The sequence below is a fragment of the Pseudomonas gebzensis genome (genome assembly GCF_034427815.1).
Lineage (GTDB): Bacteria > Pseudomonadota > Gammaproteobacteria > Pseudomonadales > Pseudomonadaceae > Aquipseudomonas.
Genome location: NZ_JAXQNS010000003.1, coordinates 336,126 through 392,523, shown reverse-complemented (window position 1 = coordinate 392,523; position 56,398 = coordinate 336,126). Strand labels below are relative to the sequence as shown.

General features: G+C 65.6%; 49 protein-coding genes and 1 pseudogene (1 of these 50 running past the window's edge). 22 read left to right on the top strand and 28 right to left on the bottom strand.

The window, feature by feature from the left end; all coding sequences use genetic code 11:
* Positions 1–205: 205 nt before the first annotated feature.
* Positions 206–1,504: an NAD(P)/FAD-dependent oxidoreductase gene (locus SJI00_RS08760; RefSeq protein ID WP_322461335.1), complete on the top strand. Its 1,299-nt coding sequence runs from the start codon at positions 206–208 to the stop codon at positions 1,502–1,504.
* Between the two features lie 32 nt (positions 1,505–1,536).
* On the top strand, positions 1,537–1,902 hold the full coding sequence (locus SJI00_RS08755; RefSeq protein WP_322461334.1) for a cupin domain-containing protein: 366 nt from the start codon (positions 1,537–1,539) through the stop codon (positions 1,900–1,902).
* Between the two features lie 207 nt (positions 1,903–2,109).
* On the opposite strand, the gene SJI00_RS08750 is transcribed toward SJI00_RS08755, so the two are convergent.
* The 4 genes from SJI00_RS08750 to SJI00_RS08735 all read right to left on the bottom strand — a co-directional run bounded on the left by SJI00_RS08750 (position 2,110) and on the right by SJI00_RS08735 (position 6,914).
* Positions 2,110–3,627: an MFS transporter gene (locus SJI00_RS08750; protein ID WP_322461333.1), complete on the bottom strand. Its 1,518-nt coding sequence runs from the start codon at positions 3,625–3,627 to the stop codon at positions 2,110–2,112.
* Between the two features lie 144 nt (positions 3,628–3,771).
* A complete protein-coding gene (feaR, locus tag SJI00_RS08745) occupies positions 3,772–4,734 on the bottom strand; it encodes a transcriptional regulator FeaR (protein ID WP_322461332.1) in 963 nt (320 codons plus the stop codon).
* Between the two features lie 115 nt (positions 4,735–4,849).
* Positions 4,850–5,434 (bottom strand): DUF3156 family protein, encoded by a 585-nt coding sequence (locus SJI00_RS08740; protein WP_322461331.1) that lies wholly within the window; start codon positions 5,432–5,434, stop codon positions 4,850–4,852.
* Positions 5,415–6,914, bottom strand: coding sequence for an APC family permease (locus tag SJI00_RS08735; protein ID WP_322461330.1), 1,500 nt, complete (start codon positions 6,912–6,914; stop codon positions 5,415–5,417). The genes SJI00_RS08740 and SJI00_RS08735 overlap by 20 nt, the downstream gene beginning before the upstream one ends.
* 285 nt (positions 6,915–7,199) lie before the next feature.
* On the opposite strand from SJI00_RS08735, the gene SJI00_RS08730 reads away from it, so the two are divergent.
* From SJI00_RS08730 to SJI00_RS08710, 5 genes are all read left to right on the top strand, one after another.
* On the top strand, positions 7,200–8,687 hold the full coding sequence (locus SJI00_RS08730) for an aldehyde dehydrogenase family protein (RefSeq protein ID WP_322461329.1): 1,488 nt from the start codon (positions 7,200–7,202) through the stop codon (positions 8,685–8,687).
* Positions 8,688–8,697: 10 nt separating this feature from the next.
* Positions 8,698–9,141 (top strand): GlcG/HbpS family heme-binding protein, encoded by a 444-nt coding sequence (locus SJI00_RS08725; RefSeq protein ID WP_322461328.1) that lies wholly within the window; start codon positions 8,698–8,700, stop codon positions 9,139–9,141.
* Positions 9,142–9,337: 196 nt separating this feature from the next.
* Positions 9,338–10,648 (top strand): alginate export family protein, encoded by a 1,311-nt coding sequence (locus tag SJI00_RS08720; RefSeq protein WP_416221017.1) that lies wholly within the window; start codon positions 9,338–9,340, stop codon positions 10,646–10,648.
* A gap of 259 nt (positions 10,649–10,907) precedes the next feature.
* Complete coding sequence (locus tag SJI00_RS08715; RefSeq protein WP_322461327.1) at positions 10,908–12,125, top strand: multidrug effflux MFS transporter; 1,218 nt, start codon at positions 10,908–10,910, stop codon at positions 12,123–12,125.
* A gap of 270 nt (positions 12,126–12,395) precedes the next feature.
* Positions 12,396–13,685, top strand: coding sequence for a DUF2254 domain-containing protein (locus tag SJI00_RS08710; RefSeq protein WP_322461326.1), 1,290 nt, complete (start codon positions 12,396–12,398; stop codon positions 13,683–13,685).
* A 209-nt stretch (positions 13,686–13,894) separates the two neighbouring features.
* On the opposite strand, the gene SJI00_RS08705 is transcribed toward SJI00_RS08710, so the two are convergent.
* Positions 13,895–14,530, bottom strand: coding sequence for a dTMP kinase (locus SJI00_RS08705; protein ID WP_322461325.1), 636 nt, complete (start codon positions 14,528–14,530; stop codon positions 13,895–13,897).
* A gap of 235 nt (positions 14,531–14,765) precedes the next feature.
* On the opposite strand from SJI00_RS08705, the gene SJI00_RS08700 reads away from it, so the two are divergent.
* From SJI00_RS08700 to SJI00_RS08665, 8 genes are all read left to right on the top strand, one after another.
* Positions 14,766–15,677 (top strand): LysR family transcriptional regulator, encoded by a 912-nt coding sequence (locus SJI00_RS08700; protein WP_322461324.1) that lies wholly within the window; start codon positions 14,766–14,768, stop codon positions 15,675–15,677.
* A gap of 131 nt (positions 15,678–15,808) precedes the next feature.
* Complete coding sequence (locus SJI00_RS08695; RefSeq protein ID WP_322461323.1) at positions 15,809–17,266, top strand: gamma-aminobutyraldehyde dehydrogenase; 1,458 nt, start codon at positions 15,809–15,811, stop codon at positions 17,264–17,266.
* A 95-nt stretch (positions 17,267–17,361) separates the two neighbouring features.
* Positions 17,362–18,513, top strand: coding sequence for a putative ABC transporter substrate-binding protein YdcS (gene ydcS, locus SJI00_RS08690; RefSeq protein ID WP_322461322.1), 1,152 nt, complete (start codon positions 17,362–17,364; stop codon positions 18,511–18,513).
* A gap of 137 nt (positions 18,514–18,650) precedes the next feature.
* On the top strand, positions 18,651–19,685 hold the full coding sequence (locus SJI00_RS08685; RefSeq protein WP_322461321.1) for an ABC transporter ATP-binding protein: 1,035 nt from the start codon (positions 18,651–18,653) through the stop codon (positions 19,683–19,685).
* Between the two features lies 1 nt (position 19,686).
* Entirely contained in the window at positions 19,687–20,616 is a 930-nt protein-coding gene (locus tag SJI00_RS08680; protein WP_322461320.1) for an ABC transporter permease, read from the top strand.
* On the top strand, positions 20,606–21,430 hold the full coding sequence (locus tag SJI00_RS08675) for an ABC transporter permease (RefSeq protein WP_322461319.1): 825 nt from the start codon (positions 20,606–20,608) through the stop codon (positions 21,428–21,430). Before SJI00_RS08680 ends, SJI00_RS08675 begins: the two co-directional genes overlap by 11 nt.
* Before the next feature lie 21 nt (positions 21,431–21,451).
* Positions 21,452–22,876: a gamma-aminobutyraldehyde dehydrogenase gene (locus SJI00_RS08670; protein WP_322461318.1), complete on the top strand. Its 1,425-nt coding sequence runs from the start codon at positions 21,452–21,454 to the stop codon at positions 22,874–22,876.
* A 124-nt stretch (positions 22,877–23,000) separates the two neighbouring features.
* The gene (locus SJI00_RS08665) at positions 23,001–24,485 is read left to right on the top strand and encodes an APC family permease (protein ID WP_322461317.1); all 1,485 of its coding nucleotides are present in this window, start codon (positions 23,001–23,003) and stop codon (positions 24,483–24,485) included.
* 163 nt (positions 24,486–24,648) lie between these two features.
* Here SJI00_RS08665 and SJI00_RS08660 read toward each other — a convergent pair whose 3' ends face one another.
* The 5 genes from SJI00_RS08660 to SJI00_RS08640 form a co-directional block, all read right to left on the bottom strand.
* The gene (locus SJI00_RS08660; protein WP_322461316.1) at positions 24,649–25,320 is read right to left on the bottom strand and encodes a hypothetical protein; all 672 of its coding nucleotides are present in this window, start codon (positions 25,318–25,320) and stop codon (positions 24,649–24,651) included.
* 105 nt (positions 25,321–25,425) lie between these two features.
* Positions 25,426–27,057, bottom strand: coding sequence for a methyl-accepting chemotaxis protein (locus SJI00_RS08655; protein WP_322461315.1), 1,632 nt, complete (start codon positions 27,055–27,057; stop codon positions 25,426–25,428).
* A gap of 298 nt (positions 27,058–27,355) precedes the next feature.
* Entirely contained in the window at positions 27,356–27,769 is a 414-nt protein-coding gene (locus SJI00_RS08650) for a DUF3597 domain-containing protein (RefSeq protein ID WP_322461314.1), read from the bottom strand.
* A gap of 194 nt (positions 27,770–27,963) precedes the next feature.
* Positions 27,964–28,200, bottom strand: coding sequence for a hypothetical protein (locus tag SJI00_RS08645; RefSeq protein ID WP_322461313.1), 237 nt, complete (start codon positions 28,198–28,200; stop codon positions 27,964–27,966).
* A gap of 54 nt (positions 28,201–28,254) precedes the next feature.
* The gene (locus SJI00_RS08640) at positions 28,255–29,466 is read right to left on the bottom strand and encodes a multidrug effflux MFS transporter (RefSeq protein WP_322461312.1); all 1,212 of its coding nucleotides are present in this window, start codon (positions 29,464–29,466) and stop codon (positions 28,255–28,257) included.
* Between the two features lie 582 nt (positions 29,467–30,048).
* On the opposite strand from SJI00_RS08640, the pseudogene SJI00_RS22560 reads away from it, so the two are divergent.
* Positions 30,049–31,245, top strand: a pseudogene (locus SJI00_RS22560) (methyl-accepting chemotaxis protein); the annotation flags it as partial.
* 102 nt (positions 31,246–31,347) lie between these two features.
* On the top strand, positions 31,348–32,103 hold the full coding sequence (locus tag SJI00_RS22555) for a methyl-accepting chemotaxis protein (RefSeq protein WP_416221016.1): 756 nt from the start codon (positions 31,348–31,350) through the stop codon (positions 32,101–32,103).
* Between the two features lie 280 nt (positions 32,104–32,383).
* Here SJI00_RS22555 and SJI00_RS08630 read toward each other — a convergent pair whose 3' ends face one another.
* The 10 genes from SJI00_RS08630 to SJI00_RS08585 form a co-directional block, all read right to left on the bottom strand.
* Positions 32,384–33,322, bottom strand: coding sequence for a helix-turn-helix domain-containing protein (locus SJI00_RS08630; protein ID WP_322461310.1), 939 nt, complete (start codon positions 33,320–33,322; stop codon positions 32,384–32,386).
* Positions 33,323–33,527: 205 nt separating this feature from the next.
* Positions 33,528–34,295, bottom strand: coding sequence for a 2-keto-4-pentenoate hydratase (locus SJI00_RS08625; RefSeq protein WP_322461309.1), 768 nt, complete (start codon positions 34,293–34,295; stop codon positions 33,528–33,530).
* A complete protein-coding gene (locus tag SJI00_RS08620) occupies positions 34,292–35,899 on the bottom strand; it encodes a bifunctional 3-(3-hydroxy-phenyl)propionate/3-hydroxycinnamic acid hydroxylase (protein WP_322461308.1) in 1,608 nt (535 codons plus the stop codon). The genes SJI00_RS08625 and SJI00_RS08620 overlap by 4 nt, the downstream gene beginning before the upstream one ends.
* 15 nt (positions 35,900–35,914) lie before the next feature.
* Complete coding sequence (locus tag SJI00_RS08615; protein WP_322461307.1) at positions 35,915–36,766, bottom strand: alpha/beta fold hydrolase; 852 nt, start codon at positions 36,764–36,766, stop codon at positions 35,915–35,917.
* A gap of 25 nt (positions 36,767–36,791) precedes the next feature.
* Positions 36,792–37,394, bottom strand: coding sequence for an amino acid synthesis family protein (locus SJI00_RS08610; protein ID WP_322461306.1), 603 nt, complete (start codon positions 37,392–37,394; stop codon positions 36,792–36,794).
* 14 nt (positions 37,395–37,408) lie between these two features.
* Complete coding sequence (locus SJI00_RS08605; RefSeq protein ID WP_322461305.1) at positions 37,409–37,858, bottom strand: VOC family protein; 450 nt, start codon at positions 37,856–37,858, stop codon at positions 37,409–37,411.
* Positions 37,859–37,871: 13 nt separating this feature from the next.
* Positions 37,872–38,909: a WD40/YVTN/BNR-like repeat-containing protein gene (locus SJI00_RS08600; RefSeq protein WP_322461304.1), complete on the bottom strand. Its 1,038-nt coding sequence runs from the start codon at positions 38,907–38,909 to the stop codon at positions 37,872–37,874.
* A 31-nt stretch (positions 38,910–38,940) separates the two neighbouring features.
* Positions 38,941–39,735, bottom strand: coding sequence for an SDR family NAD(P)-dependent oxidoreductase (locus SJI00_RS08595; protein ID WP_322461303.1), 795 nt, complete (start codon positions 39,733–39,735; stop codon positions 38,941–38,943).
* Between the two features lie 27 nt (positions 39,736–39,762).
* The gene (locus SJI00_RS08590) at positions 39,763–41,253 is read right to left on the bottom strand and encodes an aldehyde dehydrogenase family protein (RefSeq protein WP_322461302.1); all 1,491 of its coding nucleotides are present in this window, start codon (positions 41,251–41,253) and stop codon (positions 39,763–39,765) included.
* A gap of 10 nt (positions 41,254–41,263) precedes the next feature.
* On the bottom strand, positions 41,264–42,805 hold the full coding sequence (locus SJI00_RS08585) for an acetolactate synthase large subunit (RefSeq protein WP_322461301.1): 1,542 nt from the start codon (positions 42,803–42,805) through the stop codon (positions 41,264–41,266).
* A 252-nt stretch (positions 42,806–43,057) separates the two neighbouring features.
* Between SJI00_RS08585 and SJI00_RS08580 the strand changes: the two genes are divergently transcribed.
* Entirely contained in the window at positions 43,058–43,792 is a 735-nt protein-coding gene (locus SJI00_RS08580) for an IclR family transcriptional regulator (RefSeq protein WP_322461300.1), read from the top strand.
* Between the two features lie 196 nt (positions 43,793–43,988).
* On the opposite strand, the gene SJI00_RS08575 is transcribed toward SJI00_RS08580, so the two are convergent.
* The 8 genes from SJI00_RS08575 to SJI00_RS08540 form a co-directional block, all read right to left on the bottom strand.
* Entirely contained in the window at positions 43,989–45,317 is a 1,329-nt protein-coding gene (locus tag SJI00_RS08575) for an alginate export family protein (RefSeq protein ID WP_322461299.1), read from the bottom strand.
* 165 nt (positions 45,318–45,482) lie between these two features.
* Positions 45,483–46,904 carry an aldehyde dehydrogenase family protein gene (locus SJI00_RS08570; RefSeq protein ID WP_322461298.1) on the bottom strand — a complete coding sequence of 474 codons (1,422 nt, stop codon included), beginning with the start codon at positions 46,902–46,904 and terminating at the stop codon, positions 45,483–45,485.
* A gap of 57 nt (positions 46,905–46,961) precedes the next feature.
* Positions 46,962–48,410, bottom strand: coding sequence for an APC family permease (locus tag SJI00_RS08565; RefSeq protein ID WP_322461297.1), 1,449 nt, complete (start codon positions 48,408–48,410; stop codon positions 46,962–46,964).
* 343 nt (positions 48,411–48,753) lie between these two features.
* On the bottom strand, positions 48,754–49,080 hold the full coding sequence (locus SJI00_RS08560; protein WP_322461296.1) for a hypothetical protein: 327 nt from the start codon (positions 49,078–49,080) through the stop codon (positions 48,754–48,756).
* 81 nt (positions 49,081–49,161) lie between these two features.
* Positions 49,162–49,488 (bottom strand): hypothetical protein, encoded by a 327-nt coding sequence (locus SJI00_RS08555; protein WP_322461295.1) that lies wholly within the window; start codon positions 49,486–49,488, stop codon positions 49,162–49,164.
* A gap of 151 nt (positions 49,489–49,639) precedes the next feature.
* Positions 49,640–51,721 (bottom strand): hybrid sensor histidine kinase/response regulator, encoded by a 2,082-nt coding sequence (locus tag SJI00_RS08550; protein WP_322461294.1) that lies wholly within the window; start codon positions 51,719–51,721, stop codon positions 49,640–49,642.
* A gap of 131 nt (positions 51,722–51,852) precedes the next feature.
* Positions 51,853–51,993 carry a hypothetical protein gene (locus SJI00_RS08545; protein WP_322461293.1) on the bottom strand — a complete coding sequence of 47 codons (141 nt, stop codon included), beginning with the start codon at positions 51,991–51,993 and terminating at the stop codon, positions 51,853–51,855.
* A 219-nt stretch (positions 51,994–52,212) separates the two neighbouring features.
* Positions 52,213–52,611: an NUDIX hydrolase gene (locus tag SJI00_RS08540; protein WP_322461292.1), complete on the bottom strand. Its 399-nt coding sequence runs from the start codon at positions 52,609–52,611 to the stop codon at positions 52,213–52,215.
* Between the two features lie 251 nt (positions 52,612–52,862).
* Between SJI00_RS08540 and SJI00_RS08535 the strand changes: the two genes are divergently transcribed.
* From SJI00_RS08535 to SJI00_RS08520, 4 genes are all read left to right on the top strand, one after another.
* Complete coding sequence (locus SJI00_RS08535; RefSeq protein ID WP_322461291.1) at positions 52,863–53,330, top strand: hypothetical protein; 468 nt, start codon at positions 52,863–52,865, stop codon at positions 53,328–53,330.
* Between the two features lie 258 nt (positions 53,331–53,588).
* Positions 53,589–54,605 (top strand): ABC transporter substrate-binding protein, encoded by a 1,017-nt coding sequence (locus SJI00_RS08530; RefSeq protein ID WP_322461290.1) that lies wholly within the window; start codon positions 53,589–53,591, stop codon positions 54,603–54,605.
* The gene (locus SJI00_RS08525) at positions 54,602–55,474 is read left to right on the top strand and encodes an ABC transporter permease (protein ID WP_322461289.1); all 873 of its coding nucleotides are present in this window, start codon (positions 54,602–54,604) and stop codon (positions 55,472–55,474) included. The genes SJI00_RS08530 and SJI00_RS08525 overlap by 4 nt, the downstream gene beginning before the upstream one ends.
* A gap of 229 nt (positions 55,475–55,703) precedes the next feature.
* A protein-coding gene (locus tag SJI00_RS08520; RefSeq protein ID WP_322461288.1) for a CAP domain-containing protein crosses the window boundary here: on the top strand, positions 55,704–56,398 show its 5' portion. It continues 166 nt past the right edge of the window; 695 of the gene's 861 nt are visible here — the first part of the coding sequence; its start codon is at positions 55,704–55,706; the stop codon falls past the right edge of the window.

Here is a 56,398-nt window from a genome sequence, read left to right as displayed (position 1 = left end):
ACGCCGCGCTGCACCGCGTAAAGGCTGAACGCGAGCCTGCACCCGCACTTCAGCCAAAATGCCCACGTCCAGGTCGATGGCAGCCTCAGCCAAGTGCCTGGCAGGCTCGGGCAAGACACCTACCGAGCGTTAGGGGCTAAATCACTCCACGACCCACGCTTCCAGGCATCGGCCTTTTCACAACTCCAATTCAACAGGCTGCGTCATGATCAACATCGAGACCCCGACCTACTACACCGCCACGCGCAAATACAACCTCAGCTTCCCCACGCTGGAAAGCGACGTCGACGCCGATGTCGTGGTGATCGGAGGCGGCTTCTCGGGCATCAACACCGCACTGGAGCTGGCCGAAAACGGCATCACCAATGTCGTTGTCCTCGAAGCGCGCCACCTGGGGTTCGGTGGCACCGGCCGCAACGGCGGGCAGATCATGGCGGGCATTGGGCATGACCTGGAAAAAATCAGAAGCAGCGTCGGCGAACAAGGCGTCAGGGACGTCTTCGCCATCAGCGAGCTGGGTGCCGGCATCATCAAGGAGCGCATCGCCCGCTATGACATCGACGCCGACTTCTGTCACGGCTACGGCTACATGGGCTTCAACGCCCGTCAGGAAAAGACTCTGCGAGCCTGGGAAAAGGACTTCCAGGCCGTCAACAACCGTGACGAAATCCGTTTCCTGGGCGGCTCGGAGGTCAAGCAGATCATCGGCAGCGACGCCTACGGCAGCGCGCTGCTGCACATGGGCGGCGGGCATGTGCATTCGCTCAACCTGCTGCTCGGCGAGGCTCAGGCCCTGGTCGGCCACGGCGCCCGAATCTTCGAGAACAGCCCGGCCTTGGAGGTGACCTACGGCGAGCGCATCACGGTGCGCACCGGGCGCGGTTCGGTGCGCGCCAGCAAGCTGCTGTGGGCCTGCGACAGTTTCCTCAACAAACTGGAGCCAGAGCTGCACGCGCGCACCCTCAACACTTACGCCTTCCAGCTGGTAACCGAGCCGCTGTCCGATGAGCTGATCCAGCGCATCAGCCCGATCCGCGGGGCCTACAGTGACATCCGACCGGTGATCGACTACTACCGCGTGACCCGCGAGAACCGCCTGCTGTTCGGCGCCGCCACGTCGGTGGTCGAGCGCATTCCGCTGGACCTCAAGGCCTGGAACCGCGCACTGATGCTGAAGATATTCCCCTACCTCAAGGACGTACGGATCGATCTGGCATGGGGCGGTCCGATGGCCACCAGCGCCAATCTGTTCCCGCAGATCGGCACCTTGAGCAACCGGCCAAACGCGTTCTATGTGCAGGGCTATTCAGGCTTTGGCGTCACGCCCAGCCACATCATTTGCAAGATCCTCGCCGAAGGTATGCGCGAAGGGTCCGCGCGCTATGACCTGCTGAGCTCGGTCAAGCACTCGCGCATTCTCGGCAAAGACCGTTTGCGCCCGCTACTCCTGACCGCCGGCAAAGCCGTGCATCAGCTGTCGGGCTACTTCAACGGGCGTCGTTGAAGCCCATCATCCACTACCCAAGGAGCACCAAAATGACCCTCACTGCCGCCAGACAAGGCATTCAACTGTCCGAACTCGACCCATGGGGCTCGGTTGCCGACATGGGCTCGGAGATCCTCGAAGGCGAGGTCAAAGCCTTCGGCAAGATGACCCATGGCGCCCCGACCGATGCCGTCAGCAGCGCCTATTTCGGCACCACCAAGGGCAAGTTCCGCATGGTCTACCCATTCGATGAACAGGCCGTGATCGTCACCGGTGAAATCCAGCTGACCGACGAATCCACCGGGCAGGTGAGCCGTTTCAAGGCCGGCGATGCCTGGTTCGTGACCAAGGGCACGCCCGTGCTGTGGGAAGTGCTCAGCGAATCGTTCGTCAAGCATTACCTGGCAGTGGTCTGAGACCTGCTGCAAGATGGCGCCTGAGCCTGCGCCGCCTTGCGGTCCTCGGGCGCCTTACGGCGATCGCACCGGCCACGGCGGGCCGGCGCCGCGATGAAACGGCCTTGAGCCACTGCTGCCCCCCACCCGATAGAGCCGGCGCCACACCTTCGGGCAGCGCTTGCAGGCCAGCGTCGTCGCCAGAGGTCAATGAGCCTGGGCAGCGATCTAGTCGGGCCTCGTGCTACCGACAGGCACCGCACGGCCCATCAACAGAAAAATCACTACCGCGAGCACGCCGATCATCACCGCACAGGTGCTGAGCAGGACCGAATGGGTGGTGGAAAACGCTGCCTTGCCGGCTTCGATCAGCGCCCTGCCCTGGCCTTGCGCCAACTCCCCCGCCACCACATAACTGTCGCCAATCGACTGCGCAGCGCGTTGCGCCAGTGCCGTTGGCAGGTCTGCCGGTGGCCTCAGCAGGTGCCCGTACACCCGCGACATGAACACACCGAAGAAGGTGATGCCAAGGCCTGTGCCCAGCTCGTAGGCTGTCGCCTCCAACGACCCGGCCGCACCGCCTTTGCTGGCGTGCACCGCGCTCATGATGGCGATCGACGAGGCCGTCAGGCCGATGCTCAGCGCCAGCCCCAGCACCGCCAGCACGGCGGGTACCGCAAGGCCTGGCGCAGCGAAATCGGCAAAGGCCAGGTGGCCCAGCGCCGCAGCAGAAATGGCCAGCGACACGCTCGACACGGTGCGCAGGCCGAAGCGGTTCGACAGATACCCCGCCACCGGGCCGCCCACGGCTGCGGCGGCCATGATCGGAATCATGAACACGCCGGCCTGCAGGGGTGTTTTGTCGAGCACGTATTGCAGCTCCATCGCCAAGGTCAACTCGACCCCTGCCAGCGCTCCGATCGTCATCAACGCCATGACCAGCCCCGCCACCAGCACCGGGTGGCTGAACAGCGACAAGTCCAGCATGGGCGTGGCCGTGCGCAACTGCTGGCGCGCGAACCAGGCGAGCAACACCAGCCCAGCGCCGAGCCCCCCCAGCGCCAGGGGCAACGGCTGGGTGCCGGCCATGCCGGCCTTGAGGCCGTAGACCACGGCGATGATGCCCGCGATCAGGATCAGCGCCTGGCCGATGGCCCAGTGCCCAGGCGTGGTGGTTTCCGTGCGTGACAGCAACAGCCACGCCACCGGGATCACCAGCACCATGAGCGGCACGTTGATCAAGAACACCGAGCCCCACCAGAAGTGCTCGAGCAGCGCGCCGCCGATCAGCGGACCCACGGCAGCGCCCGCCGCGCCGACCGTGCCCCACATACCCAAGGCCAAGGCGCGTTCGCGCTCGTCTTCGAAGGTCCGGCGGATGATGCCCAGCACGCACGGCATGATCATGGCCCCGCCCAGCGCCAGGACCAGACGCGCGGCGATCAGCCAGGCGGCGGAGGTGGCGAAGGCCGCCAGCATCGAAGCCACGCCAAACACCGCGAGGCCACAGAGCAGGATGCGCCGGTTGCCGACGCGGTCGGCCAAGGTGCCCATCGGTACCAGCAGCCCGGCCATCAGCAAGGGGTAGATGTCGATGATCCACAGCACCTCGGTGCTCGAAGCGCCCAGCGCGAGGGTGAGAGAGGGTACGGCGATGTGCAGGATGGTCATGTCGATGACAATGGGCAGGAACGCCAGCATCACGGCGATCAGGATCAACCAGCGTCTGGGGTCGGGGTGCGGCATGGTGGGGGCTCTTGAGGGTCGGTTGACGCGACAGTATGCCGTGGGTAAACGACAAATGATCGCGCCTGCGCCAATGCGCCCTGGGCCACCGCCCAGCAGCCCGGGCGCAGCGCCACTGAGCCTTGCCCCAGCACCCTCGATACTTCAGCCCAGCACCTGGGCGCGGTAGTGCTTGGGCGAGCACTCGAACTGCTTCTTGAACGAGCGGCTGAAATGCGCCGAATCGGTGAAGCCCCACTTGTAGGCGATCGAGGTGATCGACTCGCTGCGGTGGAACGGGTTGGCCAGGTCTTGGGCACTGCGCGTGAGCCGTGCGCGCTGGATATACCGGCAAACACTGTCGCCCTCCTCCTCGAACAGACGGTACAGGTGGCGCACCGAGATGTTCAGCCGGCCTGCCAGGTTGGCCGGGGTCAGCCCAGGCTGGGGCAGCGACTCGTCGATGACCTGCTGCACATACCCGCGCAGGTTGGCGCTGCTCAGCACACTGGCGTTGCACGTGCCCGCACCGCTGCGCTCAAGCCCCGGGTCGAGCAAGGCAATGAAGGCACTGCGCAATGCCTCGCCCTGGGCGTCCTCTTGCCGATCCTTGCCTTCCTTGCACAGCTGATCCATCAGCACATGCAGCATGCGCCCGCAGGTGTTGGTCGCAGAAATCTTGCCGAACGGCGGGCCGTCGCCGCGGATGTGCCGGCGCACCTGCTCGCGCGGCAGCGCCAGGGACACATGTTCGATCAGGCCTCTGGGCGTGATTTCACACGGGCCTATGGAGTCCATCAGCAGCAGGTCGCCCGGAGCCAGGGTCACATGCTCACCGCCTTGCATCACGGTCGAATGCCCGGCGCGCTGGCTGACCAGAAAGCAGTGCTGGTCGTCATCCAGCGCCGGGTTCTCGCCCATGCGGCAGATCCGCCCGGCATTGGTGCGCAGGCAGGCCAGCGGCAGACCCGCGCGGGAACCGGCAGACACTTCCCCAATGAACAGCGATGGGCTGGCGGCGAGCGCTGTCTCGAAGCGGCCACACAGCTGCTGCATGGCCGAGGTCCAGCGTTGCAGCGCCTGATGATTGGAGAGAGGGTCCTGAGGATTGGAGAGATGGGTATGCATGGCGGCCCTCGACACAGGAATTGTTGTTATGTCGGCATTGATAACATGTTAACAATGTCGGTACAACAGTCATATCGTGTCGAAGAAGCAGGCAAAGGATGTGCCAGCGCGCACGTCAAAGTGCGCGCAGTGCCTCGTTGAAGCACCCCAGGCACGCGAGCAGATGCGCACGTTGCGGCGGGCTGACCTGAATGTAGCGCCGGAACGCGGGCATGCGGTTGACCACCTCGCTACCGCCCATGTGCTCAAGCACCAGTTGCCACTGCCCGTCTCGGCAGGCCAGGGTCAGCCGCTTGAAGTCCAGCGGCATCAACGCGGCCAGCAGAGCGGCGTGGCCCATCAGTCGATCACGCACCTGGGCGAAGCGCGCCTTGTCGCCACCTCGGTACACAGCGGTGACACCGGTGCGGCGCAGCGCACCGGTATGGCGCAAGTCGAGGCGCATGTCGCACGCCTGGAGGGCCGGTACGGTCATCTTGAGTTCACAGCTCACCAGGTGCATCAGCAGGTGCGCTTGCACGCATTCGCGCAGCTCGCAGTGCCAACCGCGTACCGGGTCGTGAACGACCGCGGCAGACGCCTCCAGCCCGTGGACCTGCAGGGGCCCGAGGTTGCGCAGCAGATGCCCGAGGGTGACTCCAGGCCGGTAGCCAGTCGGCGTACGAGGCGCCAGCCAGCGTTCACGCAAAGCGTTGATCATGCTGCGCGTGCTCCATGCTGCTGTGGCCCGGTTCGTTGGCGAACTCCTGCTCGAGTACATCCTCGACCCGCGCCGGCGTGAACGGGTTGACCTTCTGCACGCACAGGGTCCAGAACAGCGCGTAGCTTGCCGTACCCGCCAGCATGATGGCGAACGGCACGTAGATGTCGGCCGGGTTCATGCCAGGCGGGGTAATGAACGCCATACCGATGATGATGCCGACACTGGAGACGATCTGCGGCAGCGGGAACAACGGCGAGCGGTAGGCACGCGGCAGATCTGGGCGGCGGATCCGCAGAATGACCACCGACAGGGTCACCAGCAGGTAGGCCGTGCTCCAGGCGCACACCGCGGCCAGCACCAGGTGCAGGATGTTGTCTGGGTTGCCGCCCAGGTACCAGGCGTGCAGGCACGGAATCAGCGCCACCACCACGATGCACACCAGCGGTGTTTTGAAACGCGGGTGCAGGTAGGCGAAGACCTTGGGCAGCGCGCCGTCCACGGCCATGCCATAGAGGATGCGCGGCACCCCGGCCATCAGCGTATTGATGGTCGCCGCACCGGCAAACAGAAAGCCGATGCCCAGCCAGACCGGGCCAATATCGCCCATCACCTGTTCGGCGAAGCGCGGGATGGCCATGGGCGTGTCGAGCAGGTGCACACCGCTGGCCGCATCGATCACCACGTTCTCGACCTGGCGCTTCATCGCCGCGCCATAGATGAACATGCAACTGGCCACGCCAAACAGGCCTAGCGCCATGGCCCGTGGCAGCACCCAGTGGGAACGGCGCAGTTCGGGCGCCAGCGGCGTGACGAACTCACAGCCGACGAACATGAACATGGCCATGCCGATCAGCGAGAGGATGGTCATCAGGTCGGTGCCCACCAGCGATACCCCAAACGGCCCTTCCAGCTCCACCGCCGGCGCGGCGATCAGCCCCAGCACGCCGAAGATCATCAGCGTGGTCCACATACCGAAGGTCAGTATCACCTCGGCGCGGCTGAAGGCGCTGACGCCAAAGGCGTTGAGCACGGCAAAGCCGAGCACGAAGCACACCCCCAGCAACCACGAGCCGCCGGCAGATTCAGCCAGGGTGTTGAGGTGCTCGAAGTTGACCAGCGCCATGACCCCGGACAGGATCGTTTCGGCGGTGCCGGCGAACACGTGCACGATCAGGTACGCCGACAGCGTGCCGGTAATGGCGAAGAAGCGGCCCATGCCGCAGTTGATGTAGTCGTAGACCGAGCCTGTGGTCGGCAGGATCGACGCGGCTTCGGCGAAGGTGGTCGACTGCGCCAGCATCATCAGCGCGGCGATGACCATGGCGATGGCGAACGCACCGCCGCCGATGCCAAAGCCCATGGTCGCCGTGAGGATCACCGGGCTGGCCATGATCAGGCCGACGGTACTGGCCAGCGCGGTGGGAAAGCCGACGCGGCCTTGGTTAAGGTGCTGAGTGAGTTTCAGGTTGAGTGACATCGTTATGCCCTGGCTTGTTGTTATGGCATTGAACGCGGCAAGTGTTCCTTCACGCACGGCGGCTCGCTTGCCTGCACGGTGACTGTGCGCCGACGCCACCTGGGCGTCTTGCCCGTGGCTGCCGCAGGCCTTGTTGCTGCCTGCCATCGGCGCGTTCGCGAGCGTCGCGCGATGGCAGGGAGAATCATGCGCCTGTCACGCGCGCACAAGATCGGCAACGCCTTGCGTTTTATGCTCCAGCGCTTTATCGGCCAGTGGCCGGTGCTTACCAGCCTTGGAGTTCCCATGAGCGAGATTGCCCTTCTTCCGTCCGTCAGCGCCTTCCTGAACCGCGAGCATGGCCTGTTCATTCATGGCCAGGCCGTGGCCAGTCAGAGCAGCGCCAAGATCGCCGTGGCCAACCCGGCCAATGGCCAGACCATTGCCCACATCGCCGATGCCAATCAGGCCGATGTCGACCAGGCCGTCGCCTCGGCTCGCCAGGGCTTCGTGGCATGGTCGCGCAGCAGCCCGGCTGGCCGCGCCGCCGTGCTGTTCAAGCTGGCCGACCTGATCGAGGCCCATGGCGAGGAGCTGGCCCAGCTGGAAACCCTGCAGTCGGGCAAGTTGATCGGTATATCGCGCGCCTTCGAGGTGGGTCAGGCAGCGCATTTCCTGCGTTACTACGCCGGTTGGGCCACCAAGATCACCGGGCAGACCATCACCCCCTCGCTGCCCTCGTTCGCCGGCGAACGCTACACCGCCTACACCCTGCGCGAGCCGATCGGCGTGGTGGTGGGCATCGTGCCGTGGAACTTCGCCACCATGATCGCCATCTGGAAGCTGGCCTCGGCGCTGACCACCGGCTGCAGCATCATCATCAAACCGAGCGAGTTCACCCCGCTGACCCTGCTGCGCATCGCCGAACTGGCCGCTGAGGCGGGCTTGCCGCCCGGCGCCCTGAACGTGCTGACCGGTGCCGGCGCAGTCGGCAAGGCGCTGATCGAGCACCCCGGCACCGACAAGGTGTCGTTCACAGGCTCAGTGCCGACCGGCATTGCCGTTGGCCAAGCGGCCATGGGCGCCAAGCTGACCCGCGCCACGCTGGAACTGGGCGGCAAGAATGCCGTGGCGTTCCTGCCCGATGTGGCGATCGACAAGGCCGTTGACGGCATCATCGAGGCGGGGTTCCTGCACTCCGGCCAGATCTGCGCGGCCGGCGAGCGCTTCTATGTACACCGTTCACGCATGGAGCCCCTGCTCGAGGCCCTGTCGCAGCGCCTGGGGCAACTGAAATTCGGCTCGCCTCTGGACGAGACCACCCAGTTCGGCCCGGTCGCCAACAAACTGCACCAGCAGAAACTCGGCGAACTGTTCGCCACCGCGCGTGCCGAAGGCAGCCAGATCATTCATGGCGGGGGCTTGGGCGACGGCCCGGGCTGCTTCGTCGAGCCTACCGTGATCCTGGCCAACTCGGTCAACGACACCCTGCTCAATCAGGAAACCTTCGGCCCGGTCGCTACCTTCCTGCCCTATGACAGCGAAGAGGAGCTGCTGCACCTGATGAACGCCTCGCCCTACGGCCTGAGCGCCAGCCTGTGGACCAACGACCTGGGCAAGGCCATGCGCATGATTCCCGAGATCCAGGCCGGCACGCTGTGGGTCAACATGCACACCTTGCTGGACCCAGCCGTGCCCTTCGGTGGCATCAAGGCCTCGGGTATCGGCCGCGAGTTCGGCTCGGCGTTCATCGATGACTTCACCGAGCTCAAATCCGTGATGATCCGTTATTGAGGCGCGCCCCATGAGCCATTGGCTGCGCGAACAGCTCACGCTCAGCCTGCCCCTGGCCATGCGCGCCCTGCAGGCGGCCCTGGACGCGGCCGCGCAGCAGCAGGTCAAGGTCAGCCTGGTGATCGTCGATGCCAGCGGCCTACCCGTGCACAGCGCGCACATGGACGGCGCGCCGCGGCCTGCACAGGCCATCGCACTGCGCAAAGCCCTGACCGCGGCAGGCTTCGGCATGCCCACTGGCGACTGGGGCCAGCGCCTGGCGCAGTGCTCTGAAGCGGTGCGCACCGGCTTGCCGCTGCAACCGGACATGGCCCTGTTTGGCGGCGGTGAGCCGCTGCGCCATGCCGGCCAGGTGATTGGCGCCATGGGCGTGTCGGGGGCCAGCGAGGCCATCGACACGCTGTGTGCCAAAGCTGCCGCCGCCCAGGTTGCAGCGCTGCTGCACGAGGGCTGAGCCACCACCGTCACACCTTTCTCCATGACCACCCTGGCCAAGGCGTACAAGCGCCTTGGCAGCCAGCAACAAGACCTCGCCCTCTTCCTGACGCACTAATAGACCGTCGCAGCCAACCGCGACGGTCTCCGCCTGAGCGGGTGCCTACCGACAAGAAAACGCCTCACCGAAGGCGAACAACATGAAGGAACGTGCAATGGTCAAATCGCAAACGCTGTCGACCCTGGCCATGGCGGCCCTGCTCGCCAGCCAGACCGCGCCAGCCTATGAGCTGTATGCCGATGACGACAGCCACCTGAATGCCGACATGCTGGCCGTGTGGGGCCTGTTCAACAGCCGCAAGAACTACGACGGTACGCCAGGCGGCTCGACCTGGCGCGAGGGCTTCATCAAGTACGGCCTGAGCGGGGATCAAGGCCTGGCCGGCAACGGCAGCGCGTACGGTGCCTTGAACTGGGTCAGCTCTGGCACCTGGGGCGACGGTGACGCAGCCGGCAACACCAACGGCAGCGAACGCACCACCAAGATCGAAGACGCCTACCTGGGCTGGCGTTCGGGCGACCTGCTGCCGCTGTTTGGCAAAGATGGCGTGGACCTGTCAGCCGGCCGCCAAGTGGTGCGCCTGGGCAGCGGCTTTCTGATCAACGATGACGGGCCAAACCTGGGCAGCGGTGTGGCCGACGGCGCGCTGGACCGCGGCGGCGCCTATTACCTGGCCGCCCGCCACGCGTTCGACCGCACTGCCGTGTTGCGTCTGGGTGGCCAGGAGGGCCTGCACGGCAGCGTGCTGTGGTTGAAATCCGACAACCGCGCCCAAGCTGAAACCGAACTGGCCGCCGGCACCCTGGACTACACCCACCCCCTGGGCACTGTGGGCCTGACCTGGATTCATGGCATCGGCGTCAATGACCGCTGGGCCAGTGAAGCGCAGCAGGCGCGTGACGGGATGAACGTCTACAGCGTACGCGGCGACGGCAGCGCCGGGATCGACAACGCTCACTTCGCCTTCGAATACGCCTGGCAAGACAAACGCGGCGGGCCGGAACACGCCTGGTACCTGCAAGCGGGCTACACCTTTGCCGACCTCCCCTGGGCACCGCAATTGACCTACCGCTACACCCGCTACTCGGCCGAGTGGGACGCGCTGTTCAGTGGACTGTCCAGCGGCTACGGCACCTGGTTCCAGGGTGAGGTCGCCGCCAACTACGCAGGCCCCTTCAACAGCAATACCGGGATTCATCATGTTGGCCTGAAGGCCACGCCGCTGGACAACCTGACGGTCGGCGCCCTGTACTTCGACTTCAACACCGTGCGCACCCGCAACAGCCTCAACCTCAATGCCCGCGAACTCGACGTCTACGTCGAGTGGGCGGCCAACGAGCACCTGATCATCAGCCCGCTGGTCGGCCTGTATCAGCCGCGCAAGGACCAGAGCAACGGTGGCAATCAGGTCGGTGGCAACGGCACCAATGTCTACAGCCAAGTGACCGTGGCAGTGCCCTTCTAACAAGTGCCGTTCTGACAAAAAAAGACCGCCGGTTTCAAGCCGGCGGTCAACGACAGCACCTATGAAGTGTGCAAGCAGCCCTGGTAAGCCAACGCCACTATCGGGCTTCAGGCGCCGTTGCGCTTGCCTGAGCCTGCCACCCGATTGGCTACGCGTGCCATGAGGCATTGGCGCGAAACAGCGTTTGACCCTACCGGGAAAGACACCTACGATTGCTCAGCCTACCGTCCGGTAGGTAACACATTCTGATGAGACGATTATGCACGCCAACACCTCCTCCGCCGTGCCACGCAAGCTGGCACTTGGCCTGGGCCTGATCGGCGCCTTGGGGCCGTCGGCCGTCGACATGTACCTGTCGAGCCTGCCGGAGATCGCCAACCACTACCAAGCCAGCTTCACCCGCGTGCAACTGACCCTGACCTTCTTCCTGCTGGCCATGGGCGCCGGGCAATTGATCTTCGGCCCGGTTGTCGACGCCTACGGTCGGCGCAGACCGCTGATGGCCGGCCTGCTGTTGTTCATCCTGTGCTCGGTCGGCGCGGCCATGGCGCCGAACCTCGACGCGCTGATCGCGCTGCGTTTCTTCCAGGGCCTGGGCAGCGCGCTGACCCTGGTGGTGATCATGAGCATGGTGCGTGACGTCAGCCAGGGCGTGGCGGCGACCAAGCTGTTTGCCCTGTTGATGACCATCGAAGGGGTTGCACCCATCCTGGCACCGGCGCTGGGCGGGGTGATCGACGCGCACTTCGGCTGGCGCGCGGTCATGCTGGCGCTGGGCGGCATGGGCCTGCTGGTGCTGCTCAACAGCCTGATCAACCTGCCGGAAACCTTGCCTGCCAAACAGCGTGAACCGCTGCGCCTGGGGCGCGCGTTGTGCACTTACCGGACGATTCTCGCCGACCCGCGCTTCCTGCGCCCGACGCTGGCCGTGGCGGCAGTGTTCTTCTTCCTGTTCGCCTATATCGGCGGTGCGACCCTGGTGTACCAGCAGCACTACGGCCTGAGCGCACAGTCGTTTGGCCTGTTGTTCGGCGCCACTGGTGTGTCGGTGATGCTCGGCGCCATGCTGGCCAGCCGCCTGATCAGCCGCCTGGGGCTGAGCACGCTGAGTTGGCTTGGCGTGCTGTGCATGGCCGTCGGTGGCTTGATCACCTTCATCAGTGCGTTGGCAGGCGTGGGTTTGCCGGGTGTGGCCGGGGGCATGGCGTTTGCCCTGTTCGGGCTGGGCATTGCCGAGTCGACGCTGATGTCGCTGGTGATGTCGTCGCAGGCAAAATCCCTGGGCTCGACCGCCGCGCTGCTCGGCGCTATCCAGCTGTCGGTGTCTTCCAGTGCCTCGCCGTTGGCAGCGCTGCTGTTGCAGTACGGCCCGGTGGCATGGACCGCGCTGCTGGCCCTGAGCGCGCTGGTGGTCTGCCTGCTGACGGCGCTGAGCCTGCGGGAGGTGTCGGAGCAGTTCTCCCTGGGCGCGCATTGAAGCTCGGCCAGGGATGCCCGCCTCACGGGCTACTTGCGCGGGGATCGTGCTGTTCGCCGTGCTCTGGTGCGGTGCCGCCTGGCGTACGGTGATGGCGTCTGCAGCCCTCAGGCGCAGGCGACAACGCTGTACCTGACGGCGCAGCTGTACCGCCCCCAAAGGTGCGCAATGCCCCTGACCGATTAAACTTTCTCGCCGCAGCGCCACTCAATCGGGCACTGCCACGGCGAATCTGCCGGGCGCCTCCTCCCCTCACTGCAGGTACCTCCAATGATCGCACGCTGGCGCTGGGCCCTCGGTCAAATCACCAAGCGGCTGTGGTTTCGCGCCACGCTGTTTTCATTGATTGGCGTCATTACCGCCCTGCTCGCCATCGTGTTCCGCGATGTCGTGCCGCCGTCGCTGCCGGCGAAGATCGGTGCCGATTCGGTCGACAAGATCCTCGGCATCATTGCCTCCAGCATGCTGGCGGTGACCACCTTCTCGCTGAGCACCATGGTCTCGGCCTACAGCGCCGCCAGCAGTGGCGTGACGCCGCGCGCCACCAGCCTGGTGATGGAAGACTCGACCACGCAGAACGCGCTGGCCACCTTCATTGGCTCGTTCCTCTTCAGCCTGGTCGGCATCATTGCCCTGAGTACCGGGGCCTATGGCGCGCAGGGCCGGGTGGTGCTGTTTGCGGTCACGCTGTTGATGATCCTGCTGATCGTCTACACCCTGCTGCGCTGGATCGATCACCTGTCCAAGCTGGGCCGGGTCGGCGAGACCATCGACCGCGTCGAGGGCGCCACCCTCACAGCCCTCGAGCGTCGCGCCCGCTGGCCGTTCCTCGGCGGGGCGCCCTACCCGGCGGGCTTCACCCCGCCACTTCAAGCCACCACGATCGTCAGCAGCGACACCGGCTACGTCCAGCACATCGACGTTGGCGCGTTGGCCGTGGTGGCCAAGCACCATCAGCTGGAGATTTACCTGGAGGTGCTGCCCGGCAGCTTCGTGCACCTCGGCGCGCCACTGGCGCGGCTGCTGCGCGCTGACGGCAGCCAGGTCGTGGACGACGACCTGGAAACGCGCCTGGAAGCCCAGGTGCTCGATGCGCTCACCCTCGGCTCGCGCCGCACCTTCGACCAGGACCCGCGCTTTGGCCTGTCGGTGCTGGCCGAGATCGCCTCGCGCGCGCTGTCCCCGGCGACCAATGATTCGGGCACGGTGATCGATGTGATTGGCCGGGGCGTGCGTTGCTTTTCCAAATGGTCGACCGAGCTTCCGCAGACCGAAGACATCGATGACGACTGCCTGCGCGTGCACGTGCGCTGCATCGAGGTTCACGACCTGTTCGACGACTTCTTCACCCTGATCGCCCGCGACGGCGCAGGGTTGCTGGAGATCGACATCCGTATGGTCAAGGCGTTGGTCAGCCTGGCCGAGATCGATCCCGGGCTGTTTGCTGAGCAGTGCCGATTGCATGCGGCCCTGTTGCTCAAGCGGGCAGACAAGGCGTTGATGCTGGAGGAAGAAAAAGCGCGCCTGCACGCGGTGGCACGTCCTCTGCTGACACCCTAGGCGCGCGCGGGCCTACCCCGAGGTTTCGGTGTTCAAGCGGGCTGGTACGCAGTGAGCTTGCGAAAACCCCAGGCGCGACTCAGGACGTTGTCGCCTCGTCCAGCCACTCGCCAGGCTCGACTGGGCGGGCAGCTCCGCTTGCTCGCCCAACTGGCTGACACGGGTTGGCGATGGCCGAACAGGTGCGTGTCGGTCAGGCTGCCCGCGCGCTAGGCACCGGACAGGCACCGGCGCGCGTGCAACACCTCCCCGATCGCTGCGACCACCTGGGCCGTCGCGTCGGCCAGCGTGCCGTCGTTGCGGCAGACGGCCCACCCCTGGTGCGCCATGGCACGCTCGAACGCCTCGGTGCACGCCACATGGTCATCGAACGTCTGCAGCACGGTGCTGCGCAGGCCGCTACGCCGGGCCATCGCCCGCGCCCAGGACACCTCCGGCGCTGTCACTACGCCCATCTGTAGATCCGGCACGCGCACGCCGCGCTCACGGTTCAGGCGCAGCACCTCTTCGAACGGCACGCCACGGCGAAACGCGGCGTCCGAGGCGTACCAGCGGTCCATCAGGACCACGCTGCCGGCAGGCTGCCTGGGCAGCACGTGAGCCGAAATCCATGCCCGACTGTCGGCCAGCCGCGCGCAGATGCGCCGTTCCAGCTCCACCTGGGGATGCCGGGCGTACTCATTGACCAACGCCATGGTCTGCGCCCGGCCGGGATCATTGTTGCGTTCGCACAAGCGCACCACGGTGTGGCCGTCGCGCCGCAGCGCTTGGGTCGCGGCTTCGAGCAAGGTGGTTTTGCCGACACCCTTGGGGCCGTCGAGGGCAATGAACAGGCTTTGGGTCATAGGTCTCACAAGGCGGTGGATGCGGCCATACGCAGCAGCGTAACGTGGCAGCAGCGTAACGTGTTCGAACGACGGCCCGGTTGCCCCAGGCTGATCAGAGGCCGTCGCGCCAGTGCAGCTTCTCGCGCCTGGCCAGTGTGCCATGCACACGATCGGGGCAAATTCTACCGCCACTTACAAAAACGTGTGGATTGCGGCATATGCTTGAGCGCTGCGCAGACTGAGAATTCCCACCATGATGACCTTGCGTCAAATCCGCCACTTCATCGCCGTGGCCGAAACCGGTTCGATCTCCGCAGCCGCCCAGACCGCCTTCATTTCCCAGTCCACCCTGACCTTGGCGATCCAGCAACTGGAGCAGGAAATCGGCGTGAACCTGTTCAACCGGCACGCCAAGGGCATGACCCTGACCCATCAGGGGCATCAGTTCCTGCGCCAGGCGCATCTGATTCTTGCCACGGTCGACAACGCCAAACGCAGCCTGCAGCAGAGTACCGACACCGTTGCAGGCCAGCTGATCGTCGGTGTGACCAGCCTGGTGGCAGGCTATTACCTGGCCGATTTGCTCACCCGCTTCCAACGCGCCTATCCCAATGTGGAGATCCGCGTGATGGAGGACGAGCGCCCCTACATCGAACACTTGCTGGTCAGCGGTGAGATCGACGTCGGTGTGTTGATCCTCTCCAACCTGGAGGACCGCCACGCCCTGCAGACCGAAGTGCTCACCCATTCACCCCATCGTTTGTGGCTGCCGGCGCAGCACCCCCTGCTCGAACACGACAGCATCAGCCTGGCGGACGTCGCCCGTGAGCCGCTGATCCAACTGAACGTGGATGAAATGGGCGACAACGCGCAGCGCCTGTGGACCAGCGTCAGCCTGCAACCGCGGATCACTTTGCGCACCGCGTCCACAGAAGCGGTGCGCAGCCTGGTGGCAGCCGGCCTTGGGGTGTCGATCCAGCCCGACATGACCTACCGCCCCTGGTCCCTGGAAGGCGACATCATCGAAGCGCGGCCGCTGGCCGACCTCACCCAGACCCTGGATGTCGGCCTGGCGTGGCGCCGGGGCACCGCACGGCCTGCGTTGGTCGATCCTTTTCTGACGGTGGCGCGCGAACAGCCGCACTCGCGCAAGCCATCGATTTAATCGAATGCTGCTTTCAGTATTTAGTATTTGTTGCCCACACGCCTGCGCTCTAGTCTCTGTCTATCCATCAGAGACGGTCAGGCCTGCTCCCAGAGAACGCCATGACCACACAAGAAAAGAGATCGCGAAGAATGTCCGGTGCGCCCATCCCGCTGCTCTCTGCGTTGCTGATCGACGGTGAACGGGTCCAAGGCCTAGGGTTTGCCGAGCCGATCATCAACCCCGCCACCGGCGACGTCCTCACCCAGATTGCCGAGGCCAGCCCCGAGCAGGTCGAGGCGGCCCTTCTCGCGGCTCATCGCGCGTTTGCCGGCTGGTCGCGCACGACCCCGCAGCAACGCTCGCGCGTGCTGCTGGAGATCGCCAATGCCCTCGAGAAACAGGCCGAGCCCCTGGCCCGCCTGGAATCCTTGAACTGCGGGAAACCCTTTCATCTGGCGCTGCAGGATGACCTCAGCGCCAGCGTCGACGTGTTCCGTTTCTTTGCCGGGGCCGTGCGCTGTCAGATCGGGCAACTGAGCGGTGAATACCTGCCCGGCTACACCAGCATGGTGCGGCGCGACCCTCTCGGTGTGGTGGCCTCCATCGCCCCCTGGAACTACCCGTTGATGATGGCAGCGTGGAAGATCGCACCCGCGCTGGCGGCCGGCAATACCCTGGTGTTCAAGCCCTCGGAACATACCCCGCTGTCGATCCTGGCCCTGGCACCTGTGCTCGGAGAGATCGTGCCTCGGGGGGTGATCAACATTGTCTGTGGCGGCGGCGAGGGTGTCGGCAGCCACTTGGTCAGCCACCCGACAGTGCGGATGGTCTCGCTGACCGGGGATATCGTCACCGGGCAGAAAATTCTTCAGGCAGCGGCAAAAACCCTGAAGCGCACGCACCTGGAGCTGGGCGGCAAAGCGCCGGTCATCGTCTGCAATGACGCGGACCTGCAGGCCGTGGTCGAGGGGGTGCGCGCCTACGGTTACTACAATGCCGGCCAGGACTGTACCGCCGCCTGCCGCATCTACGCCCAAGCGGGCATCCACGACAAACTGGTCGCCGAGCTCGGCGCGGCGGTCAGCAGCTTGCGGTTTGCCCGCAAACGCGACGCCGACAACGAACTCGGCCCATTGATCAGCACACGCCAGCGCGACCGCGTGGCCAGCTTCGTCGAACGCGCCCTGGGCCAGCCCCACATCGAGCGGGTCACCGGCGCCGCCGTGCACTCAGGGGCAGGCTTCTATTACCAGCCGACCGTGCTGGCGGGCTGTCGGCAGAGCGATGAAATCGTTCAGCGCGAGGTGTTCGGCCCGGTGGTCACCGTGACCCGCTTCAATGAGCTGGAGCAGGCAGTGGACTGGGCCAATGACACCGAGTACGGCCTGGCCTCGTCGGTCTGGACCCAGAACCTGGACAAAGCCATGCAAGTCGCCGCGCGGCTGCAATATGGCTGTACGTGGATCAATAGCCATTTCGTGCTGGTCAGTGAAATGCCCCACGGCGGCTTGAAACGCTCGGGGTACGGCAAGGACCTGTCCAGCGACTCGCTGCAGGATTACAGCGTGGTGCGGCACATCATGGCCCGCCACGGTCAGCACCTTTGAAGCAACCCCATAACAACCAGAAAAACAGCACCCAGATGCACGCTTCACCGACTGCACACACTGCCCCGACCATAATTAAAGAAGAGGGAACCGCCATGTCCGCCCACAAGATCGCTCTGCTCAGTGCCCTGGCCACGGCGCTGCTGGCCAGCGCCAGCCTGCAGGCCGCCGAACCGCTCCAGGCCCTAGGCGCCGGTGAAGGCCAGCTGGATATTGTCGCCTGGCCCGGCTATATCGAGCGCGGTGAAAGTGACAAGGCCTATGACTGGGTCAGCGGCTTCGAGAAGGAAACCGGCTGCAAGGTCAATGTGAAAACCGCCGGCACCTCTGATGAAATGGTCAGCCTGATGGCCAAGGGCGGCTATGACCTGGTGACCGCCTCTGGCGACGCCTCGCTGCGCTTGATCGTCGGTAAACGCGTGCAACCGATCAATACCGCGCTGATTCCCAACTGGAAAAACATCGACCCGCGCCTCAAGGACGCGCCGTGGTACGTGGTGGGTGAGCACACCTATGGCACCCCTTACCAATGGGGCCCGAACGTGTTGATGTACAACACCCTCGTGTTCAAGACCGCCCCCACCAGCTGGGCGGTGCTGTTCAAGCCGCAGACCCTGCCCGACGGCAAAGCGAACAAAGGCCGCGTGCAGGCCTATGACGGCCCGATCTACATCGCCGACGCCGCGTTGTACCTCAAGCACGCGCAGCCGGAACTGGGCATCCAGAACCCGTACGAGCTGACGGAAACCCAGTACAAGGCGGTACTCGATCTGTTGCGTGCCCAGCAACCATTGATCCACCGCTACTGGCATGACACCACCGTGCAAATGAGCGACTTCAAGAATGAAGGCGTGGTGGCCTCAAGTGCCTGGCCGTACCAGGTCAATGGGCTGATCAACGAAAAACAGCCGATCGCCTCGACCATCCCTGAAGAAGGCGCCACCGGCTGGGCCGACACCACGATGCTGCAAAGCGACGCCAAGCACCCCAACTGTGCTTACAAATGGATGGACTGGTCGTTGCAGCCAAAAGTCCAGGGTGACGTCGCCGCCTGGTTCGGCTCGTTGCCGGCAGTGCCTGCGGCGTGCAACGCAAGCGAGCTGCTCGGCGCCGAGGGGTGCAAGGCCAACGGCTTCGATCTGTTCGAGAAGATCTCGTTCTGGAAAACCCCGCAGGCCGAGGGCGGCAAGTTCGTGCCCTACAGCCGCTGGACCCAGGATTACATCGCGATCATGGGCGGCAGGTAACGCCCTGCCCGGCCGCTAGCACACGGTGGGCGGGGCCTGCTCGCCGCCCACCGCACCCCCTTGGCAATTGATTTGAGGGTTCGGCAGCCCGCCTCGGGCCGCTGCGACGCCCTGCGCCTTGTTCGGAGCTACGCACCATGACGCTTGCAGTTCAATTCACCCACGTTTCCCGCCAGTTCGGCGAGGTGAAAGCGGTGGACCGGGTTTCCATCGATATTCAGGACGGCGAGTTCTTTTCCATGCTCGGCCCTTCCGGCTCGGGCAAGACCACCTGCCTGCGCCTGATCGCCGGCTTCGAGCAGCCAAGCGCCGGCTCGATCCGCATCCATGGCGAGGAAGCTGCGGGTTTGCCGCCCTACCAGCGCGACGTCAATACCGTGTTCCAGGATTACGCGCTGTTTCCTCACATGAACGTACGCGACAACGTGGCCTACGGGCTCAAGGTCAAGGGCGTGGGCAAGGCCGAGCGCCTGAACCGCGCCGAAGAAGCCCTGGCCATGGTGGCCCTGGGCGGCTTTGGCGAGCGCAAGCCGGTGCAGCTGTCCGGTGGTCAGCGCCAACGCGTTGCCCTGGCCCGCGCGTTGGTCAATCGGCCTCGCGTGCTACTGCTCGATGAGCCCTTGGGCGCCCTGGACCTGAAGCTGCGCGAACAGATGCAGAGCGAGTTGAAAAAGCTGCAACATCAGTTGGGCATCACCTTCATCTTCGTCACTCACGACCAGACCGAGGCACTGTCGATGTCCGACCGTGTGGCCGTGTTCAACAAGGGCCGTATCGAACAAGTCGACACCCCGCGCAACCTGTACATGAAGCCGGCCACCGAGTTCGTGGCCGAGTTCGTCGGTACCTCCAACGTGATTCGCGGCGAGCTGGCGCAGCGTCTCAGCGGCCTTGCACAGTCGTTCTCCATTCGCCCGGAACATGTGCGCTTTGCCGAAGGCCCACTGGGCAGTAGTGAGGTGCAAGTGAGCGGCCTGCTGCACGACATCCAGTACCAGGGCAGCGCCACCCGTTTCGAGGTGAAGCTGGACAACGGCCAGACCCTGAACCTCAGCCAGGCCAACACGCAGTGGCTGGATGTCAGCAGCGGCCATCAGCTCGGGCAGCACGTGACCGTGCGCTGGGCCAGAGAGGCCATGACCCCGCTGGCCGCCCCTGCGGGCGAGGTGTGACATGGCACGCCCCCTTGATCGACCCGCGCTGCGCAGGTTGTCCAACCTGCTCTACCGCAGGCCCAACCTGTACCTGGCGATGATGCTGATCCCGCCCCTGATGTGGTTCGGCGCGGTGTACCTCGGCTCGCTCCTGACGTTGCTCTGGCAAGGCTTCTACACCTTCGATGACTTCACCATGGCGGTCACGCCAGACCTCACACTGGCCAACCTGGCCGCGCTGATGCAACCGTCGAACCTCGACGTCATCGTGCGCACGGTGAGCATGGCCGTTGCGGTATCGATCGCCAGCGCCCTCGTGGCCTTCCCGATCGCCTACTACATGGCGCGCTACACCACGGGCAAGACCAAGGCCTTTTTCTACATTGCCGTGATGACGCCGATGTGGGCGAGCTACATCGTCAAGGCCTATGCCTGGACCTTGCTGCTGGCCAAGGGCGGCGTGGCGCAGTGGTTCATCCAGCACCTGGGCCTGGAGCCGGCACTGCAGTGGGCACTGGGCATTCCCGGCGTGGGCGGCAGCACCTTGAGCACCTCGCACCTGGGCCGGTTCCTGGTGTTCGTCTACATCTGGCTGCCGTTCATGATCCTGCCCATCCAGGCGTCGCTGGAGCGCTTGCCGCCGTCGTTGCTGCACGCCTCGGCCGACCTGGGCGCCACGCCGCGCCAGACCTTCCTGCAGGTGGTGCTGCCCTTGTCGGTGCCGGGGATTGCCGCCGGCTCGATTTTCACCTTCTCGCTGACCCTGGGCGATTTCATCGTGCCGCAGCTGGTCGGCCCGCCGGGGTACTTCATTGGCAGCATGGTGTACGCCCAGCAAGGAGCCATCGGCAATATGCCCATGGCCGCCGCGTTCACCTTGGTGCCGATCGTGCTGATCGCGACGTACCTGTCCATCGTCAAACGCCTGGGGGCCTTCGATGCGCTCTGACCGTTCATCTCACGCTCAGGCGCCACGGGCGCTGAAGCTCGCAGCCTGGGGCGGGTTGGTGTTTCTGCACTTCCCGATCCTGATCATCTTCCTGTACGCCTTCAACACCGAAACCGCCGCGTTCAGCTTTCCGCCCCAGGGCTTTACCCTGAAGTGGTTCAGCGTGGCCTTCGCCCGGCCGGATGTGCTGGAAGCCATCACCCTGTCGCTGCAGATTGCCGCCATCGCCACGCTGATCGCCATGGTGCTCGGCACCCTCGCTTCGGCAGCGTTGTATCGCCGGGCGTTTTTCGGCAAGCAAGGCGTGTCGCTGATCCTCATCCTGCCCATTGCGTTACCTGGGATCATCACCGGTATCGCCCTGCTGGCGACGTTCAAGTCGCTGGGCATCGAGCCTGGGCTGCTGACCATCGTGGTCGGGCATGCCACCTTCTGCGTGGTGATCGTCTACAACAACGTCATTGCCCGTTTGCGCCGCACCTCCCACACGCTGATCGAAGCATCGATGGACCTGGGCGCCGACGGCTGGCAAACCTTTCGCTACATCGTCCTGCCCAACCTGGGCTCTGCGTTACTGGCAGGCGGCATGCTCGCCTTTGCGCTGTCGTTCGACGAAATCATCGTCACCACGTTCACCGCCGGCCACGAGCGCACCTTGCCGCTGTGGCTGCTCAATCAGCTCAGCCGGCCACGCGATGTGCCGGTGACCAACGTGGTCGCCATGCTGGTGATGCTGGTCACGATGTTGCCGATTCTTGGTGCCTACTACCTGACACGCGGTGGTGAAAGCGTGGCCGGTAGTGGCGGTAAATAACTGCGCGATAAGGACACGGACATGCAAACCAAACTGCTGATCAACGGCCAACTGGTCGACGGCCAAGGCCAGGCCCTGGACGTTTTCAATCCCGCGTCAGGCCGGGTACTGGTCACCCTCAACGAAGCCAGCCACGCCCAGGTCGACGACGCCGTGCGTGCCGCCGAGGCCGCGTTCACCCGCTGGTCGCAAACCGCGCCCAAGGAGCGCTCGCTGCTGCTGCTGAAACTGGCCGATACGATCGAAGCCCACGGCCAAGAGCTGGCCCGACTGGAATCGGACAACTGCGGCAAGCCCTACAGCGCCGCACTGAACGACGAAATTCCGGCCATCGCCGATGTGTTCCGCTTCTTTGCCGGTGCCAACCGCTGCATGAGCGGCTCGGCAGCGGGTGAGTACCTGCCGGGCCACACCTCGATGATCCGCCGCGATCCGGTGGGCGTGGTGGCGTCTATCGCACCGTGGAACTACCCGCTGATGATGGTCGCCTGGAAAATCGCCCCGGCCCTGGCGGCCGGCAACACGGTGGTGCTCAAACCCTCGGAACAGACGCCGCTGACCGCGCTACGCCTGGCTGAATTGGCGGCGGCGATTTTCCCGGCCGGCGTGCTCAACCTGGTGTTCGGCCGCGGGGAAACCGTGGGCAGCCCACTGGTCAGCCACCCGAAAGTGCGCATGGTCTCGCTCACCGGCTCGATTGCCACCGGCGCGAACATCATCGCCAGCACGGCCGACAGCGTGAAGCGCATGCACATGGAGTTGGGCGGCAAGGCGCCGGTGATCGTCTTCAATGACGCGGACATCGACGCCGCCGTCGAGGGCATCCGCACCTTCGGCTTCTACAACGCCGGTCAGGACTGCACCGCCGCCTGCCGCATCTATGCCCAGGCCGAGATCTACGAGGCGTTCGTGGAAAAGCTTGGCGCTGCCGTGGCCAGCATCAAGCACGGCGTGCAGGATGACCCGTCCACCGAACTGGGGCCGCTGATCACGGCCCAGCACCGCGACGCCGTGGCCGGGTTCGTCGAGCGCGCCGTGGCGCAGCCGCACATCCGTCTGGTCACCGGTGGCAAGGCCGTGCCAGGTGATGGCTTCTTCTTTGAACCGACCGTGCTGGCCGATGCGCAACAGGATGACGAAATCGTGCGGCGCGAGGTCTTCGGGCCGGTGGTCTCGGTCACCCGCTTCAGCGACGAAGCGCAGGTCCTGGCCTGGGCCAATGATTCGGACTATGGCCTGGCGTCGTCCGTGTGGACGGCCGATGTGGGACGCGCCAGCCGCCTGGCCGCGCGCTTGCAGTATGGCTGCACCTGGGTGAACACACACTTCATGCTGGTCAGCGAAATGCCCCATGGCGGTCAGAGGCTGTCGGGCTATGGCAAGGACATGTCCATGTACGGGCTGGAGGACTACACCACGGTGCGCCACGTGATGTTCAAGCACTAACCGCTTCGCGGGCCCGGTGTCGTAGCCACCCACCCCCAACACCACCGATACCCGCCGGGCCGTGATGGCCCGGCGTGGAGGTCGGGTACCCGAAATCTGCCGATTCTGCGGAGTTGACACCCTCATGAGCACATCCCCCGATGGCCGTTCAGCCCCTGCCGACAGCGATGCCGAGCAGTTGCGCCAACTTGGCTATACCTCCAGTTTCAATCGCAGCATGAGCCTCTGGGAAAACTTTGCCCTGGGCTTCACTTACCTGTCACCAGTGGTGGGCGTCTATACCCTGTTCGGGCTGTGCCTGGCCGCAGGTGGCCCGCCGATGTTCTGGGCCTACTTGCTGGTCGGCTGCGGCCAACTGCTGGTGTGCCTGATTTTCGGTGAAGTGGTGTCGCAGTTCCCGATATCCGGGGGGGTCTACCCGTGGGCCCGCCGCCTGGTGGGCAAGCGCTGGGCCTGGATGGTCGGCTGGATCTACTCGATCGCGCTGTGCGTGACCATCGCCGCCGTTGCCGTGGGCGCAGGGCCCTACCTGGCGGCAATGATGGGGTTCGAACCGAGTAACGACACCAACATCCTCATCGCTCTGGTGCTGACCCTGCTGGCAACCCTGGTCAACCTCAGCGGCACCAAGACGCTCGCGCGCATCGCCATGTTCGGCTTTCTCTGCGAATGGGTCGGTGCGGTGATTGTCGGGGTGTACTTGCTGGTGTTCGAGCGTCATCAGCCGCTCAGCGTGTTGTTCAACACGTTCGATATCCGCGTCGATGGCGCCTATCTGCCGGCCTTTCTCACCGCCTCGCTGGCCGGCATGTTCCTGTACTACGGTTTTGAGGCCTGCGGCGACGTTGCCGAAGAAACGCCGAATCCGAGCAAGCGGATCCCGGTGGCCATGCGCATGACCATCTACATCGGTGGCATCGCAGCGATGTTTGCCTGCCTGGCGCTGATTCTTGCCGTGCCAGACATGCAGGCGGTGATCGACGGCACCGACAAAGACCCCGTCACGACCATCCTCAACAACACGTTCGGGCCGGTGGGCTCGAAGATGGTGATGGCTGTGGTGATGATTTCCTTCATCTCGTGCGTGATCAGTCTGCAAGCGGCGGCCAGCCGTCTGCTGTACGCCTATGCGCGCGACGACATGGTCATTGGCAGCCGCCTGCTCAAGCAGATTTCACCGAGGACACAGGTGCCTGTCGCGGCGCTGCTCGTTGCCGGCGTACTGCCAGCGCTGATCATTGCGTTGGGGTTTTTCTTGCAGGACGCCGTGGCGACCATCGTCAGCTTTGCGGCCATCGGCATTTACCTGGCCTTCCAGATGATCGTGCTGGCCGCATTGTATGCACGCGCACGCGGCTGGAAACCCAGCGGTCACTTTACCCTCGGCGCCTGGGGCCTGCCGGTGAACGTGGGGGCCTTGCTCTATGGGGTAGGTGCCATCGTCAACATGGCGTGGCCGCGCACGCCGCAGGCGCCGTGGTACAGCAACTACGCCATGGTCCTGAGTACCGCGGTGGTCATCGGCTCGGGCCTGCTTTACATGTGGATCGCCAAACCCTACGACCGCGGCACTGCCGCTGCGGGTGATGCCTGGACCCTGCGTCGCTAGCGGTTGCGGCCTGCACCGGCCAGCCCGGCCGTGCAGGTCGCGACGGCCAACCCGGCCGGTGGCTCAGCGACGCCATGCCCAGACCCATGGCCTGGATCGAGTGCAAGCGCGCGGGCTCTGGCAGATCCCGTGTGGCTGGGCCAGGGCCTGCCCGCGGCAGGTTTCAGGCCTGCCACAGCGCCAACCCGCCCTCCTCGCGCTGGCCCGTCACCACCCGCTGCTGACACCAATCCACCAGCACCAGCCCATAGCGGGCATTGAGCGTGTAGAACGCCTGCACCAGGCGCTGATGCTCGGCCTGCTCGCCGAGCGAGACGCCCAGCACGCAGATGCCGTGGGCATCGGTGTAGCCGTACAGCGTCACGTGCTCGCCCAGGGCCAGGCCGAAGCCAGCAGTGACGCAGCCCAGCACGGTCTGGCTGGTACAGATCAGCGGCGCGGGCTGCAGGGTGGCGCCCAAGGCCTCGGCCAACTCAGCCTCGGCGCTGGGCCCGGCGATCACGGTACTGGGTGCCAGCACCCGCAAATAGGTCTGCTGCCAGCCGTAGGCCTCGCGCTGGGCGGCCTCGAACGGTTTGAACTCGCTCAGCAGGCGCTGGATGTCGGCCAATTGGCCATGGGGGAGGAATTCGAGCTGGCGCCAGTCGTCCTCGTGCAGCACCAGCCCGTGGCACGGCGGAGCGTCGGTCAAGGGCTCGACAGGCGCTGCGTCGTCGGCCAGGGTCGGTAGGGAAAACAGCACCGCATTGGGGTCGGCGATGACCGGGTCTGGCTCGGCCGTAGCCTCCGGCTGTTGACCGAGCAGCCCGCGCAGGGCGTCGTAAAGCTTGTTCATGCGTGCACTCTCCGTTTGCCGTCATCGTTTGCAATCACCCCGGCCCTGCCGGGTGCGGGTGCTGCCTGCAGGCTGCGCCGCCACAGACGGCGCAGCCCGGGCCCGTCACACCACGAACACGTTCACCTGGCGCTCCAGGCCCTGCGCCAGCTGCTGCAGCTCGCTGGCGGTGTGGCTGGTCTGCGCCACCGCCTGGCTGTTCTGTTGCGACATCTGTGCGATGCGTTCCACAGTGCGCGCCACGTCCTGGCTGGCGGCGGTCTGCTCGCGCAAGGCCAGGGATATCTGGTCGACCACCCGCACCACATCGCCGGACGACTGGCGGATGTGCACGATGGCATCTCCGGCCTGTTGCGCCAGCTCGACCCCGCCCTTGACCTGCTCCACGCCCACGTCCATCTGCGTGACGGCATCGCGGGTGCCGAGCTGGATCTTCTTGACCATGTCGGTGATTTCCTGGGTCGAGTTGGCGGTGCGCTGGGCCAACAGGCGCACCTCATCGGCGACCACGGCAAAGCCGCGGCCCTGCTCGCCAGCGCGCGCCGCTTCGATGGCGGCGTTGAGCGCCAGCAAGTTGGTCTGCTCGGCAATGCCCTTGATCACCCCGACGATGCTGGAGATCTGTTCGGCATGCTGGTCCAGCTCGCTGATCTGCCCTGCCGAGGCCTGCACCGTGTCGGCGATCAGGCGCATGCGTTCGAGGGTTTCCTGAATCACGCTGCCGCCTTCGGTGGACTGGCGGCCAGACTCGCTGGACAACGCGTGGGCATCACCGGCGTTGTCGGCCACATGGTTGATGCTCACGGTCAGTTCTTCGACAGTAGCCGCCATGGAAGACGCCGAATGCGACTGTTCCTGGGCCGAGGCCGACAGCTGCAGCGAGGCGCTGGAGATGCTTTCCGAGGCGCTGACCAGTTGCTCGGCGCCCTGCTTGATTTCCCCGATCATGCTGCGCAGGCGCGCCTGCATGGCGGCGAAGGCCTGCAGCAAGATGCCCACCTCATCACGGCCTTGGGTGTCGATACGGCTGTCCAGCCGCCCCTCGGCAATGCGCTGGGCCACCTCAAGGGCCTGCTGCAAGCGCCCGACCAGGTTTTTCGACAACGACCAGGCGATCAACATCGCCAATACGGCAGCGACCAGGCCACCGCCCAGCAGAATCATGACGGCGTTGCTCTTGGCCTCGTTCATCAGGGTGCTGCGCTCATCGAGCAGCGCGGTTTCGCTGTCACGCACCTGGCCGATGAGTCCGCGCATGGCATCCATCTTGACCTTGTCGCGCCCCGCACTGATCTGCTCGCTGAGCGCGGAGAACGGTTGCGCGCCGCCGTTGACCTGCTCGCGCAGGGCCACATTGGCCGCAATGTCGTCACGCAGCCACTGCTGGTAGAGGTCTTGCAGCTGGGCCAGACGCGCCTGCTGTTGAGGGTTGTCGCCGGTGGCGGTCTTGATCCGCTGCAGGTAATCGCCGAAGGCTTTTTCGCCCGCCTGCATCGGCGCGAGGAACCCCTCACGCCCGGTCAGTGCATAGCCGCGCATGCCGGTTTCGATGTCGATCAGACTGCGCAGCACCCCGCCCGACTGGTTGAGCACTTCATAACTGTGAAGGTTGCGCTTGACCGACGAGCTGACCTGCTCGAAGCCACGCAAGGCGCCCAGTACCAGAAGCAAGATGATCAGCAGGATAAGGCCGAAACTGGCATAAAGCTTCTTCGCAAGGCTGAAATTGGAAAACATGAGGTACGGCTCCCGGAACACAGGCTGATCGCGCTTCGCCGGCAATGCGCACGGCGAGGGGTAATGGCGGTTCGATGTTTAATTGACATCAGTGCTCGGACGCGGCTTGTACAAGAAAAGTTCTCTGTACAAGGGACTTTCATGATTTCCGGTGGCAGGGGTAGCGCCAGTGGCAGTGCGCAAACAGCACAAAGCGGAGGAATGGAATCGGCAGCATGGGAGGTAGGCGCGAACAGTGCGCTGATCGCGCCCGGCGAGTGCGACTACTCACGCGCTCGCCGTGCATACGACCGTTGAATCAGTGCAACAGATCAGCCGGCACCTTGCCGCCATTTTCCGAGACTTTTTTCATCACCTGCTGATGCAGCCAGGTGTTCATCGCGGCCGAGTCATCGGGGGAACCGGTGTAGCCCAGTTCCTGGGCCAGCTCTTTGCGCGACGCGAGGCTGCTGTCCAGACCGAGCAGTTTGAGCAGGTCGACGATCGAGCTGCGCCAGTTCAATGGCTCGGAATGCTGCTTGGCCAGCGTTTCGAGGTGCTGAGCGACATCGACCTGGTTCATCGACGTGGGCGCGGTGCCCTGTGGTGAGTTCGGCGCGGCATCGGCGCTGGTGGGTGGGGACGAAGGGGTGGGTGCTGGGGCAGCATCTGCGGACGGTGCAGCGTGCGAACCCATGCCGAGTTTTTCCAGAATGGAACGGAACAAGCTCATGTCATTCTCCCTGTGTCAAGCTGCCAGCCCATGATGAGCGATGGCTACTTAAGGCTGACCTGCGGCCGGTGCGCAAAGTTTGATCGGTTTCGCTTCAGGGCGACCTGAGGCGCAAGGCCAGTGCCTGATGGCTGTGGGCGGCCTGCGCCGCGCGGGCAGCGTCGGGGTCTGACAGCCGGCAGGCATGCAGCGGCTCAGTCAGGCGCCGAATCGACCTTGATATGGCTCACGCCCAGCAGCTCGGCCTGTTGCACGATGACTTCAGGCGTGGCTTGGGCATCGGGCAGCAGCAGGCTGTTTTCGCTATCGCCAAAGTGCAGCAAGATCAGGTGCATGGCTGCGTCATGCTCGGTGAGCTCGGGTTGCTGCAGTTGCAGCTGATGGCTTTGGGGATGGCCGTTGAGGTGATAGCTGAGGGTGTAGACAGGCATCGGGGTCGCTCCAGAGTGCGTGGGCAGTGAATAACCTGACCCATCAGTCAGCCATTAGTTCGTCAGCATCGACCCGGCGCCTCGGCCCTGTTCAAGCCGGGCAATCAGCCGGTAGCACAGCCATCCGCCAATACCGCAGGCGCCCATCAACCAGCACATCATGCGTGGCGAGCCGTCGAGCAACTGGCTGACCAGCGCGCTGAGCAAAGCGCCGCAGGCAAACTGCAACGACACCGCCAAGCCCACCGCCGCGCCGGCATTACGCTCGAACAGCGCCATCAGCCGGGCGATGCAGTTGGCCCCGACCATGCCACTGCACCCCATGAACACGGCCACCGTGGCGACCAACAGCAGGGGCGCCGGCCAGTTGCCCCAGCCCAGGACCAGCAACACCACACCCGCCCCTGCACCCACCGCGCTGCCCCACCCCAGCAGCACCTGCGGCCCGCGCGTGGGCAGCCAGTGGGCGTTGAGCAGTGTGGCGCCGACGATGGCCAGCAGGTTGACGGCGAAGATCAGGCTGTAGCCCCGCGGCGTGAAACCGAAATGCTCGATGAAGACAAACGCCGATGCGGTGATGAAGCAGAACATCCCACCCACCGAGAGCCCCATGGCCAGGATGTAGCACAACCCCAACGGGTGCCGGAACACGCTCAGGTAATGACCGAACGCTTCGCCCAATGAAGCGATGCGCGCCGCGCGCGGCAGGCTCTCGGGCAGCCTCAGCACGGTCAGCAGCAGACACACCGCGCCGATTCCGGCCAGGGCCACGAAGATTGCCCGCCAGCCCCCAAGCAGCACCAGCCAGGTGCCCATGAACGGCGCGACCAGGGTGGCAAGCATGGCGATCAGGTGCATCAATGACAACACCCGCGCCGCCTCGCTAAGCGGGAACAGGTCCCGCGCGATGGTGCGCGCCAGCACCATGGCGCCGGCGCCGCCCAGCGCCTGGACGAAACGCAGTGCCTGCAACTGCTGCACGTCGCCGACCCAGGCGCAACCCAGGCTCGCGGCGATGTACAGGAACAGACTCGACAACAGCAGCCCGCGCCGACCGTAGCGGTCGGACAACGGCCCGTAGATCAGCATGCCGCTGCACAGCCCGAGCAGAAACAAGCCGACGGTGCGCTGCACGCTGGCAGGATCGGCGTGCAGGTCAGCGGCGATCTGCGGCAAGCTCGGCAGGTAGGTGTCGACGGCCAGGGGCACGCTGGCGGCCAGCATTGCCAGGAGCCAGATCGTGCGGGAGGTGGGCGGTGTGGTCATCGGGATGTCCTGAGGCGCTTGAAGGGCGGCAGCCAGATCGGTGTTCGCGGCTGAACGGAGCACCGGACACGGCCATTTGCAGGCGCAAGAAGGCGCCTTGTTCTTGCGCGCGTGAGGCGGCATTGCCGCCCTGATCCAGGCATTTCGGCACGGCGGCGCAACGACCGCCTGCGCAGGCCTCTACTCGATCCCCAGCCCGGAGGTGGCGTTGCACGATCGCTCAAGAAAACCCGGCCGCACCCACGGGTGCGGCCGGCCGACCAAAACAGGCGTCGTGAGGCAGGTGAGTGTGAAGCGACCAGGCAAGACCGATGACCCCGTACCTGTCTGCCCAGCCACGAGGCGCAGCATAGGCCCAGGTCGAGGCGTGCGGTTATCCCGATTCGGCAACCGCTAACGCACCGTCACGGCTCACGGATTTTTTCAGGTGCTGCCGATTCGGGATATCGACTGCGGTGCGAGGCCGTCCATGATCAGGTGCCGGGCCCTCGGCCAACGCGTGCTGGCCCGTTCACACAACAATAATGCGCAGCCCGGCGCACCCACGCCGAGGCCTGCCCCCGTGTCGACCCAGGAGCTCCTATGTCCCTACCCGCCCTGAGCCTGAAATGGCGCATCACTTTGCTCAGTGGGCTGTGCCTGCTAGCGGTGGTCGTGTCCATCCTGTGCGCGACGCTGTGGCAGAGCCAACGCATTTCCCAAGCACTGAAACAGCAGAGCACAGAGCAGTTCAACCAGCTCGCCACCGCCCGCCTGGACGACAGCGCACGCGCCCAGGCCGGGCGCATGCAGCGGCTGTTCGATGACAGCCGCCTGTATGTGGAGGGCGTTGCCGAACAGCTGCTGCAACTGCAGGCCCAACACGACAGCGGCCTGCTCGGTGCCGAGCCGCTGCGCCGGCAACTGGTCGCCACGACGGCTGCCGCCCTCGCCCGCCGGCCGCAAGTGCTGGGGCTGTATGTGGTGTTCGAGCGCAACGCGCTGGATGGCCAGGACAACGCTTTCATTGAGCAAACGCCCCTGGCCAGCAACAGCACGGGGCGTTTTGCCCTGTACTGGTCCCAGGCCCAGGCCGGCCAGCCACAACAGACGGCGCTCACCGAAGACAACATCCTGCTCAATAACGCCCCGCCCGGCAGCGAGCCGGAAAACAACTGGTACCTGTGCCCGGCCAGCAGTGGCAAGGCTTGCGTCATCGAGCCCTATGCCGTCGAGGTCGAAGGCCAGAACACCCTGATGAGCAGCGTTGCCGTGCCGATGATGAAAAACGGCAAGGTGATCGGCGTGATTGGCGTCGACATCCGCATGAGCACCCTGCAGACCCTCACCGGTGAGCTGCAGCGCCAACTCTACGACGCTCAGGCGACGGTCAGCCTGACCTCGGCCACGGGTCTGCCGGTGGCCAAGGTGCTGGGCAGCGATGTGCAGCCTCAAGCGCAGGTCAACACGCCGTTCACGCCGATCGACGGCGCCCGCCCGTGGAGCTTGCAGGTGCAGGTGCCGCAGCCGCTGCTGCTGGCCCCGGCGCTGCAACTGCAAGCAGACTTCGACCAGGCCAGCCGCGAGGCGACCTGGCGCAGCCTGGGCTGGGGCGCGGGTTGTGCGTTGCTCGGGCTGCTGATTCTGGGCTGGGCGGCACGCAGCGCGACACGCCCCTTGCTGCACGTCGCCGATGCGCTGGACCGCGTGGTCGATGGCGACGGCGACCTGACCCAACGCCTGCCGCCGCTGCGCGCCGCGGAGCCCGCGCGCCTGACCGACGGCTTCAACCGTTTCCTGGAAAAACTCCAGCCGCTGCTGCATACCGCCCAGGACGCGGCCAGCGAGACCCGCGCCTGCGCCAGCCGCTCGGCCGAAATCACCCGCGCGGTCGACAGCGACATGTTCCAGCAGCACGGCCAGGTCGAACAGACCGCCACTGCCCTGGTGCAAATGGGCGCCAGCGCCGAAGAGATCGCCCGCAACGCCGCCCAGGCCGCCGAGGCCACGCGCAGCGCCGAGCACGCCACGCAGGCAGGGCTGGCGCAGTTCCAGACCACCCGCGATGGCATCGGCGCCCTCGATGACACCCTCGGCGAAACCTTGTCGCGCCTGCAGGCGTTGGCCAACAGCGGCGCGCAGATCAACCAGGTGCTCGACGTGATCAGCACCCTTGCGCAAAAAACCAACCTGCTGGCCCTCAACGCGGCCATCGAGGCCGCGCGGGCCGGGGAGCATGGCCGCGGCTTCGCCGTGGTGGCCGATGAAGTGCGCCACTTGGCCAGTAGCACCCAGGCCTCCACCCGCGAGATCCGCGAGGTGGTCGAGCGCCTGCACAGCCTGACCGAAAACGCCATGAGCGGCATGCTCGACAGCCGCGGCAAGGCCGAGCACGTGGTCGAGCAGATCGGTCACAGCCACGCCAGCCTGCAGACCATCCGCCACTCGGTCGACACCCTGCATGCGATGAACCAACAGATCGCCTCGGCCACCACCCAGCAACACGGCGTGATCGACGACATGGCCCAACGCATGACGGAAATCCGCAGCATCAGCCAGCGCCTGACCGAGCGCATGGCCGCCTCCAACGACGTCAGCCGCACGCTCGACACCCTGGCCGAAAATCAACGCACCCTGCTGGCGCAGTTCCGCACCTGAGGCGGCCAAGGTTGGCCGACCACGCGCCGTGCTGGCTCTCGGGATCAAGCCCGAGCAGGCGCCCGGGCGTTCAGCCCCGATGGCCAGAACGCCGAGCACTGACCAGAGACGCACTTGGTCACGTGCAACCTGATGCAGGTTGCGAACACGTCGGACCGCGCTGTCGAGCGCTGGTCGTCACGCCAGAGCACGACCTGCAGCGCTGTAGAGCAACGCTAGCGGCTCACTGTCCGGCACACGCCGCCACGATGCGCGCGGCCGGGCGTTGCCACGCTGCCGCTCAACCGGCCCTGCGCCGCGTCGTCGACGGGTACTCGGCAAACAGCGCGCGGTAATGCGTGGCGAAATGGCTCAAGTGAAAAAAGCCCATGCGCCCCGCCACCTCGCTGACCGTGCACTGCTCGGCGCTGCTGGCCAGCAGTGCGCGGCGCACGGCGTTCAGGCGCAGGTTGCGCAGGTACTCCACCGGGCGCAGGCCGGTGACCTGCTGGAAGCTGTACTGCAAGGTCCGCCGGCTCACGCGCAGCTGGCCGCACAGGTCGAGAATGCTCAGCAGTTGCTCGGGCTGTTGTTGCACCAGCTCCTGGCTGCGGCGCACCAGGTACGCACTGACGGCGAGGTTGGCGCGACGGCTGCGCACTTCGTCGTCAGCGTGCTGGAACAGGTCGAGAAAGGCTTCCAGCAGGCTGGATTCGAAGCAGTGCTCGGAAAGGGGTCCGGCGCCAGGCGCCGGACTGTCGATCAAGGCGGTAACGCGCGCGCGTAGCCGGGCCAGCGCCGCAGGTTCGACCGCCACCTGCGAAGCGGTCTGCAAGCGCTTGAGCTGCGCCGCGCTCAGCTCGCGTGCGGCGTGCCGGGCGAAGCGCTCGGTGTCGAGGTTGGCGGCCAGCATATGCAGGCCTTCCGGCGCGTGCACCACGAATTCTTCACCGCCACGCAGCAACGCCACCGCGCAGGCCGCCACCGCATGGCCCTGCACCACCGGCAGGGCACCGCTGGGCAGCACCACGGCGATGCACAGACGGTCTGGCGGGGCGCAACCCTGCTGCACTACGCGCTTGTCGAGCGACTCGCGAAACACCTGAAAGCGCGTGCCGCACACCTGCGCCAGCTCGCTGGTCAACGGGCCGCGACCCATCTGTGCATACACCTGGTTCCATCCGGCGATGGACCCGGCGTGCTGTTGCGAATCGGTAAAGCAGCGGGTTTCAGCAAACATGGGCGAGCCCTCTGTGGCAGAACCAAAAGTGGCCGATACCGGCGGCGGGTGACGCCGGCGCGGTCGGCCCGATGCAGGAGAGATCGACGACGGCGTCGCGCAGGCAGGTCGGTGCATCGTCAGGGCTTGGCCGCCGCCACCGTCTGGCACCAAGCGGCGCCCCACCGACTCGATGCAGCGCCACCGCCCCCCGCATCGATGGCCTTCAGGCTGGCAGCACCTTGAGCAGCAACGTGGTGCCCAGCGCCTCGAAGCGGTATTCGCGCGCCGTCATGTCCAGCGGCGCCAACAGCGCGCCGCTGAGGATCACCTGGCCGCGCCGCAGCGTGTGCCCATCGGCCAGCAAGCGGCGTAGCAGCCAGCGCAGATTGACCAGCGGCGGGTCTTCGCGGGTGCCGAGGCGGCCTTGGCCCAACAGCGCACTGTCGCCATACAGCACATAGCTCAGTTGCTCGGCGCGACGGGCATCGAACACCTGCCACGGGCCGAGGCACCAGCCCGCCGCCGCCGCGTTGTCGGCCAGAAAGGCACCCGCATCGAAGCGCCAGCCTTGCCAGCGGCAGTCGGCCACCTCATAGGCCAGCGCCATCGATTGCACCGCGCTGAGCAGGTCATCGTCACTGTGACAACCCGCTGAAAGATCGCGGCCCAGGCGCAGGGCCAGTTCGATTTCCAGCTTGGGCTGGATGAAGCGGCTCAGCGCCAAGCCAGCGTCCGCTTCGATCTCCATCGCATCGGTCAGTGCGCCGTACACCGGCTCGCTCAAGCCAAAGCGCTCGAACGCCGCACGCGACGCGAAGGCGACCTTCCAGCCCAGCAGCCGCTCGCCGCGCTCAACGCGCTGCGCCAGCCCTTCGCGTTGCAGCTGGTAGCCCTGCGCTGCGCTCAGCGCCGGGCTGTCCGGCGAGGCCATCGGTGCCAGCGGCGTACGGGTCAGCTCGGCATGCTGCAGTTGCTCGACCAGCCCGTTCAAGACAGCTGCGCCTGCAACTTGCCCAGCACCGACTCCAGCCGTTGCGGCGTGGTGATCGCGGCAACGAAACGGTCCGGACGGATCACCACGATGCAATCGCGCACGTTGCTGAACCACTGGCCCAGGCGGTTGTAGAGGTCCTCCACGCTGATCGCGCCGTCAGCCTGCAACGGCTGGTTGCGCCCCGGCCCGCTGCGCGAGCGGTTGATCTGAATGAAGCGGGTGTCCCACTGCGCCCAATAGTCGCGGGTCGCCGCCGACAGCCCCTGCACCGGGTTGACCCGGTAGCCAAGCACCGCAAACGACTGCCCCAGCACCGTGTCCAGACGCACCCGCTCGCCGTCGGCCGTTTCCACATCTGGCTGAATGAACAACTGGCCGACCAGATCGTCTTCGCGCAGCTCGGCGCGCTCGTGGAAGACCAGGCCCTGGGTGATGGTGGCCTTGGGCTTGAACTTGAACTCCAGCAGGTGCGAGCGCAGGTTGTCGACGCTGTTCACCGCCTGGAACAGCCAGTCGCGCACGCCGGCCATCAAGGGGTTGGTCAGGCCCAGCACGGCGCCCATGTTGTCGGCCAGGGCGATCAAGTCGGTGGCGTGGCCACGGCGTTCCTGGTCGTAGCTCTGCAGGATGCGCGGCGAAGCCTTGCCCTGCAGGATGGCGGCGAGCTTCCAGCACACGTTGGCGACGTCGCGCAGCCCGGAATTGAGGCCCTGCCCGGCCCAGGGCGGCGAGATGTGCGCGGCATCGCCGATCAGCACAGCGCGGCCTTCGACGAAGCGCTGCGCCACTCGCGAATTGTGGGTATAGGCGCGGATGCGCACGATCTCCAGCTCGTCCACGGCATCGCCGATGTGGCCATGGATCAGCCGGCGGATGGTGGCTTCTTCGCACATCGCCGCTTCGTTTTCGCCTTCGAGCAGCATGAACTCCCAGCGCCGCTGCTGGTACGGCAAGTAGATGCACACGAAGGGGCGCTGCGGGTCGGCGTGCAGCGCCGTGAACGGCGCATCGAGTGAATCGTGGCGCGTGTCGACCACCACCCACTTGCGCGGGTGGGTCAGGCCTTGCAGATCGATGCCCAGTTGCTTGCGCACCCCGGAGCGGCCGCCGTCGGCGCCGATCAGGTAGTCCGCCTGCAGTTCATAGACCTCACCCTCGGCACCGCGCACCTGCAGCGTCACGCCGTCGGCGTTCTGCTCCAGCGCCAGCATCTCGTGGCCCTGGCGCAGCTCGATGTCCGGGTGGCGCGGCAAGGCGTCACGCAGGGTTGCTTCGAGCAGTTGCTGCATGAATATGTTGCGCATCGGCCAGCCATAAGGCGCGACCGTCGGCTTGACCTCGGCAAAGCACACGCCGCGGGCGTTGTAGTAGCGCAGCGGAACGTCGCAGATCATGTCGCGCACGGCCTGGTCGGCCAGGCCGATGCCCTGCAGCACGCGCAGCGCCTCATCGTCCATGCCCACGGCACGCGGGTACGGCAGGATGCCCTCGGCCAGCTCCAGTACCACGCACTCGATGCCATACACGCCCATGTAATGGGCCGCGGCGATGCCGTTCGGGCCACCGCCGACGATTGCAACTTGGGTTCTGTCGCGTTTCATGTCACTCACCGCTCGTTATTGTTCTGAGGCCAGATGAAGGCTTGCGAGAAACTCCTTCACCACACGGTTGAAGCGCGCGCCCTGCTCGTCATGCACATAGTGGCTGGCGTCATCGACCTGGGCGACTTGAATGTGCGCATTGCGCTGTTGCATGGCCGCCAGCGTTTCAGGCGGCAGAAAGTCCGAGCGCCCGCCGCGAATGAACAGCGTCGGGCAGTCCAGAGCCTCGACTGCCGGCCACAGGTCCGTCGCAGTGATGCTCAGGCGCGCCTGGGCGATGCCTTGCTGGTCGTGGCGCCAGACGATGCCGTCGTCGCTGGCGCGCATCGAGTGGCGCAGCCGCGAGGCCAGCGCCTCGGCCGACAAGCCTGGTCGTGAACCCCGCCAGAACGCCTCGGCCGCCGGCCAGTCGGCGAACAGCAGCGGCGTACCGGCCATTTCCCGACGAATCCGCGCGGCCCCCTCGCCCTGGCTGGAGGAACCCGGTCCGATGTCCTCGATCACCAGGGCACGCACCCGGCCCGGGTTGCGTCGCACGTATTCCAGGGCGTTGGCGCCGCCCAGGGAGTGGCCGATGAGCACGAAGCGCTCGAGGTCCAGGTGGCTGACCAGGTCTTCGAGGTCATCGACATACACCTCGGTGCGATAGCTGTCGCTCGGCGCCCAGGCGCTGGCGCCGCGCCCGCGCTGGTCGAGCGCGATGCAGTCATAGCCTGGGCCCAGGGCCGCGGCCAGGCTGTCCCAGGTCTGCGCGTAGGCGCGCAGGCCGTGCAGCATCAGCACGGGTATGCCCTGCGCATTGGCGTGGTGCAGGTAGTGCAGGCGCAGGCCTGTGCGGGTGTGGAAAAAACCGCTGACGACGCTCATGGACGGGCTCCTTGTACAGGCCAGGTCAGACCAGGCCGTTTTCGCCTTGGACATCCGCCCCCGCCAGCCCGCCCAAACGCGCGTGCAGGCGGCCACGGGTGGCGAAGGCCCAGATGATGATCACTTCGTCAGGTGCCGGGCCGTCGCCGAAGGTCAGCGACAGGGTGTCGTAGTGCGAACGCACGTACAGCGCGTCCTTGTGCGCCAGCGGTACGTCGATGGTCGCGCCCGGCGCGCCGCGTTTGCCGGTCGACGGCACCCACGACTTGCCGCCGCCCAGGGCCACGCGTACCGGATCGGCGGCAGGGTTGGTGAGAAACGCGTTGCCGTGCTCGTACTCGCCCTGGCTGCCCACCAGGCAGGCCTTGCCATAGCTTTCGATCGGGCGCCCGGCGGCCAGCGCCTGGATGCGCTCACCAAAGGCGCGGCCCAACTGGGGCGAGGGTCCGATCAGCTCGGCCAGGCTCTCACTGAAGCGCCCGGCGTAAGGGTTGTGGATCACGGCGGCCACGGCGTATTTGAACAGAGGCTCGCCGTCGGCCAGTTGACCGGACTCGTTGGCCAGGGTTTCTTCGACGAAGCTGTGCCATTTGCGAATGTGGTAGCCGGCGAAATTGGTCGGTTTCATCTGAGCGGTCCTTGTCACAGGGGGTCGAGGGTGAAGGGTCGGCTCGGCGCGCCAGCGGCATTGAAGCGGGCCTTGGCCTGGGCGTCGTCGTGCTCGGTTTCGAGGAAGAATTCCAGGCGGTTGCCGTCCGGGTCGTTGAAGTACAAGCCGTTGCCGATCTCGTGGTCGGTGAGCTTGACGATCTCCACACCCTTGGCCAGCAACATGCCGTACAGCTGACGCAGGGTGGTCAGGTCACCCGCAATCTCCAGGCCGTAGTGCTGCAAGCCCAGGCCGCCCTGCTGGGCGCCGGGTTCAGCCTGGATCAGGGCGATGTCGTGGTGCTTGTCGCCAAAGGCCATCATCACCCAGGCCGGGCCACGGGCGCTTTCGTGCATGCCCAGCACGTCGGCGTACCAGTGCCCCGAAGCCTCCGGGTCGCTGACGAACAGCGAGATGTGCGTACGAACGATTTCGACTTTCATGCTGCGACCTCCGCTACCCGATGACCGACTGGTGCCCGGCCTTGATCTGCGCCACGGCGGGCGTCCAGGCCACATCAGCGATCTCGCTGAATTCACGCCAGTGCTTGTGCCAGCTGTCGCCGCCATTTTCCGAGGTAAAGAGGTGGCCATACTTGGTGCCGGCGACCATCTGCTGGGGGTTGTCGGGGTTGAAAGCGATGGCCCACACGCACGAGTTGGGCTGCTGCGGCAGCGGCAGCACCTCCCAGGTTTGCGCGGCATCGCGCGAGATCAGCACCTTGCTGGTGGTGCCCGGGGTGCCGTCGGAAATGCTCAGGTACAGCGTGCTCTGGCTGCCCGGTGGCGCCGTCATGACCCGCACGTAATAAAGGCCGAAAGCGTGCTTGGCGATGATCCCGGTCCAGGTCCGGCCCTCATCGAGGCTGCGGTACACGGCGTTGACGCAGACCACGACGATGACTTTCTCACCGTGGTTGGGCAGCACCAGGATGTTGTGCACGTCGGAATTGAAATCCCACAACAGGCGGTCGTCGAGGCGCTCGAAGCTGTCGCCGCCGTCGCGGCTGTGGAACAGCCCCCCCTCCTCCAGGCCGAACCAGACCTGGTTACGGTCGGTGGGGTCGTAGGCGAAGGCCAGCAGCCGCGGACGGTTCACGCCGTCGCAGAACTCCGGAATCTCGACCGGCACGCGGAACCAGCTTTCGCCGCCGTCGAGGGTCCGCCACAGCACGGCCCGGGACGGTGCGCCGGTGCCGACGAAGATGCGCCGGGCATCCTGTGGGTCGACCGCCACCTTCCAGACGGTCTGGCCGTTGAACGGCGAGTCGACCCGCAGCCAGGTGCCGCCGGTGTCGTGGCTGACGCACAGGCCAACGTCGGCGCCGACGTAGAGGGTGTCCGGCACCTGCGGGCTGAAGCTCAGCGAACGGGTGATGGCGTCGAATTCGATCGCCTGGTGCTTGACCCCCAGGCGATGCCAGGTGCGGCCTTCGTCGGCGCTGCGGATCACCGCCTGGCCGACGGTGGAAACCAGCAAGGTTCCAGTGCTCATGCTCTGTACTCCTCGAATAGGAAGGCGCGGCTCAGATGTAGATGCCGCGGGTCAAGCCGCCGTCGATGCCGATGGACTCGCCGGTGATGGCGCCAGCCTTGGGCGAGGCCAGAAAGCCGATCAGCCAGCCCATTTCCATCGGCTGCAAGGTGCGGCGGATCGGCGTGGCGGCGATGTAGGCCTGCTCGACCTGCTGCGGGGTCTTGTTCTGCTTCACGCCTTCGCGCTCGTACAGTTCCTGGATGTGCGGGGTGTCGACCACGCCTGGGTGAATCAGGTTGACGGTGATGCCGTCGGCGCCGAGCTGGTCGGAGAGGGTCTTGGTCATGTGCGCGATGGCCAGGTTGCGCATGCCCGACAACACCTTGCTGGCGCGCCCGGTAAGGCCGCCGATGTTGATGATGCGACCGAAACCGCCGGCTTTCATGTGCGGGGTCACGGCCTTGGCGCAACGGAAGTAGCCGATCACCTTGGTGTTGAGGTCGGCCAATAGCTCATCGTCGCCGGCGTGTTCGATGTCGTTGCGCACTACCCCGGAAGGCGCGGCGGCGCCGTTGACCAGGATGTCGATACGGCCAAAATGCTCATGGGCCTGCCGGACCATGGTGTTGACTGCGGCCATGTCGTTGGTGTCGCAGTACAGCGGCAGCACTTCATTGCCGGTCTCGCCGGTGATCTGGGCGGCGGCCTCTTCCAGGTAGCTCATGCGCCGGGCGCAGATCACGACCTTGCAGCCTTCCTGGGACAGAAAACGCGCCACTTCCTTGCCGATACCCATGCCGCCGCCGGTAACGATGGCCACGCGGTCTTGCAGTTGCAGATCCATGTTGAATCCTCGTGTGTAGTGTTGTTGTCAGGCGAGGTCGACGAACACGCTTTTGGTTTCGGTGTAGGCGTCGATGACGTGCTTGCTCATTTCCCGGCCCCAGCCGGACTGCTTGTAGCCGCCGAAGGGCGATGCGGGATCGACCACGTTCCAGCAGTTGATCCAGACCGAGCCGGCTTTGAGCTGTGCGGCCAACTGGTGCGCGGCGCGCAGGTCGTTCGTCCACAGCCCGGCGGCCAGGCCATAAGGCGAATCGTTGGCACGGGCCACCAGCTCTTCGGGCTCCGACCAGCTCATCACGGTCAGCACCGGGCCGAAGATCTCTTCGCGGGCCACGCAACTGCGTTCCTGCCGATCGAGGAACACGCTCGGCTCGATGAAGTGACCGCGCTCCAGGTGCGCCGGGCGCTGGCCGCCGCAGATCAGCTCGGCGCCATCGGCCAGGCCGCGTTGCAGGTAACCGCTGACGGTGTCGAGCTGGCGCTGCGAGACCAGCGGGCCGAGCGTGCTGGCCGGGTCCAGACCCGGACCGACCACATGCGCCGTGGCGTGGCGGCGCAGCTCGTCGAGCACGTCATCGAGCAGCGATTGGTGGACATACAGGCGCGAGGCGGCGGTGCACACCTGGCCCTGGTTGTAGAAGATGCCGTCGGCCGCGCCCTTGGCGGCGCGTTTGACGTCGGCGTCGGCCAGGATGATGTTCGGCGACTTGCCGCCCAACTCCAGCGAGACTTTCTTCATGTTGCCGGTGGCGGCCTGGGCGATCAGTTTGCCGACCTGGGTCGAGCCGGTGAAGGCGATCTTGTCGACGTCCGGGTGCTCGGCCAGCGGCGCACCGACGCGCTGGCCTTGCCCGGTGATCAGGTTGACCACCCCGGGCGGCACGCCGGCGGCTTCGATCAACTGCACCAGGCGAATGGCGATCAGCGGGGTCTGCTCGGCAGGCTTGAGCACCGCCGTGCAGCCGGTGGCGAGCACCGGGCCGAGCTTCCACACGCACATGTTCAGCGGGAAGTTCCACGGCACGATCAGTGCGCACACCCCCACCGGCTCGCGCAGGGTGTAGTTGAGCATCGGGTGGCCACTGGCCGGCGACACCGGCAGCGTGCTGCCCTCGATCTTGGTCGGCCAGCCGGCGAAGTAGCGCATGATGCTGACCGCGCTGGCCACTTCGCCCCGGGCCATGCCCAGCGGTTTGCCGTTTTCCAGGGTGATCAGTTGCGCCAGGCCCTCGGCCTCGGCTTCCATGAGGTCGGCCAGGCGCAGCAGCAGTCCCCCGCGCCGGGCCGGCGAATACTGCCGCCACGGGCCTTCGAAGGCGGCGCGGGCAGCCGCCACGGCGTCGTCGACATCCGCGCTGCCGGCCTGGGCGACGTCACTGATGACGCGCTGCTCAGCGGGGTTTTCCACCTCGAAACGCTCGCCGCTGCGCGCGTCTTGCCAGCTGCCGCCAATGAACAGCTGGCCGGGGCGGTCCAGAAACGCGTGAAGCTCGGGCACAAGTTGCACGGTGCTCATGGTCAGTTCCTCAGAGGGACATTTCGATCAGGAAGGGCCCACGCGAGGCCTTGGCCTGGCTCAGGGCGCGGTGCAGTTCGCCATTGTTCGTCACCGTGCAGGCCGGCACACCGTAGCCTTGGGCCAAGGCTTTCCAGTCCACCCGTGGGCGGTCGAGCTCGGTCAGGGCCAGGGCCTGCGGGCCGAACTCGGTGACGCCAAAGCGGCGCAGCTCGTTCTGCAAGATGGCGTAGCGATGGTTGGCGGCGATCAGAATCACCACCGGCAGTTGTTCGCGGGCGATGCTCCAGAGCGTCTGGATGGTGTACTGCGCGCTGCCGTCCGATTGCAGGCAGAACACCGGGGTGCCGGGCTCGGCCAGGGCGGCGCCGAAGCCGACCGGCAGGCCCTGGCCGATGGCACCGCCGGTGTTGGTCATCACGCGGTGGCGCTCGGCGCGGGCAGAAGCGGTGAAGAACGGGTAGCCGCAGGTGCCGCCTTCCACCGAGACGATGCTGCCCGCGGGCAAGGCCGCCGCCAGCACGCTGCCGATCGAGTGCGGGGTCAGCGCGTCGGCATCGGCCGGCAAGGTGATGCTCATGGGCGCGGGCTCGCAGGCGGGTGCGTCGAGTGCTTCTGCCAATGCTGCCAGGGCACCGCTGACGTCATCGCCGACCTCGGCCAGGGGCAGTAGGCGATCGGTTTCAGCCAAGCGCGAGGCGATGCCTTCATAGCCGAAATAGCTGATGGGTTCCGGTACGCCGGCGCAGACCACGCGGTCGTAGTGGGCCAGCTCGGCGATCGCGACTTCGGGGAAGTACGGCAGGCGGTCGAGGTCTGGCAGGCCACCCCCTCGAAGGCTCAGGCGCGGGAAGGTTTCGGCGAACAGCTTCACGCCGGGCAGTTGCGCCAGGCGCCCCGCTGCCAGCAGCCCGGCTTCGCTCAGGCCTTCGTCGCCGACGATGAACACCAGGCGCTGGCCATTGCGCAGCGCCGTGGCCACTGCCTCGACCCGCTGGCCGTCGAAGCGCCGGCGTGGCGCCTGCACGGTGGGCAAGGTGGCGGTGTGGCTGACCTCATGGGCTTGAAGGTCCATCGGCAAAATCAAGCTGGCGATCTGCCCGGCGGGCTGCCAGGCGGCGCGCACCGCACTGTGCAGGTCTTCGCCCAGGGCATTGGCGCTGCGCGAGGTGCGCACCCAGCCCGAGACTGTGCCGGCCAGGGCGTTGATGTCGCTGGCCAGCGGCGGATCGTAGTTGACGTGCCAGGCGGCGTGGTCACCGATCACGTTGACGATCGGCGTGTTGGCCCGGCGAGCGTTGTGCAAGTTGGCGATGCCGTTGGCAAAGCCTGGGCCCAGGTGCGTCAACGTCATGGCTGGACGCCCTTTGATGCGGCCGTAGCCATCAGCAGCGCCGGTGCACACCCCTTCGAACAATGACAGCACCGGTTTGAGCGAAGACTCACCGGCCAGCGCCGCCACCAGTGGAATTTCCGTGGTGCCGGGATTGGCGAAGCAGTACTCGATCCCACTGGCTACCGCCGCCTTCACCAACCATTGCGCGCCATTCATGTTCAACCCCTTCCACGTGCTGCCGTTTCAGATGGAGAGATTTATCACATAGAAAAAGGATCTCAACAAGCGATTATTTGTATTATTTCTCTTATTTTGAGATTTATGTAATTTATCTAGCGCCAGCACCCGACTCCGAACGCTGTTTTTCTCACCCTGAATGCACTAAGCTTCGCGCTACAGGCACGCGCCATCACGGCAGTGTGCTGCCCCTTCCGTAGCGACCTTTCTGTATCAACCCGTTGGAGCAAGATGAGCAGCCTGAGCAAGATGCTGAGCGTGCTGGACCTATTCAGCCCGGACACCCTGAAGATCGACCCCGACGCCATCGCCGAGCGCATGGGCCTGTCGCGGGCCACGGTGTACCGCTACGTCAAAGATTTATGTGAGGCGGGGCTGCTGGTGCGCGTCGATGCCGGCAGTTATGGGCTGGGGCCGCGGATCATCGAACTGGACTGGATGATGCGTCAGTACGACCCGATCCTGATCGCCGGGCGCGAGCTGATGCATGGGTTGTCTGAGGAAACCGGGCTGGCGGTGTTCGCCAGCGTGTTCTATGACGGGCGCATCATCAATACCTACATCGCCGAACCCAGCGACACCTACCGCTTCGCCTTCGGTCGTGGGCAGCCGCTGCCGTTCTTTCGCGGCGCGCAGTCCAAGGTGCTGATCGCCTACCAGAAAGGCCGGCGCCTGCAGCGGTTGTTCGATGAGCAGATGGCCAACGAGAACGATGCCCCGTACGACTGGGACAGCTTTGCCAAGGCGGCCAAGAAGATTCGCAAGGACGGCTTCTGCGTCACCCACGATGAGCTGAACCTGGGCCTGACGGGCATCGCCGCCCCGATCTTTGCCGCGGGCAGCGATGACATCCTGGGCAGCCTGGCGGCAGTCGGCACGCGGGAAAACTTCCAGTTGCTGCGTCAGGACGCGGTCACCGCGCGAGTGATGCAGACGGCGCAGAAGATCGCGGCCAACCTGGCGTAGGACGTGTTGCGGTGCAGGCTTGGTTTGGTCCGTTCACCACAGGCCTTGCTGAAATGATTTCAATCCCCTGAGGGAGCGGCCGCTGCGGCGCTCCCACAGCAAGCCGGTACGTCTCAGGCAACACGCAATCCTGTTGAAGCGCGTTCAGTCGCGAGGGGCGGCGCAGCCGGCCCCAGGCGGGCCGTCCCTGCGGGGCTCAGAACGGCACTGCCACCACCAACTGCGTATAGACGTTGGTGCCGTTGCCATTGACCTGGTTACCACCGCTCTGGGCATCGCGGTCCGGTTTGTACAAACCCACCAGCGGCGTGACGATCAGGTGCTCGTTAACCGCCCATTCCACGTACAGGTCCAGCTCGCGGGCGCTGAGGTCCAGGGCGGAAGCGGTGCTGACGCTGTTGATGTCGTAGTACAGCGCGCCGAGGGTGACGTTGGGCAAGGGGTTGGCCTTCAGACCCACATGGTGAATGGCGGCGTTGGTGGCGAACGGCCCGGAATAGTTGGCCGCCACCTCACCCTGGAACCACGTGCCGTAGCCGGTACTCTGGCCGGTGAAGAGCAGGTCCCAGTCCTTCGAATAACGTGAATAGCGGTAGCTGACCGAGGGCGTCCATGGCGCGCTGGAGAAGCTGTACGCCGCCTCGCCGTACCAGGCCGTGCGCTCGCTGCCACTGCGCGGGTGCTGGCGGGCGTACTCGAAGGCGAACGTAGTGTCTGGGACGCCGAGGCTGCCCTCGCCGCGCAGGCTGTACACGTTCATGCCGTCGCGCTGGCGCTGGAAGTCGCTGGCCCAGCGGTCGTCGACATCCAGGCCATGGATGTAGGTGACGCCCAGGGTGCCGAGCGCGTGGGTGTAATCGAGGGTGCCGGCGGCCATTTCGGTATTGGCCTGGGCGCGGTTATCGGATTTGAGCCACACCGCACTGCCGTGCAAACCGTCCGTGCCACCCAGGCGAATGACCGCAGTGCGGTCGAAGGCGTGGCGTGCGGCCAGGTAATAGGCACCGCCCCGGTTCAGCGCGCCATCGGCCGGGCCTTGGCCGAGGTTGGCGCCGTCGTCGTTGATCAGAAAACCGCGGCCCAGGCGGACCTGCTGGCGGCCGGCGGACACGTCCACGCCATCCTTGCCCAACACCGGGAACAACTCCCCGGAGCGCCAGCCAAGGTACGCATCCTCGATCTTGGTGGTGCGCTCGGCACCGGTGCTGTTGCCCCCTGGGTCGCCATCGCCCCAGGTGCCTGAACTGACCAGCGCAAACGCCCCATAGGCGGTGCCAGCGTCGCGCAGGCGGTAATCGCCACCCAGGCCGTACTTGACGAAGCCTTCGCGCCAGGTCGAGCCGCCGGTGGTGCCATCATAGTTCTTGCGGCTGTTGAACAGCCCGTACACCGCCAGCACATCGGCGTTGAGATGGGCGTCGTCATCGCTGTACAGCTCGATGGCCTGGGCCGGTACGCCGAGGCCGACGGCCAGGGTCAGGGCCAGGCCGTGGCGGGCGGTCTTGGTGATCAGAGTCGGGGTCATGCAAGTGCTCCTGGGTGCCTTGGCGGCATTCTTATGGGTACAGGTGAAGGGTCAGCGACACCGGTCGCTGATCGGGAAACAATGACCCTCGCGCCGCAGGGCGCAAGGACAGCCGCTCCACCCACCCGAGTTGCCGGTAACGCGGGTGGGCAGATCGGCATGGGCTCAGGCGCTCTCGGTCTTGCGCACGAACAACAACTGCTGGCCGGTGAACTCCAGCAGCCCCTCGACGCCGAACTCCATACCAAAGCCCGACATCTTGCTGCCCCCGAAGGGGGTGTTGGGCTGAATCTGCGCATGGCAATTGACCCACGCCACGCCGCTTTCCAGGCGCGACGCCAGGCTCTGCGCCTGTTCCAGATCAGTGCCCCACACAGACCCGCCCAGGCCCATGCTGCTGCGGTTGGCACGGGCCAGCACCTCCTCGATGTCGTGGTAGGCGATCACCGGCAGCACCGGGCCGAACTGTTCTTCGTCGACCAGGCGGTGGCCGTCAGTGACATCCGCGACGATGGTTGGCGGGTAGAAATACCCTTCACGGGCCAGCCGCGCACCGCCGCACAGCACGCTGGCACCGCGCTGGCGGGCGTCTTCGACCAGCTCATGCACCAGTTCCAGCTGCTCCATGTTCTGTACCGGGCCGAAGGTCACGCCCGGCTGCAGGCCATCGCCGAGCACTTCACGCGCCGCGCGCGCGGCCAGGGCGGCGGTGAAGGCCGCGTATTGCGATTCGTGCACGTACAGGCGTTTGAGCGCAGCGCAGGTCTGGCCCATGTTCAGGAAGGCGGCATCGAAGATGTCGTCTACCACCGACTCCAACGGCGTGCCGGGCAAGACGATGGCCGCGTCGTTGCCGCCCAGCTCCAGCGTCAGGCGCTTGAGGTTGCTGGCCGCGCCGCGCATCACGCTCTGTCCGGTCGGGGTGGAGCCGGTGAAGACGATCTTGTCGATGCCGGGATGGGTGGTGATGGCGCTGCCAAATCCCTTCTCGCCGGTAACGATGTTGATCACCCCCGGCGGCAGGTGGCGGTCGAGGATCTGCACCAGGCGCAAGGTACTCAGCGGGGTCAGGCTCGACGGCTTGCTGACCACGCAGTTTCCCGCGCGCAGGGCCGGGATGATGTGCCACACGGCGATCATCAGCGGCCAGTTCCACGGCGTGATCGAGGCCACCACACCCAGCGGCTTGCGGTGTAGCTCGATGCGTTGCTGCGGCGTTTCCTCGATCAGCTCGACGGGGATCTTCAGCTCGGCGTTGTAGCGCATCCAGGCCACGGCGCCCATTACTTCGGACATGGCCAGGGCCATGGGCTTGCCCTGCTCCTGGACGATCAGCCGGGCGATCTCTTCAGCTTCGCGTTGAAGGTCATCGGCGGCGAGCTGCAGGCAACTGCGGCGGGTGCTGGCGCTGCTCAGGCGCCAGCTGGCGAAGGCGGCGCGGGCAGCGCTGACGGCATCGTCGAGCTGCTCCAGCGAGCCTGCCGGGCAGCGGGCAAAAGCGGCGCCCGTGGCCGGGTTGAGGACTGCGAAGTCACCGGCCTGGCCAGCCACCTGGGCGCCGTCGATGACTAAGTGGAAGGTCTGCATAGGGTCATTTCCTTGGCTGAGACGGCGCACCGTGCGCCACCACCGGTGAGAGAAGCGTCAGAGTTTGTGGCTGCCGAGGGCGTCGAAACGCTGCGGATGCTTGCGGCGCAGGCGCCGGGCCAGTAGCGCGCCGCCGAGCAGGGCCGCTGGGATCACCGCGCAGAGGGTGTACGACAGCCCCCTGCTGGCCCCGGTCAGCACGTCGAAGTGCAGCACCGCCACGCTCAGCACACCCAGCAAGGCGAGCATGGCGAAGCCCGGCAACAGGCACCGGCGCAACCAGCCCAGGCGCAGCTCGGGCTGGCGACGGAAGTACATCAGCACTGCGGCGGAAGTCATCGCCATCAACAGGATCACGCACAGCGTGGCGAGGCTGGAGAACCACGCGAACAGCTGCAGAATCGGGTCAGCGCCCATGGCGGCGAAGATCATCACCACCACGGCCGCGATCAGGCTTTGCAGGGCCGAGCCCATGTGCGGGCTCTGGTGCACCCGGTGGGTAGTGCCCAACTGGCGCGGCAACAGGCCATCGCGGGCAATGGCGAAGAAGTACCGCGCGGCGGCGTTGTGGAAGGCCAGCAGGCCTGCGTAGATGCTGACCATGAACAGGACGCGGATCACCTGGGTCAGTTGCGGGCCTACATAGTGGTCGGACAGGCCGTAGAGCAGCGTGGTCGGGTCTTGCAGGGCTTGCAGGGTGGGCACGATCTTGTCGCTGCCCACGCCCACCACGATGGCCCACACCGACAGCGTGTAGAACACTCCGATCAGCAGCACCGAGGCGTAGGTGGCAATGGGAATGGTGCGTTTCGGGTCCTTGGCTTCTTCACCGTAGATGGTGGTGGCCTCGAAGCCGATGAACGCCGCGAAGCAGAACAGCAAGCCAATGGAGGGCGTACCACTGCCGATGTTGCGCGGCTCGAAGGAATCGAAGTTGACACCGCTGTCACCGCCGCTGTGGATGATCGCCAGGTCCAGCACCAGAATGGCCAGGTACTCGGCGATCACCACGAACGACAGCAGCTTGGCCGACAGGTCGATCTTGCGGTAGCCAAGCACGGCGATACTGACCATGGCCAGCAGCGAGTACACCCACCACGGCTGGTCGATGCCGAACACCGCGCTCATGGTGCCCGCCACGACTCCGCCGAACATGCCGTACAGGCCCACCTGCAAGATGTTGTAGGCAAACATGGCCAGCACCCCTGCCGCACCGCCGGCCGTGCCACCCAGCCCACGGGAGCAGAACGCGTAGAAGCCGCCAGCGTTGGTCACGTAGCGGGCCATGGTGGTGTAGCCCACCGAGAACGCCAGCAGTACCAGCAGCGTGGCGATCAGCAGCGCCGGGGTGCCGGCACCGTTGCCGAGCATGATGCCGATGGGGAACCCCCCAGCGATGACGCTGAGCGGGCTGGCCGCCGAGATCACGAAGAAGATGATGAAACCGACGCCCAGGGTACCGCGCCTGAGCTCCGTGGAACTGTTCGCAGGGAGGGAAACGCTCATTCTATTGACCTTGTTGTATGAGGCTGCATGTGGTCTGGCGCGACGTTGCACGTTTCATCGCACTGTGTAGACACGGCCGTGTGCGTGGAATCGATGCTAGACCTGCTGGGCGGCGGTGGGTTAGCCCAAAACGGCAGGGTTGCGGGCAGCGTGCCCCATGGCGGAACACAGCCAGGGGGCCGCTGTACCTTCTGGTAATGGGCGGCTGGACTCAGGCGCGAGCGCGCCGCATCCCGCCGAGCCAGGCGGGTGCGAAGGTAAGGAGGCGGATGAAGCGCTGGCGAATACGCGCGCTACGGCCAACAGAAGGGGCGCCGGCGATTCGCTGCGAAGGCGTGGGCTATCAGGCGCTGGGTGCAGTGCCCAACGACTGGTACCACTGGGCATAGGGCGTGTTGGCGACACGCTGGCGGTTGTAGTCGGGGCTGGCGTCACTCCACCACACCGGGCCGCGTTCGCCCAGGTCGGTCTTGGCCGCATCGACCTGCGCCCGGGCCTGGCGAAGGGCAGGTTCGTCGTGGCTGGCCTTGGCCGCCTTCACCGCGCGACGCGCCGCCATCAGCACGTTGACCAGGCGTTGGCGTTCAGCCTCGCTCAAGGCCGGGTTGCTGCAGCGCCACAACTGGCCCTTGACCACGAAGTAGCGACCATCCGGGGTAGTGGGGTACATGCCGAACCGGTCCAGGAATGCGAGGGGCCCGTGTTCAGTCGGGCAGTAGGCCGGGGGCGCCGGCGGGCAGCGAGGTGTGGATCAGGATTTGCTGAGCAGATCGGCCGAGGCGCGGTCGGCGGCGTCCTGGAACACCTGGCGCAGCGCCTCACCTTGGGCCTCGCTGATGACCTTGGCCGCGATCAGGCCGTGGGCGAAGCCGAGCGCCAGGCTCTTGGCGCAGAGCAGTTCTTCGCGGTCTTCGACGTCGGCGATGTCGCCCAGGTAGAGCGCTGCCGGGTGCTCATAGCGCTCGGCCAGGTTCAGTACGCGCAGGGCATCGAGCGATTGGGTGAACTGAGCCGCTGCGGACCCACCCAGGCTCAGATGCTCGTACTGAAGCAGGCTCAGACGGTCGGTAACGGTCATGGTGAATCTCCCTTTCCTCGATGAGGTCGTTGTGCAATCGACGCGACTCGGCGCGTCAATCAGTGTGGGTGGTGAAGTCTGCATGAGGGTATCAGAACGGTGCGTCACAGGGGCGCGGCCTTGGAGGTTATTTCCAGGGCAAACAGACCGCTCACCCGCTACCGGGCGAGGTCGGCGGGGACTTGTCCAGCAAGCTGCTGACACAGTGGATGAAACGCTCCAGGGCAAAGGGCTTGATCAGCACCTCGGTGGCGCGCTGGTGGGGACAGTCATCGAACACATGGGGCTGGGCGAAACCGGTCATGAACAGCACCGGCAGCGTCGGGCGGCACAGCCTCCCCGCCTCGGCCATCTGCCGTCCATCCAGGCTGCCCGGCAGGCCGATGTCGGTCACCAGCAGATCGATGCGGATGTCCGATCGCAACAGTTGCAGACCGGACTGACTATCGGCCGCCTCCACGACGCGGTAACCCTGGTTGCCCAACAGTTCACTGACGAACATGCGCACCGACGGCTCATCATCGACGACCAGCACGGTTTCGTCCTGGGCCGTGATGCAGGTGGGAGGCTCGGCTTCGGCCTTCGACGCCACGGTTGCCGCCGCCGCGTGGCTGGGCAGTTGCAGGTACACGCAGGTGCCCTCGCCCTCCGTGGAATCGATGCGCACCTGGCCACCCGACTGTTTGGCGAAGCCATAGATCATCGACAGCCCCAGCCCCGTTCCCGCACCCACCGCCTTGGTGGTGAAGAACGGCTCGAAGACCTTGGCCAGCACCTGCGGGCTCATGCCCACGCCGTCATCGGCCACACACACGGTGAAGTAGCGTCCGGGCGCCAGTTCCGGGTCCAGGGCGGGGCCGGCATCGAGCCATTCGGTGCGCGTGCTGATGGTCATGCAGCCGCCGCCGCTGAGGGCATCGCGGGCATTGATACAGAGGTTGAGCAAGGCATTCTCGACCTGCGCCGGGTCCACCAGGCAGGTATCGGCGCAGGCTTGCAGATCGACCTTGACCGTGATCGAGGGGCCGACCGTACGGCGCACCAGCTCTTCCAGGCCGCTGATCAGCGCATTGACATCGGTGTGCACCGGCAGCAGGGTCTGGCGCCGCGAGAACGCCAGCAGCCGGTGGGTCAGTGCTGCAGCTCGCTGGGCGGCGCCATGGGCCACGCCAAGGTAGCGCTCGACGTCGGTCAAGCGCCCCTGGCTCAGGCGCAGCTTGATCAGGTCGAGGCTGCCGGTGATCCCCGCCAACAAATTGTTGAAGTCATGGGCGATGCCGCCTGTGAGCTGGCCGACCGCTTCCATCTTTTGCGCCTGGCGCAGCGCGGCCTGAGCCGCTTCGCGCTCTGCGACCACTTCGTTGACGCGGGTTTCTAGGGAGCGGTTGAGCGCTTGCAGCGCCGCCTCGGCGGTCTTGCGGGCGGTGACATCCACCGACGAGCCGATCAGCCCGATCACCCTGCCGTGGTCATCGAAAAACGGCGCTTTGTTCGACAGCCAGGTGGCCGCCGAACCATCGGGCATCGACACCTGCTCTTCGATCTGCTCGGCCGTGCCCAGGCGCATGATGCGCTGGTCGGTCTGCATGATCTGCCGGGCCTGCTGCGGGTCTTCGAGAAACTCGAGGTCGGTCTTGCCCAGATAAAAGCTTGGCGGTTTGCCGATCAGTGCGGTGGTGCCGTGGTTGGCCACCAGCATGCGCCCCTGTAGATCCTTGGCGTAGACCACCCCCGGTACGGCGCTGGTAAAGGTGCGCAAGAGGGCCGTCGCGCGATCGCGCTCGGCCTCGGCAGCGCGCCGGGACTCGATGTCCAGCAACACACCGGGAAAGCGCACCACGCGGCCACTGGCGTCGCGATCAGCGCGCCCGCTGCCTTCGATCCAGTGGTACTGGCCGTCGCTGCGCAACACGCGGTATTCGCAGCGAAAACGCCCGCCGTGCTCAAGGAGCTCGCGGATCTGTGTCCAGACGTGGTCGCGGTCGTCAGGGTGGATCGAACCGAAGGCCTCAGTCAGGGCAATGCCGGCGGCGCAGCGCTGCGGGCACAGGCCGAACGCGCTGGCGAAGCGCTCATCGGCCGTCAGGCAGTCGTCAGGAATGCTCCAGACCCAGGTGCCAATGATCGCGCCGGCGTCGAGGGCCAGCTGCAACCGCTCCTGCGCATCGCTCGGGTTGGGTCGCCGCGCCTCAGGCGCACTGTGATCAATTGGGGGTGTATCGATGAGGTCCATCGTGTGTCTCGGTCCTGACTCTGGACTGTCTGACATCCTGCTGGCACGGGGGTTTCATGGTGACCACGCTTTGTTCAGGCGCGAGGGGACAGGCTACGTGTGGCGCTCCCGTGCAGAGCGCCTGTGCCGGCTCATTGGACCAGAATGGCGTGGGAAAACTCGATGGACGGAATCGCGACGGCACCTCGCTGCGCGGTGAGCCAGGCGCGCATCTTGGTGGAATCGAAGATCTGGCCCTCGTCCATCATCTGCAGGATCAGCGCTTGTGACATTCGGTAACAGCCGCAGTGGGAGCAGCGTCTTTCCTCCCAGCCGGAGGAACACTCGACGGACTCTGCCTGGCCAGCACAGATCAGACAACTCATGGAACCCCCTTATTGTGTTGTTGGGGTGAAGGAAGTGTGCGAATCAACTCACTGTCGATGCAACGTAATTGATAATGAGAATTTCATGCCAGTTACAGTTGTTGGAACAATGACCCTTACAGTTCTTTACACCAGGTCGATCAAAGCGGGTAACTCCATCGACAATAAGGCCATGGCGGCAGCCGTCAGCGGCGTGCGCTTGAGTGCCTGAAGACCGACCCACCTGCACGCGGCAATTTCATTGGCGGGCATGGGCTTGGCGTGATCATCGAAGTGGGTGGTGAAGACATGGTGGACAGTGCTGCCAGTAGTGACCGAGCACAGCGCCAGCAACGCCTGGCTGTTGAGGCTGGTTTCTTCCTGCAGCTCGCGGGCAGCGGCCTGCGCAGCGGTTTCACCCGATTCAATGACGCCGCCAGGGAAGTTCCATTTGCCGCCCTTCTTCTTCACCAGCAATACCTTGCGACTGTGCAGGCACAAGATGGTGGCTCGGAGTTTGGTTGCAGTGTTTTTCTTTACTGGCATGCGGCCTACCTCGATCTCGCGTGTCGTGCACTTGAAGCGCTGGGCCCTTGTTCATTGAGCGCATGAGCGAGTGACTGCGCACATGTGCTTTAGTTTCAACAGCCTGCACGCGGTGCGATCAACGCGCGCGAATCGAGCGCGATCGATGCCCGCGCCCAGAGCATTGCGGTGTTGCGCATCGAGCAGGAAAGTTGGCAATTGGCCAATACAGCCTTTATCGTTCAGCCACTTTCAAACGTGAGTGGTCTGCCATGAAGTGGTTTCCCCTGCTGTTGACGCTGTGCCTGTCCGGCCCTGCCCTGGCCGCCGTCGACACCACGGCCCCGCGCGCGCCCTGGACATTGCTCGATCAGCACGACAAGGCCTACACGCTCAATGACGCCACGCGGGTGTTGCTGGTGGCGCGCAGCATGTCCAGTGCCAAGCTGGTCAATGCAACGCTGGGCGACGAGCCCGAGGGCTATCTGGACGCGCGCCACGTGGTGTACCTGGCGGACATCGAGAAGATGCCGTCGGTGGCCAAGATGGTCATGGTGCCGGCCATGCGCTCGGCCAACTACCGCATCGTGCTGGACCAGACCGGTGCTGTGGCCGAGCGCTACAAGGGTGATCGTGACACCGTGCAATGGCTGGACATGGAAGGCGGCCAGGTGGTGCGTGAGCGCCGCTTCAGCGACGCCGATGCGTTACGCCAAGCGTTGGTGCAGTTGCCGCATTGAGCTGCGCACGAAACGTCTTGAGGCGAAGGTCAGGCAGGGCCGATGCGGCCGCGCAAAACCCGGCAAGCAAGCGCAGGGCACTGGAGTGCATGAGCATTGCGCCGGGGACGCCAAGTCAAGGCCGGCCTACCGGCCGGTTTTCAACGCAGCATGAAAGGATATCAAGGCTTCCTGTACAGAGCCTGGTTCGGACCCTGAGGACGTGCGAGGGGTCGTCTACACTTGCCCAAGTCTTCCGTACCTCCCCCAAGGACCGCTATGAAGCCACTTTCCGCCCTCCTCGCCAGCCTCGCGCTGAGCGTGGGTCTGCTCAGCGCCGAGCGCGTCGCGGCCATTACCCCCCTCGACCCTATCAACTTCGGTGCCATCGGCTGGGAAAGCGGCGCGCTGACGACCGAAATCCTGCGCCTGATCACCGAAGACGGCTTTGGCTACGCCACTGAAACGCTGCCGGGCAGCACGGTGAGCATGGAGGTCGCGCTGGCACGCAACGACCTGCAGGTGATCGCCGAAGAATGGGCCGGCCGCAGCCCGGCCTGGGTCAAGGCCGAGCAGGCCGGTCAGGTGTTCGCCTTGGGCGACACGGTGAAGAATGCCGAGGAAGGCTGGTGGGTGCCGGCCTATGTGATCAAGGGCGACCCGGCCAAGGGTATTGCGCCGCTGGCACCGCAGTTGCGCAGCGTCGAAGACCTGAAACGCTACGCGCACGTGTTCAAGGACCCCGAGCAACCCGACAAGGGCCGTTTCCTCAACAGCCCCAGCGGCTGGACCTCCGAGACGGTCAACAGCCAGAAGCTCAAGGCCTACGGCCTCGACGCTCACTACAGCAACGTTCGCACAGGTTCCGGCGCAGCCCTGGACGCCGAGGTGACCTCGGCCATCAAGCTGGGCAAACCGGTGCTGTTCTATTACTGGAGCCCCACCCCGCTGATGGGCCGCTATGACCTGGTGCGCCTCGAAGAACCACCCTATGACGCCACGGCCTGGGCCACCTTGACGGACCCACGCAACCCCTCGCCACGTGGCAGCCGTTCGCTGCCGGCGAAGCTGTCGATTGGCGTGTCTGCCTATTTCCGGGCGCAATACCCGGATCTGGTCGCGGTGTTCGAGAAGGTCGACCTGCCTATCGACCTGCTGAACAAGACCCTGGCGGACATGAGCACTACACGCCAGCCCGCCCGTGAGGCCGCCAAGGCGTTCCTCAAGGCTAATCCGCAGGTGTGGAAAGCCTGGTTGCCGGCAGAAAACGCCGCGCGGGTCGAGGCCGCGTTGTGAGCGGTGGGTTTCCCGAAAGCCTGCAATTCTCTTTTGCCGAGGGCATCAACAGCTGGGTCGACTGGCTGGTGCTGCACTATGGCGACGCCTTGCGCAGTGTGTCCAACCACTTGCTGACGGCGCTGGTCTGGCTCGAAAATCTGCTGCGGCTGGTGCCTTGGTGGCTGCTGGTGGCAGTGGTCGGGGTACTGGCCTGGCACGCCAGCCGCAGTTGGCTGCGGGCCGTGGTGCTGATGGCCATGGTCACCGGCATTGGCATGCTCGGGCTGTGGGACAAGCTGCTGCAGACCTTGACGCTGGTCCTGGTGAGCACCGGTTTGTGCGTGCTGGTCGGTGTGCCGCTGGGAATCCTCATTGCCACCCGGGTACTGGCCAGGCGGGTATTGCTGCCGGTGCTGGACGTGATGCAGACCTTGCCTGCCTTCGTGTACCTGATTCCGGTGCTGATGCTGTTTGGCCTGGGCAAGGTGCCTGCCGTGTTCGCCACCCTGATCTACGCTTTGCCGCCGTTGGTGCGCCTGACCCACCTGGGCCTGGCGCAGATCGACCCGTCGCTGCTCAAGGCCGCCCATGGTCTGGGTGCCAGCCGCTGGCAGCGCTTGCGCCGGGTGGCGCTGCCGCTGGCCATGCCGAGCATCATGGCCGGGCTGAATCAGTCGGTGATGATGGCGCTGTCGATGGTGGTAGTGGCCTCCATGATCGGCGCGCGCGGGCTGGGCGAGGATGTGCTGGCGGGTATCCAGACCCTCAATGTCGGCCAGGGCCTGCAGGCCGGGCTGGCGATCGTCGCGCTGGCGATGGTGATCGACCGTATCAGCCAGGGGTATGGCAATGCCCGGACGCGGGGGCAGCTGGAACGGCCGCAATGACGCCAGCGCGCCGTCAGCACACCTTGCACGGAGCGCCGCCATGACGCCTGCCCACCGGTGACGCTGACCGACCGCACTTTTGTCTGTGAGCCCGGTCTACTGCCTCCTTTCGCCGCTTACCGGCGGTGTCTTCAGGTCGATGCATGGGTCAGGGTCAAACGCTCTGCGCTTGTGTAGGATGGCAACGCGTCCCTGGGAAGGGGGTGTTGTCAGTCATAGGGAGTTCACCATGCGCGTTTTATCCTCAGCGGCCTGCTGCGCCGCCTTGTCGCTGGGCCTGAGCCTGTCGCCCCAGGCGCTCGCGGTCAGCGGCGAAGAAGCGCGCCTGATAGAGGCGGTCAATGCCTGGCGCAGCCAGGCCCAGCCGTGCGGGGGCGAAGCTTCGCTGGAGCTGCCACCGCTCAACAGCGACACCCGCCTGGCACTCTCTCCCGAGGGCACCCGCGACCTGCAGCAGGCCATGAGCCGCGCCGCCTACCCGATGGTCAACGTGCAGGCCATCAGCCTCTCCGGCCCGCGTGATGCGAGCGCCGCCATGAACGTGATCAAGGAAAGTTTCTGCCAGGTGGTGCTCGACCCGCAGTTCGTTGACATCGGCGTCAGCCAGGAGGGTCGCGACTGGCGCATCGTCCTGGCCAGGCCTCTGCTCAGCGGGCGCCTGGGCGACTGGCAGGCCGAGGGCCAGAAGCTGCTGCAAGAGATCAACGCCGCGCGCAAGCTGCCGCGCCAATGTGGCGGCCAACCCTTCGCCGAAGCCCCCCCGTTGACGTGGAACAGCGTGCTCGCCGGTGCGGCCGTCAGCCATACCCGAGCCATGGCCAACCAGAACTTCTTCGACCACATCGACCGCGACGGACGCACCCCGGGTGACCGCGCAGAGCTGGCCGGCTACCTGTACCAGCAGATCGGCGAAAACATTGCGGC

What these genes read in the sequence shown, in the direction of transcription:
- SJI00_RS08585 (WP_322461301.1), bottom strand. Translation starts at nt 42,805, where the DNA reads ATGAATGGCGCGCAATGGTTGGTGAAGGCGGCGGTAGCCAGTGGGATC.
- SJI00_RS08740 (WP_322461331.1), bottom strand. Translation starts at nt 5,434, where the DNA reads ATGATCAACGCTTTGCGTGAACGCTGGCTGGCGCCTCGTACGCCGACT.
- SJI00_RS08555 (WP_322461295.1), bottom strand. Translation starts at nt 49,488, where the DNA reads ATGACCGTTACCGACCGTCTGAGCCTGCTTCAGTACGAGCATCTGAGC.
- SJI00_RS08645 (WP_322461313.1), bottom strand. Translation starts at nt 28,200, where the DNA reads ATGCCTGTCTACACCCTCAGCTATCACCTCAACGGCCATCCCCAAAGC.
- SJI00_RS08590 (WP_322461302.1), bottom strand. Translation starts at nt 41,253, where the DNA reads ATGAGCACCGTGCAACTTGTGCCCGAGCTTCACGCGTTTCTGGACCGC.
- SJI00_RS08730 (WP_322461329.1), top strand. Translation starts at nt 7,200, where the DNA reads ATGAGCGAGATTGCCCTTCTTCCGTCCGTCAGCGCCTTCCTGAACCGC.
- SJI00_RS08660 (WP_322461316.1), bottom strand. Translation starts at nt 25,320, where the DNA reads ATGAACAAGCTTTACGACGCCCTGCGCGGGCTGCTCGGTCAACAGCCG.
- SJI00_RS08610 (WP_322461306.1), bottom strand. Translation starts at nt 37,394, where the DNA reads ATGAAACCGACCAATTTCGCCGGCTACCACATTCGCAAATGGCACAGC.
- SJI00_RS08735 (WP_322461330.1), bottom strand. Translation starts at nt 6,914, where the DNA reads ATGTCACTCAACCTGAAACTCACTCAGCACCTTAACCAAGGCCGCGTC.
- SJI00_RS08755 (WP_322461334.1), top strand. Translation starts at nt 1,537, where the DNA reads ATGACCCTCACTGCCGCCAGACAAGGCATTCAACTGTCCGAACTCGAC.
- SJI00_RS08705 (WP_322461325.1), bottom strand. Translation starts at nt 14,530, where the DNA reads ATGACCCAAAGCCTGTTCATTGCCCTCGACGGCCCCAAGGGTGTCGGC.
- SJI00_RS08670 (WP_322461318.1), top strand. Translation starts at nt 21,452, where the DNA reads ATGCAAACCAAACTGCTGATCAACGGCCAACTGGTCGACGGCCAAGGC.
- SJI00_RS08565 (WP_322461297.1), bottom strand. Translation starts at nt 48,410, where the DNA reads ATGAGCGTTTCCCTCCCTGCGAACAGTTCCACGGAGCTCAGGCGCGGT.
- SJI00_RS08650 (WP_322461314.1), bottom strand. Translation starts at nt 27,769, where the DNA reads ATGAGCTTGTTCCGTTCCATTCTGGAAAAACTCGGCATGGGTTCGCAC.
- SJI00_RS08760 (WP_322461335.1), top strand. Translation starts at nt 206, where the DNA reads ATGATCAACATCGAGACCCCGACCTACTACACCGCCACGCGCAAATAC.
- SJI00_RS08575 (WP_322461299.1), bottom strand. Translation starts at nt 45,317, where the DNA reads ATGACCCCGACTCTGATCACCAAGACCGCCCGCCACGGCCTGGCCCTG.
- SJI00_RS08570 (WP_322461298.1), bottom strand. Translation starts at nt 46,904, where the DNA reads ATGCAGACCTTCCACTTAGTCATCGACGGCGCCCAGGTGGCTGGCCAG.
- SJI00_RS08700 (WP_322461324.1), top strand. Translation starts at nt 14,766, where the DNA reads ATGATGACCTTGCGTCAAATCCGCCACTTCATCGCCGTGGCCGAAACC.
- SJI00_RS08620 (WP_322461308.1), bottom strand. Translation starts at nt 35,899, where the DNA reads ATGAAACGCGACAGAACCCAAGTTGCAATCGTCGGCGGTGGCCCGAAC.
- SJI00_RS08545 (WP_322461293.1), bottom strand. Translation starts at nt 51,993, where the DNA reads ATGTCACAAGCGCTGATCCTGCAGATGATGGACGAGGGCCAGATCTTC.
- SJI00_RS08615 (WP_322461307.1), bottom strand. Translation starts at nt 36,766, where the DNA reads ATGAGCGTCGTCAGCGGTTTTTTCCACACCCGCACAGGCCTGCGCCTG.
- SJI00_RS08655 (WP_322461315.1), bottom strand. Translation starts at nt 27,057, where the DNA reads ATGTTTTCCAATTTCAGCCTTGCGAAGAAGCTTTATGCCAGTTTCGGC.
- SJI00_RS08540 (WP_322461292.1), bottom strand. Translation starts at nt 52,611, where the DNA reads ATGCCAGTAAAGAAAAACACTGCAACCAAACTCCGAGCCACCATCTTG.
- SJI00_RS08750 (WP_322461333.1), bottom strand. Translation starts at nt 3,627, where the DNA reads ATGCCGCACCCCGACCCCAGACGCTGGTTGATCCTGATCGCCGTGATG.
- SJI00_RS08600 (WP_322461304.1), bottom strand. Translation starts at nt 38,909, where the DNA reads ATGAGCACTGGAACCTTGCTGGTTTCCACCGTCGGCCAGGCGGTGATC.
- SJI00_RS08685 (WP_322461321.1), top strand. Translation starts at nt 18,651, where the DNA reads ATGACGCTTGCAGTTCAATTCACCCACGTTTCCCGCCAGTTCGGCGAG.
- SJI00_RS08680 (WP_322461320.1), top strand. Translation starts at nt 19,687, where the DNA reads ATGGCACGCCCCCTTGATCGACCCGCGCTGCGCAGGTTGTCCAACCTG.
- SJI00_RS08535 (WP_322461291.1), top strand. Translation starts at nt 52,863, where the DNA reads ATGAAGTGGTTTCCCCTGCTGTTGACGCTGTGCCTGTCCGGCCCTGCC.
- SJI00_RS08675 (WP_322461319.1), top strand. Translation starts at nt 20,606, where the DNA reads ATGCGCTCTGACCGTTCATCTCACGCTCAGGCGCCACGGGCGCTGAAG.
- ydcS (WP_322461322.1), top strand. Translation starts at nt 17,362, where the DNA reads ATGTCCGCCCACAAGATCGCTCTGCTCAGTGCCCTGGCCACGGCGCTG.
- SJI00_RS08550 (WP_322461294.1), bottom strand. Translation starts at nt 51,721, where the DNA reads ATGGACCTCATCGATACACCCCCAATTGATCACAGTGCGCCTGAGGCG.
- SJI00_RS08725 (WP_322461328.1), top strand. Translation starts at nt 8,698, where the DNA reads ATGAGCCATTGGCTGCGCGAACAGCTCACGCTCAGCCTGCCCCTGGCC.
- SJI00_RS08710 (WP_322461326.1), top strand. Translation starts at nt 12,396, where the DNA reads ATGATCGCACGCTGGCGCTGGGCCCTCGGTCAAATCACCAAGCGGCTG.
- SJI00_RS08665 (WP_322461317.1), top strand. Translation starts at nt 23,001, where the DNA reads ATGAGCACATCCCCCGATGGCCGTTCAGCCCCTGCCGACAGCGATGCC.
- SJI00_RS08630 (WP_322461310.1), bottom strand. Translation starts at nt 33,322, where the DNA reads ATGTTTGCTGAAACCCGCTGCTTTACCGATTCGCAACAGCACGCCGGG.
- SJI00_RS08605 (WP_322461305.1), bottom strand. Translation starts at nt 37,858, where the DNA reads ATGAAAGTCGAAATCGTTCGTACGCACATCTCGCTGTTCGTCAGCGAC.
- SJI00_RS08595 (WP_322461303.1), bottom strand. Translation starts at nt 39,735, where the DNA reads ATGGATCTGCAACTGCAAGACCGCGTGGCCATCGTTACCGGCGGCGGC.
- SJI00_RS08580 (WP_322461300.1), top strand. Translation starts at nt 43,058, where the DNA reads ATGAGCAGCCTGAGCAAGATGCTGAGCGTGCTGGACCTATTCAGCCCG.
- SJI00_RS08695 (WP_322461323.1), top strand. Translation starts at nt 15,809, where the DNA reads ATGTCCGGTGCGCCCATCCCGCTGCTCTCTGCGTTGCTGATCGACGGT.
- SJI00_RS08560 (WP_322461296.1), bottom strand. Translation starts at nt 49,080, where the DNA reads ATGTACCCCACTACCCCGGATGGTCGCTACTTCGTGGTCAAGGGCCAG.
- feaR (WP_322461332.1), bottom strand. Translation starts at nt 4,734, where the DNA reads ATGCATACCCATCTCTCCAATCCTCAGGACCCTCTCTCCAATCATCAG.
- SJI00_RS08530 (WP_322461290.1), top strand. Translation starts at nt 53,589, where the DNA reads ATGAAGCCACTTTCCGCCCTCCTCGCCAGCCTCGCGCTGAGCGTGGGT.
- SJI00_RS22555 (WP_416221016.1), top strand. Translation starts at nt 31,348, where the DNA reads ATGTTCCAGCAGCACGGCCAGGTCGAACAGACCGCCACTGCCCTGGTG.
- SJI00_RS08715 (WP_322461327.1), top strand. Translation starts at nt 10,908, where the DNA reads ATGCACGCCAACACCTCCTCCGCCGTGCCACGCAAGCTGGCACTTGGC.
- SJI00_RS08720 (WP_416221017.1), top strand. Translation starts at nt 9,338, where the DNA reads ATGGTCAAATCGCAAACGCTGTCGACCCTGGCCATGGCGGCCCTGCTC.
- SJI00_RS08640 (WP_322461312.1), bottom strand. Translation starts at nt 29,466, where the DNA reads ATGACCACACCGCCCACCTCCCGCACGATCTGGCTCCTGGCAATGCTG.